At 53.7% G+C, this 47,329-nt stretch carries 41 protein-coding genes and 1 pseudogene (2 of these 42 running past the window's edge); 8 read left to right on the top strand and 34 right to left on the bottom strand.

Translation table 11 applies throughout. From position 1 onward, the window contains the following. Positions 1-930, bottom strand: partial view of an ISLre2-like element ISTco1 family transposase gene (locus tag ACL02P_RS18450; RefSeq protein WP_412837013.1) — the 5' portion only. 417 nt of this gene lie to the left of the window's left edge; the window shows 930 of its 1,347 coding nt (coding positions 1-930); it begins with the start codon at positions 928-930; its stop codon lies off the left edge, out of view. 535 nt (positions 931-1,465) lie between these two features. Here ACL02P_RS18450 and ACL02P_RS18445 point away from each other — a divergent pair. Further along, positions 1,466-1,750: a hypothetical protein gene (locus ACL02P_RS18445; protein WP_412837834.1), complete on the top strand. Its 285-nt coding sequence runs from the start codon at positions 1,466-1,468 to the stop codon at positions 1,748-1,750. Continuing rightward, entirely contained in the window at positions 1,725-2,843 is a 1,119-nt protein-coding gene (locus ACL02P_RS18440) for an IS110 family transposase (protein WP_412837833.1), read from the top strand. The genes ACL02P_RS18445 and ACL02P_RS18440 overlap by 26 nt, the downstream gene beginning before the upstream one ends. Before the next feature lie 398 nt (positions 2,844-3,241). Here the strand turns inward: ACL02P_RS18440 and ltrA are convergent, their stop codons facing one another. The 17 genes from ltrA to nadA form a co-directional block, all read right to left on the bottom strand. Continuing rightward, a complete protein-coding gene (gene ltrA, locus ACL02P_RS18435) occupies positions 3,242-4,660 on the bottom strand; it encodes a group II intron reverse transcriptase/maturase (RefSeq protein ID WP_068693838.1) in 1,419 nt (472 codons plus the stop codon). Positions 4,661-5,111: 451 nt separating this feature from the next. Then, on the bottom strand, positions 5,112-6,620 hold the full coding sequence (gene lysS, locus ACL02P_RS18430; RefSeq protein ID WP_009226296.1) for a lysine--tRNA ligase: 1,509 nt from the start codon (positions 6,618-6,620) through the stop codon (positions 5,112-5,114). 101 nt (positions 6,621-6,721) lie between these two features. Beyond that, on the bottom strand, positions 6,722-7,198 hold the full coding sequence (gene greA, locus ACL02P_RS18425) for a transcription elongation factor GreA (protein ID WP_009226297.1): 477 nt from the start codon (positions 7,196-7,198) through the stop codon (positions 6,722-6,724). 367 nt (positions 7,199-7,565) lie between these two features. Continuing rightward, complete coding sequence (gene dusB / locus ACL02P_RS18420) at positions 7,566-8,567, bottom strand: tRNA dihydrouridine synthase DusB (RefSeq protein WP_260071854.1); 1,002 nt, start codon at positions 8,565-8,567, stop codon at positions 7,566-7,568. Positions 8,568-8,608: 41 nt separating this feature from the next. Next, complete coding sequence (locus ACL02P_RS18415; RefSeq protein WP_009226299.1) at positions 8,609-8,818, bottom strand: helix-turn-helix domain-containing protein; 210 nt, start codon at positions 8,816-8,818, stop codon at positions 8,609-8,611. Next, on the bottom strand, positions 8,770-9,318 hold the full coding sequence (gene folK / locus ACL02P_RS18410) for a 2-amino-4-hydroxy-6-hydroxymethyldihydropteridine diphosphokinase (protein ID WP_009226300.1): 549 nt from the start codon (positions 9,316-9,318) through the stop codon (positions 8,770-8,772). Before folK ends, ACL02P_RS18415 begins: the two co-directional genes overlap by 49 nt. 10 nt (positions 9,319-9,328) lie before the next feature. Next, a complete protein-coding gene (gene folB, locus ACL02P_RS18405; protein ID WP_009226301.1) occupies positions 9,329-9,691 on the bottom strand; it encodes a dihydroneopterin aldolase in 363 nt (120 codons plus the stop codon). Positions 9,692-9,721: 30 nt separating this feature from the next. Continuing rightward, complete coding sequence (gene folP / locus ACL02P_RS18400; protein ID WP_036646185.1) at positions 9,722-10,558, bottom strand: dihydropteroate synthase; 837 nt, start codon at positions 10,556-10,558, stop codon at positions 9,722-9,724. Continuing rightward, positions 10,539-11,510: an aminotransferase class IV gene (locus tag ACL02P_RS18395; protein ID WP_009226303.1), complete on the bottom strand. Its 972-nt coding sequence runs from the start codon at positions 11,508-11,510 to the stop codon at positions 10,539-10,541. The genes folP and ACL02P_RS18395 overlap by 20 nt, the downstream gene beginning before the upstream one ends. Then, on the bottom strand, positions 11,507-12,088 hold the full coding sequence (pabA, locus tag ACL02P_RS18390) for an aminodeoxychorismate/anthranilate synthase component II (RefSeq protein ID WP_260071852.1): 582 nt from the start codon (positions 12,086-12,088) through the stop codon (positions 11,507-11,509). Before pabA ends, ACL02P_RS18395 begins: the two co-directional genes overlap by 4 nt. 51 nt (positions 12,089-12,139) lie before the next feature. After that, positions 12,140-13,654 (bottom strand): anthranilate synthase component I family protein, encoded by a 1,515-nt coding sequence (locus ACL02P_RS18385; RefSeq protein ID WP_260071855.1) that lies wholly within the window; start codon positions 13,652-13,654, stop codon positions 12,140-12,142. A gap of 168 nt (positions 13,655-13,822) precedes the next feature. Further along, positions 13,823-14,761, bottom strand: coding sequence for a cysteine synthase A (gene cysK, locus ACL02P_RS18380; protein ID WP_260071851.1), 939 nt, complete (start codon positions 14,759-14,761; stop codon positions 13,823-13,825). A gap of 286 nt (positions 14,762-15,047) precedes the next feature. Then, a complete protein-coding gene (hslO, locus tag ACL02P_RS18375) occupies positions 15,048-15,938 on the bottom strand; it encodes an Hsp33 family molecular chaperone HslO (RefSeq protein ID WP_339300881.1) in 891 nt (296 codons plus the stop codon). A gap of 72 nt (positions 15,939-16,010) precedes the next feature. Beyond that, on the bottom strand, positions 16,011-16,775 hold the full coding sequence (locus tag ACL02P_RS18370) for a type III pantothenate kinase (protein ID WP_009226308.1): 765 nt from the start codon (positions 16,773-16,775) through the stop codon (positions 16,011-16,013). Between the two features lie 7 nt (positions 16,776-16,782). Next, on the bottom strand, positions 16,783-17,649 hold the full coding sequence (gene nadC, locus ACL02P_RS18365; protein WP_009226309.1) for a carboxylating nicotinate-nucleotide diphosphorylase: 867 nt from the start codon (positions 17,647-17,649) through the stop codon (positions 16,783-16,785). Continuing rightward, complete coding sequence (gene nadB, locus ACL02P_RS18360) at positions 17,639-19,255, bottom strand: L-aspartate oxidase (protein WP_260071847.1); 1,617 nt, start codon at positions 19,253-19,255, stop codon at positions 17,639-17,641. The genes nadC and nadB overlap by 11 nt, the downstream gene beginning before the upstream one ends. Before the next feature lie 36 nt (positions 19,256-19,291). After that, positions 19,292-20,230 carry a quinolinate synthase NadA gene (gene nadA, locus ACL02P_RS18355; protein ID WP_009226311.1) on the bottom strand — a complete coding sequence of 313 codons (939 nt, stop codon included), beginning with the start codon at positions 20,228-20,230 and terminating at the stop codon, positions 19,292-19,294. A 722-nt stretch (positions 20,231-20,952) separates the two neighbouring features. On the opposite strand from nadA, the gene ACL02P_RS18350 reads away from it, so the two are divergent. Beyond that, positions 20,953-22,329, top strand: coding sequence for an IS110 family transposase (locus tag ACL02P_RS18350; RefSeq protein WP_009227146.1), 1,377 nt, complete (start codon positions 20,953-20,955; stop codon positions 22,327-22,329). Between the two features lie 93 nt (positions 22,330-22,422). On the opposite strand, the gene ACL02P_RS18345 is transcribed toward ACL02P_RS18350, so the two are convergent. The 5 genes from ACL02P_RS18345 to ACL02P_RS18325 form a co-directional block, all read right to left on the bottom strand. Continuing rightward, positions 22,423-23,787: an ISNCY family transposase gene (locus ACL02P_RS18345; protein ID WP_019007868.1), complete on the bottom strand. Its 1,365-nt coding sequence runs from the start codon at positions 23,785-23,787 to the stop codon at positions 22,423-22,425. Positions 23,788-24,367: 580 nt separating this feature from the next. Next, complete coding sequence (locus ACL02P_RS18340; RefSeq protein WP_009223395.1) at positions 24,368-24,535, bottom strand: CxxH/CxxC protein; 168 nt, start codon at positions 24,533-24,535, stop codon at positions 24,368-24,370. A 201-nt stretch (positions 24,536-24,736) separates the two neighbouring features. After that, positions 24,737-26,158: a CAP-associated domain-containing protein gene (locus ACL02P_RS18335; protein ID WP_339300769.1), complete on the bottom strand. Its 1,422-nt coding sequence runs from the start codon at positions 26,156-26,158 to the stop codon at positions 24,737-24,739. Between the two features lie 98 nt (positions 26,159-26,256). Beyond that, complete coding sequence (locus ACL02P_RS18330; RefSeq protein WP_412837832.1) at positions 26,257-27,954, bottom strand: glycerol-3-phosphate dehydrogenase/oxidase; 1,698 nt, start codon at positions 27,952-27,954, stop codon at positions 26,257-26,259. Between the two features lie 103 nt (positions 27,955-28,057). Further along, positions 28,058-29,326, bottom strand: a complete 1,269-nt coding sequence (locus ACL02P_RS18325; protein ID WP_028539280.1) for a S1C family serine protease — start codon at positions 29,324-29,326, stop codon at positions 28,058-28,060. Between the two features lie 404 nt (positions 29,327-29,730). Between ACL02P_RS18325 and ACL02P_RS18320 the strand changes: the two genes are divergently transcribed. Together ACL02P_RS18320 and ACL02P_RS18315 are read left to right on the top strand one after the other, a co-directional pair. Next, on the top strand, positions 29,731-29,940 hold the full coding sequence (locus tag ACL02P_RS18320; RefSeq protein WP_016314543.1) for a hypothetical protein: 210 nt from the start codon (positions 29,731-29,733) through the stop codon (positions 29,938-29,940). Between the two features lie 173 nt (positions 29,941-30,113). Further along, positions 30,114-30,635: pseudogene (locus ACL02P_RS18315) on the top strand (6-phospho-beta-glucosidase); the annotation flags it as partial. Positions 30,636-30,677: 42 nt separating this feature from the next. Here ACL02P_RS18315 and ACL02P_RS18310 read toward each other — a convergent pair. From ACL02P_RS18310 to ACL02P_RS18300, 3 genes are read right to left on the bottom strand one after another with little or no spacing between them, the layout of a single operon-like run. Beyond that, on the bottom strand, positions 30,678-31,538 hold the full coding sequence (locus tag ACL02P_RS18310; protein WP_009223389.1) for a carbohydrate ABC transporter permease: 861 nt from the start codon (positions 31,536-31,538) through the stop codon (positions 30,678-30,680). After that, entirely contained in the window at positions 31,525-32,415 is an 891-nt protein-coding gene (locus tag ACL02P_RS18305; protein WP_009223388.1) for a carbohydrate ABC transporter permease, read from the bottom strand. The genes ACL02P_RS18310 and ACL02P_RS18305 overlap by 14 nt, the downstream gene beginning before the upstream one ends. A gap of 35 nt (positions 32,416-32,450) precedes the next feature. Next, complete coding sequence (locus ACL02P_RS18300) at positions 32,451-33,818, bottom strand: extracellular solute-binding protein (protein WP_028539283.1); 1,368 nt, start codon at positions 33,816-33,818, stop codon at positions 32,451-32,453. Between the two features lie 261 nt (positions 33,819-34,079). On the opposite strand from ACL02P_RS18300, the gene ACL02P_RS18295 reads away from it, so the two are divergent. Both ACL02P_RS18295 and ACL02P_RS18290 read left to right on the top strand, forming a co-directional pair. After that, positions 34,080-34,841, top strand: a complete 762-nt coding sequence (locus tag ACL02P_RS18295; RefSeq protein ID WP_412837831.1) for a response regulator transcription factor — start codon at positions 34,080-34,082, stop codon at positions 34,839-34,841. Next, on the top strand, positions 34,838-36,610 hold the full coding sequence (locus tag ACL02P_RS18290) for a sensor histidine kinase (protein WP_412837830.1): 1,773 nt from the start codon (positions 34,838-34,840) through the stop codon (positions 36,608-36,610). Before ACL02P_RS18295 ends, ACL02P_RS18290 begins: the two co-directional genes overlap by 4 nt. A 54-nt stretch (positions 36,611-36,664) precedes the next feature. Here the strand turns inward: ACL02P_RS18290 and ACL02P_RS18285 are convergent, their stop codons facing one another. Continuing rightward, positions 36,665-37,546 carry an AraC family transcriptional regulator gene (locus tag ACL02P_RS18285; protein ID WP_260071656.1) on the bottom strand — a complete coding sequence of 294 codons (882 nt, stop codon included), beginning with the start codon at positions 37,544-37,546 and terminating at the stop codon, positions 36,665-36,667. A gap of 136 nt (positions 37,547-37,682) precedes the next feature. Here ACL02P_RS18285 and ACL02P_RS18280 point away from each other — a divergent pair, with 136 nt between their 5' ends. Continuing rightward, on the top strand, positions 37,683-39,080 hold the full coding sequence (locus ACL02P_RS18280; RefSeq protein WP_412837829.1) for an alpha-glucosidase/alpha-galactosidase: 1,398 nt from the start codon (positions 37,683-37,685) through the stop codon (positions 39,078-39,080). Between the two features lie 244 nt (positions 39,081-39,324). On the opposite strand, the gene ACL02P_RS18275 is transcribed toward ACL02P_RS18280, so the two are convergent. The 7 genes from ACL02P_RS18275 to ACL02P_RS18245 all read right to left on the bottom strand — a co-directional run. Beyond that, complete coding sequence (locus tag ACL02P_RS18275; protein WP_009223382.1) at positions 39,325-40,131, bottom strand: MBL fold metallo-hydrolase; 807 nt, start codon at positions 40,129-40,131, stop codon at positions 39,325-39,327. Between the two features lie 9 nt (positions 40,132-40,140). Continuing rightward, on the bottom strand, positions 40,141-40,890 hold the full coding sequence (yycI, locus tag ACL02P_RS18270) for a two-component system regulatory protein YycI (protein WP_260071655.1): 750 nt from the start codon (positions 40,888-40,890) through the stop codon (positions 40,141-40,143). Positions 40,891-40,999: 109 nt separating this feature from the next. Then, positions 41,000-42,361: a YycH family regulatory protein gene (locus tag ACL02P_RS18265; RefSeq protein ID WP_412837828.1), complete on the bottom strand. Its 1,362-nt coding sequence runs from the start codon at positions 42,359-42,361 to the stop codon at positions 41,000-41,002. Then, entirely contained in the window at positions 42,358-44,181 is a 1,824-nt protein-coding gene (gene walK / locus ACL02P_RS18260) for a cell wall metabolism sensor histidine kinase WalK (RefSeq protein WP_036644081.1), read from the bottom strand. Before walK ends, ACL02P_RS18265 begins: the two co-directional genes overlap by 4 nt. A gap of 1 nt (position 44,182) precedes the next feature. Then, the gene (yycF, locus tag ACL02P_RS18255; protein WP_009223378.1) at positions 44,183-44,902 is read right to left on the bottom strand and encodes a response regulator YycF; all 720 of its coding nucleotides are present in this window, start codon (positions 44,900-44,902) and stop codon (positions 44,183-44,185) included. Between the two features lie 304 nt (positions 44,903-45,206). Continuing rightward, positions 45,207-46,754, bottom strand: coding sequence for a peptidoglycan DD-metalloendopeptidase family protein (locus tag ACL02P_RS18250; protein WP_009223377.1), 1,548 nt, complete (start codon positions 46,752-46,754; stop codon positions 45,207-45,209). Between the two features lie 243 nt (positions 46,755-46,997). After that, positions 46,998-47,329, bottom strand: the end of a protein-coding gene (locus ACL02P_RS18245; protein ID WP_009223376.1) for a hypothetical protein. The gene runs 361 nt beyond the window's last position; the window shows 332 of its 693 coding nt (coding positions 362-693); its start codon lies off the right edge, out of view; its stop codon occupies positions 46,998-47,000.

Raw genomic sequence — 47,329 nt, 5'->3', positions numbered from 1 at the left:
CTTCCGGTTCTCTTCCGCTATCTCTTGCTCCGACACGCCTTCCAGGACCGCCATAAGCGCGGCTGCATCCTGTTTGGCCAAAGACCGTCTCACGGTCTCCCACACCTGCGGCAAATGACCGACAAAGCGTTTCAAATCACGCGCCACATGAAAGCGGTCCAGCATGTACAGACATTGGTGAAAGTAGGATGTACATTCCCCGATCCACGCCGCGCCGTCTCCGTTCACCACAAGCCACGTGTTCTCGTCGATTTCGTAACGCTCCACCAGAAAGTCCCCGAACCCTTCCCAGAAGTCGCCGCCGCTCGTATGCAGGTAATGCTGTTTGTTCTTCAGCTGTACCCGCTTGCCGTTCTTCTCCCAGCCTTCGTGTACGACTGCAATTGCGTTCTCCATCCCGCGCTTTTTGCTCCGCTGCAGCTTCGTGTACAGCCCATCCACTTCCACGAACAGCACGCGGGCAGCGCGCCGTTTCACCGCTGGCATCGGCTGTTGCGCACGCTCCATCAGTTTTTCCCTGATCGCTTGGTGGCTCAGCACATTGTAGCCCAAAAGCTGCTCCAGCCGCTTTGCGCTGTCCCGGTACGACGGTCCTTGGCTTGCGAATGCGATTGCTGTCTCTTCCAAATGCGGACTGACTTTCCCGCGCCCTTCGAATTGCAACAGCTGATCCAGCAGATACACGTGTTTGCCGCTTCTACGGTCACAGTACAATCTCCGCTTAAAGCGCACATTCCCGAACACTGTGTTGACGCTTGTTTCACGCTCGTCCTTTACTCGATAACGCTCTCGGTCCCGTTCCTCCAGGATCTGCTGATCCAGCGCCTCCAGTACCTGCTTCATCGCACGAGCGAATTCCTCCTGCATTTTCCGGAAAATCCATTGCTCAATCTCTTTCATCGTCGGCATTATTGTGGTAAAGTGGCTCACAGGAGCTTCCTCCTTCTTGGTGTGTTGTGCGTCAAACATCACTTTACCAAGGGAGAAGCTCTTTTTCTATATCCGCTTTTTCCAATTCCTACACCCACAGAGATTTTACACTATCTGCTCGATTTTATGCATCCAATTTAATCCAACCTTATCCGCTTAAAAATCTTCCACAACAAAACTCAACATCAGTAGAAACTCGAACATAAGCTGATCAAAGTAAATATGTATCAACGCAAGCTTACGAAGAAGTAGCCGACCGCGATCAGCGGCGATCTTAACGATATAAAGATCCTCTAAGGCTCAGCCTTCCCCAAATCATAAGAAAAACGTCTATCGACCTACATTCAACGTAGACAGACCGCGTTTAGTGGAAGTTTTTCTTGCGATATCAGGATGCCAATGCCCCGAAGTTTATACTTTCTGGCGTGTAATATAATCAAAATATAAAGAGGAAATCCCCAGCGACTATCGAAGAAAGAAGCACCTGACAGGGAAGCTTCAATCTTACCTACCAACCACAGGAGGTTAAAGTCGCATGGGGAAATCCTCGCACATTCAAGGCCGTAAGGGAACTAAGTTCAGTCAACAGCTAAGGGGCGTTAACCTGGAGCAAGTCCTCATCGTTGCAATCGATGCGGCCAAGCTCCACCAAAAAGCCTTAATATGCAATTATTTCGGCGACATCATTGAAAAACCCTTCTTTTTCTCAGCGAATAATTCTGGTATGGAGCTGCTTTGCAAGAAGATTAATCAAGCGGTTACAGCCACAGAGGCTGTTCGCTTGTTCCTGGGTATTGAGGCAACAGGCCATTACTTATGAAGACATCGTCCGCGAGATGGCGAAACGAGGGTACCACGTTCAGATCTTGAATCCGTATACCACCTTCGAGGAACGCGCCGGCGCACTGAATTGGTGCAAAACAGATGATCTTGATCTTGTGGCCATCGCCCATGCCATCAAAAGCAACAAAGCCACTGAAAACCAGCTTTTGAATGGCGTACAGCGTCAGCTCCATGTCTTGACTCGAGCACGGCGCTCAGAGACACGGAAGCGTGCTTCCTTGCGTACAGAGATTCGAGCACTTATGGACCTCATCTGGCGCGAGTACCAAGGATATGCAGATTATTCAGCCGGTAGAGCTCGAAAAATCAAAGTATTCAGTGACTTCTGGGGGAAAGCCTCGCTCTTCTTCATGGAGCATTATCCACACCCCGCTGCTGTCCTGAAACTAGGGGAGACCGGGCTACGGAAGCTCTCGATTCAGCATAATCTCAAATTGCGAAACACCACCATCCAGAAGCTCTTGCACGTCGCTGAACAAGCGTTATCGAGAAACTTACAGGAACTTCGGCCTGAGCTTATGTTACTGAAAATGAAGCTACGTGACTTACGAACATTTGATGCCAAAATTAATGTTTTGGAACAAGAGATCGAGAACCTTCTCCTTCAGACAGACGGACGACTGCTTCTTACCGTCCCGGGCTTAGGAGTGACTACCGCGGCTGAGCTTTATGCTGAAATCGGCGATGTATCTCAGTACTCGAACGCAAACCAGTTAATTAAGAAAGCTGGCACAAACCCCATTGTTAAGCAAACAGGTGGCGGCAAAGGCTCCTACCGCAAGATTTCCAAACAGGGAAACGATCACCTTCGTTATGCGGTATATCTAGCAGGTAAGAGTCTCTGCATGCATAATAAGGACCTTAAGCCTTTCTATGATCGTCTGAAGGAAAAAGGAAAACATGAACGAGCCATCTTTGTTGCAATGGGTAATAAGATGCTCAAAGTCGCTTTCGCCATGCTGCGAGACCGTTTACCGTTTCAATCGCAGTGCTCTGATTATCACATCCTTGATGAGGTCAATAAGAAGTTGAACTTCAATTGCGTTATGCCGACACTAGCGGTGGCCTAACTAAGCAAGATCTTGGAACCGGTCTTTCTGGGACTGAGGGAAGATCGGATCACTTTCTTGGAGACCTTGGATCTCGTATGTCAGCTTTATCCACCTCGCCCTGTGAATGCGAATTGTACGTTAGCGTATACTCTGCACTCAGCCAGATTGCATCGCAGGATTGAAAAAACGAGGCTATTTCCTTTCAAGTCCGAGAAAGGCCGGTTTCAAGCATCGCTTCTCTGTCAGTTGCTAACTTTTTTGAAAATCTGGGTGGTTAGGTGTGTTTGGGTTACCCAGAAACCTAAAAATTCTACTTGACATAGTACGCTGATATTAATCGGGTAGGAGGCTACCCATTAATTGGGCAGCCGACCTCCCACACCACCGTACGTACCGTTCGGTATACGGCGGTTCCATTAGGAATGCGCAGTAACTTGTCGATAATAATCAGAAAAGAAAAGGAATCCGAGGTTCTTCAGCCTATTGTTACCGAGGGACTTCGAGAGGATTGGGCTATTGGAGATTCTCCAATAGCCCTTTCTTGTGTTTGCGTATTCCCACGCCTTCTGTTCATGAATTCCGAGCGATATAAGCCTTTCGAGTTTCGTCCTCACTCGTTTCCATTGCTTCCAGAAGACCATTCGGATACGCCTTCTCATCCATTTATCAGTGGTTTGGAGTAGTTGTTTCATGTCAGCAAGCTTGAAATAATTTACCCATCCCATGATGTAACGCCTAAGCTTCAGCGCCCGGTCGGTGTTGCCCATTCCGTTGCTTCTCGACGTTAGCTCTTTCACTTTAGCTTTCATCTTGGATACGGATTTGGGATGGATTCTGACCCGCGTTTCCCCTTTGCTCTGGTAGAATGAGAAGCCAAGAAATTTAACTTTTGTCGCATCGTCCACGATCGTTTTCTCCCGGTTTACCTTGAGAAACAACTTCTTCTCGATGTAAGGGAGAATTTTCGTCAGGGTACGCTCCGCACTCCTCCTGCTCCGGCAGAATATGAGCATATCGTCTGCGTATCGCACGAATCGATGTCCTCTTGCTTCCAGTTCCTTGTCCAATTCATTCAGCATGATATTGCTGAGAATCGGACTTAGGTTCCCTCCCTGCGGTACGCCGATTTCCGTGTCCTCAAACTTATGCTTCACGACGACTCCCGCCCGGAGATACTTATGGATGAGCGAGATCACTCGTCCGTCTTTGATCGTTCTTGAAAGCACCTCGATGAGCTTGCTTTGGTTGACGGTGTCAAAGTATTTCTCCAAGTCCATATCCACCACGTAACGATATCCCTCTTGCACGTATTGTTGGCTTCGTTTCATCGCGTGGTGTGCGCTCCGTTTGGGTCGGAATCCGTAGCTGTTGTCTGAAAACTGCCTCTCATAAATTGGCGTAAGCACTTGGGCGATTGCCTGCTGGATGACTCGGTCAACCACTGTTGGAATGCCAAGGTTTCTCTTCTTTCCGTTCTCTTTGGGAATCTCTACCCTTCGAACGGGATTCGGGCGGTACTTGCCGCCCAAGATCAGTTGCTTGATGGTCTCGCCGTTGTCTCTGAGATATTGTAGAAGTTCATCTACTCCCATCCCGTCGATTCCGTGCGATCCCTTGTTCGCTTTGACTCTCTTGAATGCTTCGTTCAAGTTGTCCCTGCTAACGATTTTCTCAAGCAACCGGTCCTTCGACTCGGTTGCGTTGGTGTCGTCGGTTTCGGTTATCCTCGCAGGACTGTGCACTCCCGCATATCCTTCGTGTTCCGCACTATTCTTTTGCAGAGAGTCTTCCGTTAGAAGTTGGCTGCCCTTGGCTCCTGTTTCGGTAACTTTCATTGACTTCACCTCCTAAGGTTCAGCCCTTCCCTCGAACCGTCGACTGTTCGCGGTACTATGGCGTCTGCTGACTTCTCATGATAAATCTTGTTTCAACCGTGATTCGAAGTGCATCTCCTCACGTCCATGAGACCTCCCACGGTAAGACGATTCACTTTCCTTCCATATACCCACATCATTTACATTGGTACGTCCGTGTAGTTAATTGGACTTCGTCTTGTTTAGCAGACTCATCCCGTATCCTATGCCTGATGATGTTCGTGTTCCTTGGGCCGGAAGTTTGCCTCCAGCTTCCTTTGGATTCCACCTCGCGGTGGACACCCTTGCTCTTGGCTAGTGGTTGGTAACTACAAACCCCCACAGTGGACTTTCACCACCTAGTTAATCGCCATGCGTGGCACACTAAAAAACAAGCCCAGCCTAATAGCCGGGCTTGTTCTATTCCAAACTCTTATTCCGCAGAACGCATATGCGGGAACAGCAGTACGTCACGGATAGAAGCCGAGTCGGTCAGCAGCATCACCAGGCGGTCCACCCCGATGCCCAAACCACCGGTCGGCGGCATCCCGTACTCGAGAGCACGGATGAAGTCCTCGTCCATTTCATGCGCTTCATCATTGCCTTGCTCACGCTCAAGCAGCTGTGCTTCGAAACGCTGACGTTGGTCGATCGGGTCGTTCAGCTCCGTAAAAGCGTTAGCATGCTCACGAGCTACGATAAACAACTCAAAACGATCCGTAAACCGCGGATCCTGCTCGTTCTTCTTCGCCAGCGGCGAGATCTCCACCGGATGTCCGTAAACGAACGTCGGTTGGATTAACGTCTCCTCCACAAATTGCTCAAAGAACGCGTTCAAAATATGACCGTACGTCATATGCGGCTCCACCGGAACATTATGCTCCTTAGCCAAACGATGCGCTTCTTCATTGCTCATTTGCACGCTGAAATCGACGCCGGTTACTTCTTTAACCGCATCAACCATAGACACGCGACGCCATTGCGGCTTCAAGTTAACCTCATGCCCTTGGTAGTGCACCACTTGAGTCCCCAGCACTTCCTGCGCGATATGGGAGATCAGATTTTCCGTGAGCGCCATAATATCTTTATAGTCGGCATACGCTTCATACAGCTCGATCATCGTAAATTCCGGGTTATGACGCGTCGAGATCCCCTCGTTCCGATAGACCCGGCCGATTTCATAGACTTTCTCCAAGCCGCCAACGATCAGGCGCTTCAAGTGAAGCTCGATCGCGATCCGCATATACAACTGCATGTCCAACGCATTGTGATGCGTAATAAACGGACGGGCGGCTGCACCGCCGGCAATGTTATGCAGCGTCGGCGTTTCCACTTCCAAATAGCCGAGGGAATCCAGGTAACGGCGCATCGATCGGATGATCTGCGAACGTTTGATAAACGTCTGCTGCACTTCAGGATTCACGATCAAGTCGACATACCGCTGGCGATAACGCAGCTCGACATCTTTCAAGCCGTGATATTTATCCGGTAACGGATACAGCGACTTCGACAGCACCTCTAGGTCCTTCACCTTGATCGTCGTTTCGCCGGTTTTGGTCTTGAACACCTCACCGGTTACCCCTACGATGTCCCCAAGGTCCAGAATGCTGAACGCCTGATACTTCACTTCAGGCACGCTGTCTTGACGGACATAAATCTGAATTTTGCCCGACAAGTCTTGCAGATGCGCAAAGCTGGCTTTACCCATGACCCGTTTAGCCATGATTCTTCCAGCGATGGTCACCTCGACGTGCTTCTCCTCCAATTCTTCCTTGGACAGCCCGTCATATTGCCGGAGAATGTCACCCGCCATATGGGTGCGTTCATATTTTTTGCCAAAAGGGTCGATCCCAAGCCCGCGCAGCTCGTCCAATTTATCACGGCGAATTTGCAGCAGCTCGCTGACCTCCATCGCTTCCTGGTTATTAATCTCTTCGCTCATTACCCTACTCCACTCCTTAATCCAGCTGAATTTGCTCGCCGACAAAAGAAACAGTGAAAGAAGCCTCCGCTGGGGAAGCTTCTTCTCTCGCTCATTCCGCCTTACTTCTTAATGTCCACGATTTTATATTGAATCACGCCTGCCGGAACGTTGACGTCCACGATGGCGCCTTTTTTCTTCCCAAGAATGGCTTTGCCGACAGGACTTTCATTCGAAATTTTGTTCTGCATCGGATCGGATTCCGCGGTCCCGACGATCGCATATTCCATCGTATCGCCGAATTCCAGATCTTCCACCGTCACGATCGAACCAATGCTTACCGTATCCGTGTCGATTTCATCGTTGTTGATGATCCGCGCGTTGCGCAGCATTTTCTCCAGAGTGATGATCCGTCCTTCAATAAATGCTTGCTCGTTCTTGGCGTCCTCATATTCCGAGTTCTCGCTGATATCCCCGTATCCGATGGCAACCTTGATCCGTTCCGCGACTTCACGGCGTTTCACGGATTTCAAGTTCTCCAATTCTTCTTCCAGTCTTTTCAGACCGTCTTGGGTAAGGATAACTTCTTTATCGCTCATCTCAACCGATTCTCCTGTCATGGAAAAAATTTTCGCACGGTACGTGCGGCACCTGAAAACTCCCCTGGAAAACGAACGATTCCCAAAAGGAATGGTTCCTTTGCCATACCACCGCCGCCCAGGTGCATGGAAGCGCTCGCTTCCGGCCACAGTGATCACTTCGATTCTTGCTTGTTGTGTTAATTATATGCAATATGTGATAAGGGTCAGACCCTCATATGGGAGAGACTGGCACTTGAGGCGAATTTATATTGTGAAATTATAGGTGAACGATTCCGAAATGTCAATGACGCCCGATTTTACAAATGTAAACGTTTCATGTATAAGAGGTCCCCCCATGAGAGGACACCCCTCTCCACTTCAAACCTTAGGCGGACACCTCATCGCGCACCGTTCCCGCCGCCAAGTCGGCGACAAAATTCTCAAGAATCCGCACCATCTCATCCCGGCGGTTTTCTTCCATTATGAGGTCTTTGATGCGCGCCGCACCTTTCAACCCTTTCAAATACCAAGCCAAATGCTTGCGCATCTCGCGAACAGCAACAAGCTCGCCTTTCAGCGCCGCTAAACGGTCCATGTGCAGGATGGCAATGCGAATCTTCTCCTCCGCATCCGGCTCAGGAAGCAATACGCCTGTTTTCAAGTACTCGACGGTCCGGTACAGCATCCAAGGGTTGCCAAGCGCCCCGCGACCGATCATCACACCGTCGCAGCCGGTCTCATCCAACATCCGTTTCGCATCCTCGGGTGTCGCCACATCGCCGTTACCGATGACGGGAATCGACACCGCTTCCTTCACCTGGCGGATGTAACTCCAGTCCGCTTTACCGGTGTACAATTGCTCCCGAGTCCGGCCGTGAACGCTCACGGCTTTGCCGCCGGCTCGCTCAACCGCTTTGGCGTTGTCCACGACGTAGATGTGCTCCGCATCCCAACCAATGCGCATTTTCACCGTGACTGGCTTGCTTACCGCATCCACAACCGCCGCAACCATTTCGTATATTTTATTCGGGTCAAGCAGCCAGCGTGCGCCAGCGTCGCATTTCGTCACCTTCGGCACGGGGCAGCCCATATTAATATCGATGATATCGGCATTGGTTTCCTGATCGACGACTTTCGCCGCTTCTACGAGCGACGCGCGATCCCCGCCGAAAATTTGCAGGCTAAGCGGCTTTTCCCGCTCGTCCACAAAGAGCATTTCTCGAGTCCGCTTATTGCCGTGAAGGATTGCTTTATCGCTAACCATCTCAGCGCAGACAAGCCCTGTCCCAAATTCCTTGGCAATCAGACGGAAGGCCGGATTACATACGCCTGCCATCGGGGCAAGTACGACTTGGTTCTTCAATTCCACATCGCCAATCTTCAGCAAGATGGTTCCCTCCCATGCAATAAAATAGTTAAATCAGCGGTTCACTTCAGATCAGACTTTAGCTCCGCTAAGGATATTCCTAAACATTGTGCAATTTTAGTTAACATTTGATCATCTGCCCGGCGGTTCCCCCGTTCTACCGCGCCCAATAAGGCCAGGGATACGCCGGACTTCTCAGCCAGCTCTTGCTGGGTGAAGCCTTTTAGCTTTCGGAAAGCGCGGATGCGCTGTGCCAGTTGCATGTTTTCCAAAACCGGACGCCTTCCTTTCCATCTAAGTTGTCTAGGGCATTGTGAATCCGTTCAAACAGCCCGGAAGGCTCTCCTTCCGGCACGATGTCGGCCAAGGGAATGAGCACAAAAGCTCGCTCCATCATCCGCGGGTGCGGTAAGGTCAGAAGCGGTGTGTCCAACACCCTGCCGCCGGCCCATAACAAATCCAGGTCCACCGTCCGCGGCCCGAAGCGGATCGTACGCTCCCGTCCCAGCCGCAGCTCGATATCCAGCATGAAGGTCAGCAGCGCCTCAGGATCCAGCGACGTCCGGACAGCAACGGCCATATTCACAAAACAAGGCTGATCCAAATAACCTACCGGATCCGTCTCATATAGATTGGAGCAGCGCAATACCTCGATCTCAGGATGCTTCTGCAATTCCGAGATCGCCTGCATCAGGGTGGCCTCGCGGTCGCCCAGATTAGCCCCTAAAGCAATATAAGCCTCTGAAAGCTCAGAGGGAGATGTCGTAGTCATAAATATTAGCTCACTTTCTGGAACGATACAACTCGACCGTCACACCGTCAAAATGCACATCAAACGGCGGATGCGGCTTCGTAACTCGAACCGTTAACGCATCTACCCTAGTATAAGTGTCCAATACCGCAGATGCAATATGCTCCGCCAGGGCTTCGATGAGTTTGAAGCTTTTCTTCTCAACGATACCCTTGACCAGTTCATGCACTTCGGCATAATTTACCGTTTGAGTTAAGTCGTCGTTAACCCCGGCCTGCTGCAGATCCAGCGCGAGCTCCAAATCCACGTAAAAGCGCTGGCCGAGCTTACGCTCTTCCTCAAAAACACCATGGTACCCGTAATATTCCATGCGCCGCAGCACCATTTTATCCATTCATTTCAGCTCCCTTTACCGGCAAATGGGTCAAGCGTACACGATCGCATCACACATCTGCACGGTTTGCTTGATCTCCTTCACGTCATGAACGCGGACAATCTGACAGCCCTGCGCAATCCCCAGCGCCACGGTGGCCGCCGTTCCGAACACCACCTCATCGACCGGAAGGTCTAAGGCGGTACGAATAAATCGTTTACGGGACGTGCCAAGTAGCAGCGGGAACCCCAATGCCGCTAATTCGTCCAGCGCCTTCATCACGCGCAGATTCTCGAGATCGTCCTTGGCAAAACCGATGCCGGGGTCCAAAATGATATTTTCATCCTTAACGCCAGCCTTTCGAGCGATCTCCACACTCTCCCGCAAATCCGCAGCCACATCGGCAAGCAAATCGCGGTAATTGCGATCATGGCGGTTATGCATCAAAATCACCGGACAACCAAACTCCGCCGCCACTTCCGCCATCCGTGCCTCCGCCTTAAAGCCCCAGATATCATTAATGATATGCGCCCCGGCCTTCAACGCTTCGTACGCCACCTGCGCCTTGTACGTATCCACCGACAACGGAACGTGAGGAAGCTCGCGATGGAGTGCCTCGACGACAGGGATGACCCGTTCCAGCTCTTCCTGTTCACTTACGGGCACATGGCCCGGCCGCGTCGACTCCCCGCCGATATCAATGATATCCGCGCCCTCCGCAACCATCTCACGGGCATGCTGAACGGCAAGCTCCACATTATTGTAACGACCCCCATCGGAAAAAGAGTCCGGCGTCACATTCAAAATCCCCATCACCAGCGTGCGATCCCCTAATGTCAAAGAGGCCTCGCCCAGTTGGTAGCTTCGCTTATAAATGATCGGCTGCATCGCCACTCCTCGCTTTCTCCCTATATTTCCCCAACAACAGGCGCGTCATTGGTCCGATTTGCCCAGTCCCCACCGTGCGCCGCAACGTCCCTTGGCCGCCGGGCTGGCCGGGCTCTACCAGTTTCGTCACCGGCACGAGCTCCTGAATCGAATTCGTCAGAAAGACCTCGTCGGCCGCCAGCAGCTCGTCCCAAGTGTAGCGGCCTTCCTCCGCCGCAATCCCCTGCTCGGCCGCCAGCTCCAGCACCCTAGCGCGAGTAACGCCGGGGAGAATGCCGGTTTTCACATCCGGCGTATATAATCTACCATTTCGCACAAAAAATACATTGCTGACGATTCCCTCCGCCAGCCAGCCATCCGCCGTCAGCAACAGTCCCTCAGCGGGTGCAGCGGCAGGTCTACTCCCATGCGCATGCGCCGCAGGAGCATCCGCCGTGTGCTGTGCCTCGCGTTCCAACCGGGCGAGTTCGCGCTTCGCCAGCACGTTGTTCATATAATGCAGCGACTTGAAACGAACCTCGCCCTCCGGCGTATTCCGAGGCGTTGCCAGCCGCCACAACGGCTTCCCGTCCGTGTACAACGCCGCACTCGGCTCCGGCAGCGGCTTCACGTAGATCACGACCCTCGGCTTCTCGTAGTCGCCGGCAGGCAAGCCCAACGGCCCCTCGCCAGCCGTTACCGTATACCGAATGTAGCCTTCTTCCAATCCGTTCCGCTCGAGCAGCTCGGCAATTTCCGCTTCAACCCGGCCAAGATCAGCCTGGTACGCCATCCCGAGCGCCCTGCAGCCCGCCTCCAGCCGCTGTAGATGCCGATCCAGCAGGAACGGCCGCCCTCCGTACGTGCGGAATGTCTCGAATAACCCGATCCCGTACATAAAGCCGTGATCCATCACGGAGATCACGGCTTGATCGACCGGGGTCGGAACGCCATCCACCCCGATGTAATTCATGCTTTGGCTTCCGCCTTTCGGTTCAGGAAGTTACGGAGAATTTGGTGCCCATGCTGGGTAATGATCGATTCCGGGTGGAACTGCACGCCCTCGACGGCATACTCTTTGTGGCGCAGCCCCATGATCTCCCCTTCCGCCGTCTCTGCGGTAATCTCCAGGCAATCCGGCAGACTCTCGCGCTCCACAATCAGTGAATGGTACCGCGTAGCCGTGAAGGGCGACGGCAGGCCGGCAAACACCGATTCTCCCTGATGGTAAATGGGCGACGTCTTCCCATGCATCAGCCGCTCGGCACGGATCACCTTGCCGCCAAAGGCTTGACCGATCGCCTGATGCCCCAGACAAACGCCAAAGATCGGGATAACCCCTTTAAAATGCTCAATCAAATCCAGCGTAATCCCGGCCTCATTGGGCGTACACGGGCCGGGGGATATTAAAATATGATCCGGCTGCAAAGCCTCAATACCCGCAAGATCGATCTCATCGTTGCGGCGGACAGTTACTTCCTCGCCTAACTCACCTAAATACTGCACCAGATTGTACGTGAAAGAATCATAGTTGTCGATCACTAAAATCATCTCATCTCATCTCCTGTCCTAGACTTTGTCCAGCTGGCTCTTCTTAAGTTCTTAAGTCTGTTGAACGGCCAGAGCAACGGCTCTGGCTTTGTTGAAGCATTCCCTGTACTCACGGTACGGGTCCGAATCGATGACGATGCCGGCACCCGTCTGCAAGTAGCCGACGCCGTCCTTCGCGACCAGCGTACGTATAATAATATTTAATTCGATATTCCCGGCATAGTCAATCCATCCCATCGCGCCGGTGTAGGGGCCTCTCGTAACAGGCTCCAGCTCCTCGATGATTTCCATCGTCCGCACTTTAGGCGCTCCGGTGATCGTTCCTCCGGGAAAAACAGCCGCAATCGCATCATAAACTGAATGATCCGAACTCAGCACCCCTTCAACCTCGGAGACCAAATGCATGACATGCGAGTACCGCTCCACGGCAAACAGCTCGCTGACCCGCACCGTCCCGTACTCCGCTACCCGGCCGATATCGTTGCGCAGGAGGTCGACCAGCATAATGTGCTCGGCCTGCTCTTTCTCGCTGGCAAGCAGCTCCGCCTCCATCTGCTGATCCTCCTCCGGCGTATGCCCCCGCCGTCTCGTCCCCGCAATCGGTCGGGTGCTGATCCGTCCTTGCTCCACCTTCACCAGCAGCTCCGGCGAAGCGGACACGAGCTGGAAGTCAGGGAACCGGAGCAGGCCCATATACGGCGAAGGATTCAACCTGCGCAGCTGCTCGTACACCCGCTCCGGCGAAGCGGCCAACGGAAAAGCCTGGCGCAGCGAAAGATTCACCTGGAATACGTCGCCGGCCGCGATATATTCCTGCACCCGACGCACCGCCGCTTCAAACGCCTCCCGCGTCATTGAGACGGACATGCGGCGGCGTTCCAGCTCCTCGTCGGTAAGCGAAGAAGGCTCTGCCGAACCTGCTGCGTCTACCGGGCCTGTCGCCGACGCATAAAAGCTCTTCCAACGGTCAGCCATTCGCATAGCCCGCGCTTCAGCGAGGTGATAGCTGTCACGCAGCTGATCCGGTGACGCCGACGCGATCGGGACATGGACGATGCAATACACGTCGCCTTCCGCTTGATCGATCACCCACAGCTCCTCCAACCGCATCCAGACGTAATCATCCAGGCCAAGATCGTCCTGCGCCAGGTTCGGCAGCCGCTCCAGCGATCGCGCTACGTCATAGGCGAGATAACCGACGGCCCCGCCGCTGAACTTGGGCAAACCCGGCCAACCTGGAGAACGGAACGGTTCCATCCAGTCCCGCAACAGGTCGAGCGGCTTGCCCGACACCACCGAAACTTCTCCTGAAGCGAGATCCTCCACCACGGCCTGATCGCCCTTGCCGCGAAGGACGGAGACCGGATTTAACCCCAAGAAGGTATAGCGTCCAACCTTGCCGCTTTCCAATACAAAGGCATACGGCCCGGCTTCCTCCCAAGCCCTGGACCAGTCCTCAGGCAAGCCGGCAGCCGCCAGCGGAATTTTGACCGCGAAGGGCAGCATCGTCCAGTTACCCGTGTCTGCCCATTCTTTCCATTGCTCCCAAGTCATTATCTTTTTCATCAAGCGCGCTGATCCCCCACATTTTCAGCCTGAAGAAGCTCTAGTCTTATTGGAAGCTAGTATACTAGAAGACGCCCTATAAGGAAAACACCTATCGCGAAAAATAAAAGACCCCAGACCGTTCGGTTGGAACGGCCGGGGGTTGTCATCGCTCTTACCGCGAAACGATTAAGCTTCGAAATTGTACAGCGGCGTGCTGAGATAGCGTTCGCCGTTACTTGGAATGACGGCAACGACACGTTTACCTTTACCCAGTTGCTTCGCGACTTTTAATGCAGCAAACACTGCAGCACCGGAGGAAATGCCGGACAGAATCCCTTCCTGTCTTGCTACAATACGCGCTTGCTCAAACGCTTCTTCGTTCTCGACATGAATGATTTCATCATAAATTTCACGGTTCAAAATTTCCGGAATGAAGTTCGCGCCAAGGCCTTGGATTTTGTGAGGACCTGGTTTACCGCCAGCCAAAATCGGCGATGCTGCCGGTTCAACTGCGTAAATTTTCAGATTCGGGAACCGTTTCTTTAATACTTCGCCTGCACCGGTAATCGTACCGCCTGTACCGATCCCTGCAACAAATGCATCCAGGCGTCCGTCCAGCGATTCGATGGCTTCAACGATTTCCGGACCCGTCGTCTCGCGGTGGATCTTCACGTTCGCCTGAGTTCTAAATTGGTCTGCTAGGAAGTAATCCGGATTAGCGGCCAGCAGTTCTTCTGCTTTCTTCACCGCACCGTTCATACCTTCAGCCCCCGGCGTGAGGACAAGCTCTGCCCCATAAGCGCGCAGCAAGTTGCGGCGTTCCAAGCTCATCGTTTCCGGCATGACGATTACGGCTTTATAGCCTTTGGCTGCCGCCACCATCGCGAGGCCAATCCCTGTGTTACCGCTGGTTGCTTCGATAATCGTGCCGCCTGGTTTCAGCTTGCCGGCTTTTTCTGCTTCTTCTACAATGCTGATCGCAATCCGGTCCTTCACGCTGGAGCCTGGGTTTTGGTATTCCAGCTTCACGTAGATTTCGGCGCTGTCCTCCGGTACAACCCGGTTCAAACGGACCAGCGGCGTATCTCCGATCAATTCCGTAACATTGTTCACGACTTTTGCCATATCAAATATCCTCCCTTTGGATAAAAATAACCAAGTCGATCTGGCTGCCCACAAATGAAAGCTGAGATAATTTAGGATGCACGATTCATCGACTTTCATTTATTTCCGAGTAAATAAGTTGGTTTTCTAATTATAATCTTAACAACGCCGATCGGAGTTGTCAAGAAAAGTCACAAAAAATACTTTGCTTTCAAGGGACTTTTGCCCCCCGATCGCAAAGTATCTTGGACCTACCCAGCGGGTTAAGGGATACAGGCTCCCAGTATATATTTTTCTCTTGGCAATCTTATTTCTCGGTTTTGGCGATCAACTGGTCGATTTCCTCCGGCGTAAACAAGTACGGCTCATTGCAGAAATCGCACACAACCTCCGTCTCTTTTCCTTCATCCCGCAGCTCCTCCAGCTCCTGCTTGCCCAAGCTGATCAACGTGCGTTCAACCCGTTCCCGGGAACAGTTGCAGGAGAATACGATGTCCATCTCCTCCAGAACCTGCACATCCTTCACAATCCAACGAAGCATTTCGTCCAGCTCCAGCCCTTGGTCAAGCAAAGCCGTAACCGGCGGAAGCTGTCCAATAGCCTTTTCGATCGAATCAATCTCCGAATCGCTTAAGCCTGGCAGCAGTTGAATGATAAAGCCGCCGGCCACGATCACCGAGTTATCCACGTCCACCAAGACACCGAGTCCAACAGCGGATGGAGTTTGCTCCGATACGGCAAAATAATAGGTGAAATCCTCGCCCAGTTCACCGGAAATCAGCGGTACGCTCCCGCGATAAGGCTCCTTGAGCCCCAAATCCTTCGTGACATGGATAAACCCTTCGGTGCCGACTGCCCCGCGCACGTCCAGTTTCCCTTGGCTGTTGCTTGGCAAATGGACATGCGGGTTCTTGACGTAGCCGCGCACTTCGCCCTTGGCGTTCGCATCGGCAATGATTTGTCCGATCGGTCCGTCGCCCTTCACCTGAACGGTCAGCTTATCCTCGCCCTTGAGCATCGCACCCATCATGGCAGCAGCGGTCACCGTCCGCCCCAAAGCTGCGGTTGCCGTCGGATAGGTATCATGCCGGCGGCGCAGTTCCTCCACCAGCTGGGTCGTCCGCACCGCGAAGGCGCGCACTTTCCCGCCCATGGCGATCCCGCGGATTAACCGGTCTTGCTTATTGTTTTGGTCCATGTTGCGAAGGACCTCCTTTCATCCCTTAAAGGTCAATCAAACCCTTATTCTTCCCATGATCTATTATCCGCATTATTGATTGCGCTCGTAAATAATTCGAAGACCCTCCAAAGTCAATTGCGAGTTAACCTCCTCGATGGTGCGCGTTTCGCTGGCGATCAGCTCGGCTAACCCTCCGGTGGCAATAACCTTTGGTTTCGCGCCCATCTCCCGGGCAATCCGCTCAACAATGCCATCAACCTGGCCGGCATAGCCAAAAATAATCCCCGCCTGCATCGCATGCACCGTGTTGCGGCCGATCACCTTCTTCGGCTTCTCCAGTTCGATACGCGGCAGTTTGGAAGCGCGCTGATACAGCGCTTCGGTCGAGATGCCGATCCCCGGCACAATCGCGCCGCCAAGGTAATTGCCCGCAGCATCGATACAGTCAAACGTAGTGGCTGTGCCGAAGTCAACAACCACCAGCGGCCCGCCGTATTTCTCGATGGCAGCCACCGCGTTGACGATCCGGTCGGCACCAACCTCGCGTGGATTTTCGTAGCGCAGGTTTAGCCCGGTTTTGATGCCCGGACCCACGACCAGCGGCTTGTGATGCAAATATTTATCGCACAGCTCTTCCAGCACGTGCATTAACGGCGGAACAACCGAAGAGATGATCACGCCTTCCATCTCACTTGCCCGGATGCCCACCATATCAAACAGATTATGGATCAATACGCCGTACTCATCCACCGTGGCTTGACGGTTCGTGCTAATGCGGAAATGATGGAGCAATTCCTTGCCCCGGTAAATCCCCAGCACGATATTCGTATTGCCTACATCGACTACAAGGAACATGCGCCTGTTAAGCCTCCTTTTTGCCGTTCAGGTCCAAACTGATATCCAGGCTTTCAAAAGAATACGTCAACCGTCCCACGGAAATGACGTCTACGCCGCTCTCAGCAATGCCTCGGATCGTTTCCAGCGACACGTTGCCCGACGCTTCCACCGTCACATGCGGCGCTTTCGCCTTGATTCGGCGCACCGCTTCCTTCATCAGATCGGGCGCCATGTTGTCAAGCATAATGATATCCGCTCCAGCTTGCAGCGCTTCCTCGACCTGCTCCAGGTTTTCCGTCTCCACCTCAATGGTCATCGTGTGCGGAATCTGAGCGCGGGCGCGGCTGACCGCTTGGGTGATCCCCCCGGCCCCTTTGATATGATTATCCTTGATCATCACCGCGTCATACAACCCGAAGCGGTGATTCGAACCTCCGCCGGTGCGGACAGCATACTTCTCCAGCATCCGATGTCCCGGCGTCGTCTTGCGCGTGTCCACCAAGCGGGTTGGCAGGCCGCCAAGCGCCTCGACGAACATGTTCGTCCGCGTAGCGATACCGGACAGACGCTGCAGCAAATTCAGCGCTAACCGCTCCCCGATTAATATGCTATGCGTGCTTCCTTCGACTTCAGCCAGAATCGTACCTTTCTCGATGCGTTCGCCATCCTTCACGTGCGGCGTAAACGTCAGGCTCGGGTCCACGATCTCAAAGACGAGCTGAGCCACCGGCATTCCGGCAACGATGCCGCCCTGCTTGGCGTGAATGATCCCTTTGGATTCATGGCCGGCAGGGATCGTGACGGCGGTCGTCACGTCCCCGGAGCCTACGTCCTCCTTCAGCCAGCCGCGGATGGACTCCACGAGCCCTTCATGATATCCATTAAACATCATCGCTAATTTCCTCCAACATTCCTTGATCCCGCTGCCACAACAAATGCTTGCGCCACTTCGCGTCATTGCGTTCCGGGAAGTCCTCGCGGTAATGTCCGCCCCGGCTCTCCTCGCGGGCCAGCGCCGCTTTGGCCAGCAGTAGCGCGCAGGTCAACATATTGGCATACTCCCATTGGTCACGGGTATGCAGCGCCTGACTAAAAATCGCCTTGTGATTCTCCAGCTCCTCGATGCCCTTGGCAAGCCCCTCTGCCGTGCGGCGCAGGCCAACGCGGCGCACCATCGTCTTCTGCAGGTCGAGACGGCGTTCCACCAGCGAGAACGGGGCCGGCGCCATGCGGCCGCCATGGTAAACAACAGTCTCGCCCGTTCGAGTGCGCGGCGGCAGCTCCTGAATCCGCTGGATAATCCGGCGGCCGAACACAATCGCTTCCGACAACGAGTTGCTGGCGAGCCGATTGGCGCCGTGTACGCCGGTCGACGAAACCTCACCGCAGGCGAACAACCGTTGCACGCTCGTCTCGCCATAATGGTTGACGCGAACGCCTCCCATCATATAATGCGCTGCCGGAGCGACCGGAATCCAGTCACTTGTTAAATCGAGCCCATAACGCAGGCAGGTTTCGTAAATCGTTGGAAAACGGGCCTTGATCTTCTCCGGATCTTCATGCGTGATATCGAGATAAACGATACTTGCCCCCGCCGCTTCCATCTCGCTCACGATCGCCCGCGCTACGATATCCCGCGGCGCCAGCTCCAGCAGCTCATGGTATTTGCTCATGAACCGCTCGCCTTTAATATTCCGCAGCACGGCCCCTTCGCCGCGAACTGCCTCGGAAATGAGAAACCGCGGGGCGCCCGGGTAACATAACGAAGTCGGGTGAAATTGAATAAACTCCATATCACGCAGCACCGCTCCCGCCCGGTAAGCGATAGCAACACCGTCCCCCGTGGCTACCTCGGGATTGGTCGTATAGCGGTACAGCTGCCCGGCTCCGCCGGAGCATAAAATCGTAGCATTTCCGCGTAAGAACACACGCTGCCCGTCAGGCCGCTGCACGAGCGCCCCCAGGCATTCGTTCTCCTCCGTAATCAAATCGATCACATAATGATTGTCCCAAACCTCGATGTTAGGATGGGCGTCCGCCTGCTCGGACAGGGCTCGCACGATCTCATACCCCGTCGCGTCCCCATGCGCATGCAAGATGCGGCGATGGCTATGCGCTCCCTCTTTCGTCAGAGCCAGCTCCCCGTTTTCCAGATCGAAGGCCGTGCCCAGCTTCATCAGTTCTCTAACGCCTTCCGGCCCTTCATTTACGAGAATGTCAACCGCTTTGGAGGAGCATAATCCCGCGCCGGCCAGCAGCGTATCCTGACGGTGATAGGCCGGGGAATCGTCCTCAGAGATCACGGCGGCAATCCCGCCCTGCGCATACCGGGTATTGCTTTCCAGCATGGATTTCTTCGTGACTAGGATTACGCGATTCTTTTCACTTGCTTTGATAGCCGTAAAAAGACCAGCAATCCCCGAACCGATCACAATCACATCCGTATCCACGACCGTCAATCGGCTTGCCTCAAAATCAACCAAATATTGTGGAATCACGTTCGTCACCTATCTTGAACAAGAGAGTAGCGCATGCTACTTAACTTGTAACATGCGCTCTAAGGATAATCTGGCTTTGTCGGCAACGACGGGTGGTACGTAAATTTGCGGTTGCATCGTTTCCAGGCATTTCACCAGTTTCTTCAGGTTATTGACTTTCATGTTCGGGCATACCAGATATTTCGTGGCAAAATGGAACGTTTTGTCCGGGCTGTCTTTACGCAGCTGATACCCCGTTCCATCCTCCGTGCCCACGATAAACTCCTTCGCGGAGGAATTTTTGCAGTAATCGATGATCGCCGTGGTGCTGCCCACGAAATCGCCCATCGCCACCACTTCCGGACGGCATTCCGGATGCACGACAAACTCGGCGTTGGGATATTTCGCTTTCATCTCAACGACGTCTTTCACGGTCAGCATATCATGCGTGTTGCAGTAGCCTTCCCAAATAATCAGCTTCTTGTCAGTATGTTGCTGCACGTAATGGCCAAGGTTCTTATCCGGCACCCAGATAATTTCGTCCGCATCCACGGAGTTAATTACCTTCACCGCATTGGAGGAGGTGCAGCAGATGTCCGTTTCCGCTTTAATTTCTGCGGAAGAGTTAATATAGGTCACCACTTTGGCGTTCGGGTGTTGAGCCTTTAGCTTGCGCAAGCCTTCGACGTTCACCATATCGGCCATTGGGCAGCCCGCACGTTCGTCAGGAATAAGCACCGTCTTGTTCGGCGCCAAAATCTTAGCGCTTTCGCCCATGAAATGCACGCCGCAGAACACGATCGTATCCGCATCCGTCGAAGCGGCCTTCTGAGCGAGCAAAAAAGAATCGCCCCGGAAATCCGCTACCTCTTGAATTTCATCCCGCTGATAATAATGCGCCAGTATGATGGCATTGCGTTCTTTCTTGAGCTGAACCAGTCTTTCCCGCAATTCGCGGTTCATTTCGGCTTTACGCTCAAGCGCTAGAGCCTCCACTTGAATTCCTCCCCCATAAGCTCATGTATCGTCTGTTGCTGTATTAACCCCATCCTGGCTCTCTATCTCTTCGCGTCGTCCGGGATTCTTGCTGCGTTGTATGACAATCCTGCGTGAAACGGCAAGAACGTATTAAATTTCACACGGTGTTTACCAACTAATTTACACAAGGTGAAAGGCACTGTCAATGCGCCGTCCGGGTGCGTATAGCCCCAATAGCCTTTGATAATGCAGGAAAAATAAGGATTACCGAGGGGATACGCGCGTTCAGGAATAACTAAAATTTTAAGAAAAAGACCTTTGATTTCTCGTCCCCATCAATGTATTCGATTTTTCGCATACAAAATACGGCTTACGCCAATATTCCCGGATTCTATTCGGTTTTTCATACAGAATTTAGGTATACCTCAGCTTATGGTGCAAATATATACGAAATTTCATATAGATTCCGTTAAAATCACCAGATCCGCCAAACTGTATTCGATTTTTCGCATACATCTGAACGTAAGAAAAACGTCTATCGACGTACATTCAATGTAGCCAGACCGCGTTTAGCGGAAGTTTTTCTTGCGATATCAGGATGCCGATCCCCCGAAGTTTATACTTTCTGGCGTGTAATATAATCAAAATATAAAGAGGAAATCCCCAGCGACTATCGAAGAAAGAAGCACCTGACAGGGAAGCTTCAATCTTACCTACCAACCACAGGAGGTTAAAGTCGCATGGGGAAATCCTCGCACATTCAAGGCCGTAAGGGAACTAAGTTCAGTCAACAGCTAAGGGGCGTTAACCTGGAGCAAGTCCTCATCGTTGCAATCGATGCGGCCAAGCTCCACCAAAAAGCCTTAATATGCAATTATTTCGGCGACATCATTGAAAAACCCTTCTTTTTCTCAGCGAATAATTCTGGTATGGAGCTGCTTTGCAAGAAGATTAATCAAGCGGTTACAGCCACAGAGGCTGTTCGCTTGTTCCTGGGTATTGAGGCAACAGGCCATTACTATGAAGACATCGTCCGCGAGATGGCGAAACGAGGGTACCACGTTCAGATCTTGAATCCGTATACCACCTTCGAGGAACGCGCCGGCGCACTGAATTGGTGCAAAACAGATGATCTTGATCTTGTGGCCATCGCCCATGCCATCAAAAGCAACAAAGCCACTGAAAACCAGCTTTTGAATGGCGTGCAGCGTCAGCTCCATGTCTTGACTCGAGCACGGCGCTCTGAGACACGGAAGCGTGCTTCCTTGCGTACAGAGATTCGAGCACTTATGGACCTCATCTGGCGCGAGTACCAAGGATATGCAGATTATTCAGCCGGTAGAGCTCGAAAAATCAAAGTATTCAGTGACTTCTGGGGGAAAGCCTCGCTCTTCTTCATGGAGCATTATCCACACCCCGCTGCTGTCCTGAAACTAGGGGAGACCGGGCTACGGAAGCTCTCGATTCAGCATAATCTCAAATTGCGAAACACCACCATCCAGAAGCTCTTGCACGTCGCTGAACAAGCGTTATCGAGAAACTTACAGGAACTTCGGCCTGAGCTTATGTTACTGAAAATGAAGCTACGTGACTTACGAACATTTGATGCCAAAATTAATGTTTTGGAACAAGAGATCGAGAACCTTCTCCTTCAGACAGACGGACGACTGCTTCTTACCGTCCCGGGCTTAGGAGTGACTACCGCGGCTGAGCTTTATGCTGAAATCGGCGATGTATCTCAGTACTCGAACGCAAACCAGTTAATTAAGAAAGCTGGCACAAACCCCATTGTTAAGCAAACAGGTGGCGGCAAAGGCTCCTACCGCAAGATTTCCAAACAGGGAAACGATCACCTTCGTTATGCGGTATATCTAGCAGGTAAGAGTCTCTGCATGCATAATAAGGACCTTAAGCCTTTCTATGATCGTCTGAAGGAAAAAGGAAAACATGAACGAGCCATCTTTGTTGCAATGGGTAATAAGATGCTCAAAGTCGCTTTCGCCATGCTGCGAGACCGTTTACCGTTTCAATCGCAGTGCTCTGATTATCACATCCTTGATGAGGTCAATAAGAAGTTGAACTTCAATTGCGTTATGCCGACACTAGCGACGGCCTAACTAGTTGCTCCTGAAAAAGTCGATTTTCAAAAATAGTTTCGGGTTGCTGGCTGGGTTGTGAGGGGGAACTTTCCCTAATGATCGGTTTCCATGTTAGTTTTGGAGCATTTTTGCCGCTCTTTGCAGGTTGTGGGTCAGAATCCCGAAGCCGACCCAGCATTTTGAGCCGACAAAGCCCCGATACCTGCTGCGGTTCAAACCGTACTTCCGCTTGAGAAGACTAATCTTCGCTTCTCCAGCTGCACGGTAACGCTGCAAGTCTTTGAACCATAATTCGTTTTCGTACTCGGATCGGGCAATGCCTTTTTTGCCCTTTCGCGGCAAGCTAGCTCGCTTCACACCAAGTTCGGTAATGGCCGTTTCGTTCTTCTTGCTTGAGAAACCGCGGTCGGTCGCTACAGCTTGCGGCGCTTTGCCGAATTGCTTGATATGCGCCTGTACAGCGGGAACGAGCAGTTCATCATCCGAGGGGTTCCCCTCGTAGACAGCGTAGCCGGTCACAAAGCCGCTTTCCGTCTCGTCGATTCGCACCTTGTAGCCGAACTCAGTTCCTTTGGCCAGCTTACCTTTCTTAATCGGTCTTGCTTCCGGGTCAAAGAAACTGACGATCCGATCTGCGATGATTCGATTGCCGGAAACGACCTGTTTGGCTTGTTCCAACAACTTGCCGGTTAGCGTGACCGCCTCGGTCAGTTTGGTTTTACTTTGTCGAAGAGCAGCTTTGCCCTTGTCTTGCAGTTTCTCGATAACGGCTTGCGCCTTGTTCACAACGTTCTCGGCTACTTCGATTACGCTCCCAGTGATCCGGTCAACTTCTTCCCAAGATTCACGGGTGCGGCGACGTAGAACTTTCGCGATGGACAGAATCTTTTCCTTGATTTCTGCCGTACGATCTTCAAAGCCTTGAACAGTGTGGGAGGCGACTTTCCGGATTTTCTGAATCGTTCGAGTGATGACTTTTACGCCATCTTGCAACAGCGTAGCGTCTGTCGGGTGATGGATGTCGGATTCCACAACCGTCGTATCCGTGCGCAATTTGCGGGTTTTCAGAACGGCTTTTTCCTCACACTGCTTTACGAGTGCGGCATTGATGTCTTCGACGATCTTGTCGCCGTAGCGTTTGCGGGCATAGATGAGCGTAGACGGGTCGGGCATCGGTTCGTCGATGGCAAACCGGCAGAACATTCGCCATGTGATGCTGTCACCGACTTCCTTCACGAGTGACTCGTAGCCCAAATTGTATTTATGCTTCAGGACCATAAGACGGATGTACTTTTCAATTGCAAGCGTAGGACGGCCGCTTTTCTTGCCTTTCGGGTGCAACTCAGTAAACGGTTGAAGAAAACGGTCGTCGTCCAGTAATTGATCTATGATTGCAAGCTCGACCGGCAACTTTCTAACAGATTCCGGGAGAATGGCATCCCAGATGGTCAATTGCTCGTCTCGAAGTTTCAACATTTTCTTCACCTCTTGGAAGGATTCCCGAGGGCTTCTGTTGAACTCCTATAGCAAAGGAATTCTTCCCTCGGGGTGTGGAACTTTGTTATCTCGTCAATAACAATTTCCATTTTGAGGTGCTGAATTCCTTTTAATTATGCTCAAAACACCCTGACTTTTTCAGGGGAAACTAACTAAGCAAGATCTTGGAACCGGTCTTTCTGGGACTGAGGGAAGATCGGATCACTTTCTTGGAGACCTTGGATCTCGTATGTCAGCTTTATCCACCTCGCCCTGTGAATGCGAATTGTACGTTAGCGTATACTCTGCACTCAGCCAGATTGCATCGCAGGATTGAAAAAACGAGGCTATTTCCTTTCAAGTCCGAGAAAGGCCGGTTTCAAGCATCGCTTCTCTGTCAGTTGCTAACTTTTTTGAAAATCTGGGGGGTTAGGTGTGTTTGGGTTACCCAGAAACCTAAAAATTCTACTTGACATAGTACGCTGATATCTAAAAAAACAGCGGGGCCAGCCATCCCATGCCGTCGCCCCGTTCTTCGTCTCTCATTCAGTTGTGTACCGCACCTGCATCTGCACCCGCACTACACCACCAAAAACCGCGCCTCCTGATCACATTCCTGACATTTTACCGGCGGCTCCCAATCAATAAACTTGGTATGCTCCAAATCGACCACATCCGGGGCATCCTCAAACTCATCCACGAACATATCGATGGCCAGTTCCACATGATCTTTGCAAACGACGTACATAGTCAAAGCATCCTTTCTCTGTACCGCACTCCTGCGGCCGACTTACGTATTAACAGGTTATCCTTTATCTTTTCTACCATACTCCGTACAAAAAAGGAACCGCCCCGGTCACTTCCGGCAAGCGGTTCCTCCCCCTACTGGCCAAAAAAACCAACGATCTTACTCTGACAACCGAGCAGACCCGGCCAGGCTTAGCCAAGCTTACAGCGGCGTATAGAAGTTTTGCGTGTAGTACGTTCTGTAATCGCTGCTGCTAAGTCCGTCTACCGCACCAACACCCAGCATCGTAAACACGGGCTCCAGCATATTCTCCCGGTGGCCCCAGGAATTCAGCCAGCCATAGTGCCCGTCGATCGCATCCAGATAACCGGCGGCGATATTTTCGCCCCAAGCCCGGAACTGCGGAATCCCGCGAGCCATCATGCGGTCGCCGGCCGACTTCCCTTCAGGATTATCATGCTCAAAATAATTCCGTTCCGCCATATCCCGACTATGCGCGCGAGCCACCTCAGCCACCGATTCATTCCAGCTCAGCACGCCTAAGCCTCGTTGCGCACGAAACGCATTGGTCAGGTCAAAAATCTCCCGCTCCGTCGCCTTCAGCGACTCCGGAGTATTCGGGGCGTACACATGGCTCTCCGTAAACTTCTTGTCCATCAGCAGCACCCCGTCCACGCGGTACTTCTCGTGCTTGTCCAGGTACAGATTGATGTACAACCCTCTCGGCGTATACGTCTCCACATACTCTCGCGGCGGGTGCTCGCTCTTGTCCCAGATTGCCGCGAGGCTGCTCCGCAACTTCTCCAGCCCTTTCTCGGCCTCGGGAGCAAACTGCCACTCGTCATGATTGCCAAACAAGCCAACGACCTTGCCGCCCGCTACGCCAACCTGCGTATAATGCTTGTAATCCTTATTATAGATGTGCCATTCCAGTCCGTAGTTGGTCGCGTCCTTACGAGCCGGCTCGCCGAGCAGCTCGATCACGCGGTCCGTCGAATCGCCGATCCTCACGCCTTGCAGCTGGATCTCCGGCTTGATCAGATCCGGGCTTGTCGCCTTGGGCAGCGTCAGCTTGAGCCGATACAGGAACGTCTGCGCTTCCGCCCGCGACACCGCGTCCTTGGGCGCGAAGCCTTCTACGCCGACACCGTTCTTCCCTTGGGCCAAGCCTTGAGCAAGGATCCACTGTACCGCCTCATCTTCACTCAAGCTCTGCCCGTAAAAAGCCGCCATCAACCGAGCCACCGATCCACGCGTAATCGGCTCATTTGGCTTGTCGCTCACCGGCCACGCCAATTCGAAGGCCAAGTTGTAATAAGGTGTATACCAGGCCTCCTGCTCATTCACCTTATCCAGCTTGATCTCTGGATAGGCCCGCACCAGCATGCTCAGAAACTCCGCTTCCGTCACCGACTGTGCCGGGCGGAACGTGCCGTCCGGATACCCGTCGGTCACACCGTTGTTCTTCGCCCACATGACCTTGTCATAAGCCCAATGGGATGCCGGTACATCCTTAAAGTCCACCGCAGCCGCTTGAACCGCTGAGCCCGCAGCCAACCAGGCTGCTCCTAACCCCGCGAGAATCACCAATCCGCGAATCCCGCGCTTCCATCCATTCTTCATGAACCCCTGCCCTCTTTCCATCTTCGATCTCTTTGCTTGCTCTCTTGGATGTATTTCGACAGATCGAGGGCAAAATCCTTGCACCTGTAATAAACGATTTACTCTTCACTTACGGGAAAAACCGCCTCCGTCAACGCCTGCTCCAGCTCCTCCGCCCGCCGGCGCTTCACGTCCTCCGGCCAGTCGAAATACCGGGCCATCGCATCGACGACCGGCTCCTTCCACCGCCGCACCCATGCGATATCAAATAACAAAGCCCCGGTTCTCCGCACAAAAAAATCCACCGGCGTCATCGCCATCTCCGCTTCCAGGGCATACCTCAGCGGAACAGCCACCTCCAGCGGGAGCCGGGCTGCACCGGCCGAGTCGGCTGGCTCGCCCGTAGCCGCAGCATCGTCGGCCAAAGCCAACAGCCGGTCCACGTTGGATCCATATCTAGCCGCCCATTTAGCGGCAAGATCCTTCGGGATGCCACGCTCCGCCGCTTCCAGCGCCTTGCGTGCCACGAAGCCGAGCAGTCCCTGCGAGCCGCCCACCTGCCCGCCGGAGATCGGCAGCAGCCGGGTTGCGCAGGGCGTGAAGCTCCGGCCGTATTCCCGCATCAGCTTGGCGGCCACGCGGTCCACGACCAGCTCCGCCATCTTGCGGTAGCCGGTCAGCTTGCCGCCAGCAATCGTGATTAGGCCGGACGCGGACTCCCAAATTTCATCCTTGCGGGAAATTTCCGAAGGCGATTTGCCCTCCTCGTAGATGAGCGGCCGCACGCCGGCCCAGCTGGATTCCACGTCCGCCGCCGTGATCGCCAGCCCGGGAAACATGCCGTCAATCGCACCCAAGATATAATCGCGATCCGCCTCCGTCATCCGCGGATGATGAATCTCGCCGTGGTACACTGTGTCCGTTGTGCCCACGTAGGTCTTGCCATCGCGCGGAATCGCAAACACCATGCGGCCATCCGGCGTATCAAAATAAACCGCCTGCCGCAACGGAAACTGCCCCTGGTCGAACACCAGGTGCACGCCTTTGGTCAGCTGCAGCATTTTGCCCTGCTTTGACCCGTCCATCTCGCGCAGCGCATCCACCCACGGGCCCGCCGCATTGACGATCTTCCGGGCGCGCAACTCATATGTCCGCCCCTCGGCCAGATCCGTCACCTCAGCGCCCACCAGCTGCGCGCCTTCGTACCGAAACCCGGTCACCTTGGTATAGTTGACCGGCATCGCCCCACGGGCCGCTGCTTCCTTGAGCACTTCAAGGGTCAGACGGGCGTCGTCCGTACGGTACTCCACATAGTACCCGCCGCCCAGCAGACCGTCTTGCTTCAGCAGCGGCTCTTTCGCCAGCGTCTCCGCCGCCGACAGCATGCTGCGCCGCTCCCCGCGCTTCACCCCCGCGAGTAAGTCGTACACGCGCAACCCCAGCGACGTGCTGAACCGGCCAAACGTCCCGCCCCGATAAATCGGCAGCAGCATCCATTCCGGCGTTGTCACATGCGGGCCGTTCTCGTAGACGATCGCCCGCTCGCGCCCTACCTCCGCCACAACGCCGATCTCCAGTTGCTTCAGGTAACGCAAGCCGCCATGGACTAGCTTCGTCGAACGGCTTGATGTTCCCGCGGCAAAGTCCTGCATCTCCACAAGACCCACCCGCATCCCCCGCGCCGCCGCATCGAGGGCGATTCCAGCCCCGGTAATCCCGCCGCCCACGACCAACAGGTCCAGCGGCTCAGCCGGATTGGCCATTTGCTCTAACAGGTGACGCCGATCCTTACCCGAAAACGAATAGGTTCCGTTCATCTCCATCCTCCTTCAGCTCCCCGCAAAAAAAGAGATTCCTCCCCCACTCCAGTCGCTTCTATCTACGTCTGTCATGACTTCGGAATCTCTCCATGAAATATGTTTATTCGTTATCGTCTAATCCTTGTTCGATTTCCGCCTCCGACGGCTTATCGGTCAGCTCCAAGGTCACTTTCTCCAGCTTGCCGTCACGGTAGTACGTAACCTCCAACTCATCCCCGATCTTCTTATGCTCATACAAGTACCGGCGCAATTCCAACGTCGATTTGATCGGTTGCTTGTCGAGCTGGGTAATGACATCGTTTAATTTCAGTCCCGCTTTCAGCGCTGGGCCATGGGCCTCCAAGACGATCACCCCTGCGGTGACATGGTTCGGCAGGTTGAGATCCTCGCGCTGCTCGTCAGTGATCGGAGAATAGCGGTTGTTGAGGTCCAACGTGTACACGCCCATATATGGACGAACCACCTTGCCGTGCAGGAGCAAATCGTCGACCGTCTTCATCACTTCATTCACCGGGATGGCAAAACCCAATCCCTCAACGCCCGTATCGGAAATCTTCATCGTATTGATGCCGATCAGCCGGCCGTTCAAATCTACCAGCGCTCCGCCGCTGTTCCCCTCATTAATCGCCGCGTCCGTCTGGATCACTTCCTGCTCCCAGTCGTACACGCCATCCTGGTTCAGCGACACCGGAATCATCCGGCTGGTATAGCTCACGATCCCGGAGGTCAGCGTCCCTCCAAGGCCCAGCGGATTGCCGACGGCAATGACCGTTTCTCCGGCCCGCAGCTTCTTCGAATCACCTAGCTCGATCACCGTATCGATGCCTTGTCCGTCGATGGCCAGCACCGCAATATCGTTGATCGAATCCTGTCCGACAACCTCTGCCTTACGCGAGGCTCCGTCGCTCGTCACAATTTCCAGATCGCTTGCACCGCTAATGACATGCGTATTCGTTATAATGAAGGCCTTTCCTTTCTCCTTCTTAAAAATCACACCCGAACCCAGCGCCGCCTGCTCCGGATCGCCATCCGACAGCTCCCCATGATTGAGGATGCTCACCACAGCGGGCGCCACTTTGGCCGCCGCCGCGCTGATCCGGTCATAAGGATCGCCGGCATCCGAGAGCAACACCGCACTGCTGGTTGCAACATGGCGGTTCGATGAAGAAGGAAGCCCCGTAATGAAACTGAATAACAGCACGGCCACTACCGCACTAAGAACGGAAGAGATTAAAGAGATCTGCAGCGTGGACAGCTCCAGGCGATGCCTACGCGGCCTACCGCGCCAACGCCGCAAGCTGCCGCCTTCGGACAAGCGCATACGCCCCGGAACCTTGGTGGAATAAAAGTCATCGTCAAACCATCCCATCTCTATTCTCCCCCTCCATCATGCCTTCCCAAAAGGCTTGGCATCGACATGCCATCTGCCCCAGGCAAAGATCCCCTTCAACTTTATGCCATTACAACAAAGCCATATTCATGCGTATCCTTAATTTTATTAACGTCATGAACCGAAGATAGGTTGCCTGGAATTTGAGAAGTTTACCGCTTTTTTTTCTGAAAACTGGAATGTTTGACCTTGCCCATGACTACACTATATTAATGCGATAGATTGATAGATTTATTTTACCATATTTTGATGGTTTAGAAGCAGATTTCTATCAGGGAAAAAACGGCAATTTTACCCACATCCCGTGGACTTTACCCATCGCAGACCAAAAGAAAAATCATTCAACCGTGTGCCTTGCACGGCTGCCTGAAGGAGGTAATCAGATGGATTCCTATTATTCCACGCCGATGAACGAAGTGAATGTGCTCGCCAAGCTGGCGGATATGAAGGAAGAGCATTATCACCAGCTCGTGACCTTAAGCGCCATCATGGAGTTACTTATAGAGAAGGGCATCTTAACCCGGGAGGAGATCGAGAAAAAAGCGCTCGAAATCGACGGATTTATGACCCCGCCCCCCTATCCCACCGTTTAAAATGGATAACCAGCCAGCCCTGATCCGCCAAGCACGGCGAGATACGGGCTGGTTTTTCATTTTTTAGATGTGATCTTACATTACATAGGACAGCCGTAAATCCCCAACTCCTTCCTCTGACAACCCTGATTTGCGGCACCGGCACGAACGCGGCCAGCTGCAACCCGTGTCCCGTGAAGAGCATCGGCCTTTGTAACGCTCCAATCGGCTTAATCAAGCGAGTATCCAGTAAGTACGGCGTGACCCCGGACCGGGTGTATGCGGAATTCGTTGGCCTGAATCACCTGCACTGGTTGAAGTATTTTTACATGACGGACGAAATGCTCGAGGAGCAGTTGGAATCTCTGAAGAAAGGGGAAAACCGCGCCGAGGTCGTCAAGCGCGTTGAAGAAGAGCGGTTCAAGCTCTACAGCGATGTCGAGCTGAAGGAGAAGCCGAAGCAGCTGGAGCAACGCGGCGGTGCTTACTACTCGGAGGCCGCGGTAAACCTGATGTGTTCGCTGTATAACGGTAAGAACGAAATTCAGACGATGAACGTGGCTAACAATGGCATCCTCGATTTTCTACCGGACGACGCCAGCATCGAGGTTAACTGCGTGGTCACCCCGCTGGTTCCATCCGTCGGCGTCGCCATCAAGTTGCTCGATGAAATGCTGGAAGCGAACAAAGAGTATTTGCCGAACTTCTTTAAATAAGTCATTATCCCCTCCGGTTTTGGACGGAGGGGATTTTATTTTTTACCCCTTCAACCCCGTTGTCGAAATCCCCTCAACGAAGTATTTCTGAGCTAGGAAGAACAGCAGAATGCACGGTACGATGCTGACGACCGACATCGCGATGACCTGGTTCCAGGAGACCGCGGACGAGGCGTCCAGCGACAAGCGCAGCCCCAGCGACACGGTGAACTTCCGCACGCTGCTGATGTAGATAATCGAGTTGAAGAAGTCGTTCCACGTCCACATGAACTGGAAAATCCCCACCGAGAAGATCGCCGGTTTGCACAGCGGCAGCAGCACCCGGGTCAACACCGTAAACGAGTTGCACCCGTCGATCGTCGCCGCTTCGTCCAGATCCCGAGGCAAGCCGCGGATGAACTGGATCATCAGGTAGACGAAGAACGCGCCGGTGGCGAAGGCCGCCGGGATGATAAACGGCAGGTACGAATCCAGCCACCCTAGCTTATTAAACAAAATGTACCGGGGAATCATGATCGAAGCGTTGGGCAGCATCAAGGTGGCGATCATGATGGAGAACAGCAATGTCTTCAATGGGAAATGAAACCGAGCGAACCCGTACGCCACCAACACGCTGGAGAGGATCGTAAACAACACAGTTGGCACGACCAAGATAAACGTGTTCACGAAGAAGTCCTGGAACCCGTATTGGCCCGTGCCCTGCCAGCCCAGTGAGTAGGCATCCCACACGTAGCTGCTTGGCAGCAGCTTCGTTGAGCCAAAGATGTCCGCATTGGTCTTGAACGAAGAAGCGAACAACCACAGCAGCGGATACACCATGATGAAACCGAGCACGATCAGAAAGAGGTAGTTCGCCCATGTTTTTTTCAAACTAACGCCTGCTCTCATGTCATCGCCCCCCATCCTCATAATGCACCCAGCTGCCCGAGCTCTTGAAAATAACCGCCGTCACGCCCATGATGATCACGAACAGCACCCAGGACAACGCCGACGCATAACCCATGTTGAAGAAAGTAAAAGCTTCTTCGTACAGCTTCAACGCGTACAGATAAGTCGATTTCAGCGGTCCCCCTCCGGTAATGACAAAGGCACCGGTGAACTCCTGGAACGCATTGACCATCTGCATCACCAGGTTAAACAAGACGATAGGCGTCAGGAGCGGAATGGTGATTTTGAAGAACATTCGCGTTTTGGAGGCGCCGTCAATCGATCCGGCCTCATACAGTTCGCTCGGAATTTGCTGAAGACCGGCCAAAAATAACACCATCGAAGAGCCGAACTGCCACACGGTCAGCAAGCCCAGCGTATACAGGGCCACATCCGGGCTGCCCAGCCAATCGACCGGACCGAGATGGAGCCGGGCCAACATGGCGTTCACGACCCCTTCCTTCATGAACAGGAAACGCCAGAGGACGGAGATCGCCACGCTCCCCCCCAGGATGGAGGGGAGATAATACACCGTGCGGAAGAAGTTGATGCCCTTCAGCTTCGCGCTTAGCAGCATGGCGATAAACAAGGCGAAGGCGAGCTTGACCGGAACGGCCAGCACCACGTATATGCCAGTGACCTTCAGGGACTGGTAAAACTCCGGGTCCCCCGTAAAAATTTTGACGTAATTGTCCCAACCCGTCCATGTCGGGGCGCTAACCATGTTGTAATTCGTAAACGAGTAATAAAACGAAGACAAGAACGGATACAACTGGAACAGCAATAACCCGATGATCCATGGCGAAATGTACAGCAGTCCGACATACTGATAGTTCCGCTTGCGTTTAATCATGACGGACCCTCTCCCTCCTACCGCTTACGACCTGTTTATTGAGTACGGTCTTTAATTTCGGCCAATTTGGACGTTAAGCTGGCGATCAGCTCGTCGGCGGCCTGCTCCGGCGTGGCTTTGTTATAGCTGACCTTCTGAATGACGTCCTCAAGGATTTTTGCAACCTCCGAGTTGTTAGAGATGCTGTTGTCCACGAGACCCGCGTTCTCGAGCCCCAGCTCCACCGCATTCGTAATCGCCGGATCGATTTTGCCGGCTTCCACGGCAGCTTGCTGCGACGACTTCACAGGCGGAATCGAACGGACACTGCCCAGGATCACCGCCGCTTCTGGATCGTTCATCAACCAGTTGAGGAACTTCACGGCTTCTTCTTGATGTTGGCTTTTTTGGCTGACCGCGAACAGCTGCGACGGACGGACGACGACGCCGGTGTTTTTGGCATCCTTGGCGATCGCCGGGAGCGCCGTTACAATTTCAGTTCCTTCCGGCAGTACCGTCTTCAACGTGGGCAGCGTGCTGCTCATCGACGTGGTCATCGGCATTTCTTGATTGATCCATTTCGGGTTCTGATCGAGCTTCCCGAAGAACAGGTCGGCTTCACCCAGCGGCTGGTACACCCCCGCTTCCATCGCCTTCTGCAGCCACTCGAAGCTGGCTACCGCATCTTCCTTCGTAAAGCCTACGGTATAGTCCTCTTTGATCCATTGCTCGCCCGTACGCTGCTTCAGCATCGTCCGGAAATCCTGGGTTAACGCCGCGTGGTCGGCCAGCAGCAGGTATTTACCGCTGTCGGCTTCATGCAGCTTTTTGCCTTGCTCGTAAAGCGTATCCCAATCCCATTGAATGTCCGTCGGGATGCCTAACTGATCGGCCAGCGTCTTGTTGATGATCAAGCAGTAGGCGTTAACGCCGGTTGGCACTGCCACCAGCTTGCCGTCATAAACGCCGAAGTTGTCCAGGAACGTCGGATCGAACCCCGTGGCATCGAAATCTCCCACCGTCTTCAGATCGACGAAGAAGTCGCCTTTCGTCACCAGTTCCTGGACCCACGGCAGGTCGAGCTGCATGATGTCAGCCGAAGTGCCGCTGGTCAGCTGGGTTTTGATCTTTTGCTCGTATCCGTCAAAGCCCTGATATTCCGCCTCGATGGTGACATTGGGCGCGATTTTCTTATACGCCTCGATCGCCTCCAGCGTAGCCGCATGACGATCCTCGCCGCCCCACCAGCTGAAACGCAAGGTCACCGGATTCCCCGTATCCCCGGCATTCTCGCTTGATCCGTTATTGACTGAAGTGGAGGTGTTGTTTGCCGCCTCGTTCCCTCCGGATGAGCAGCCGTTCAGAAGTGCGAGAAGGAGTGCCATGGCCAAGCCCAGCGCCCAAACTTTTTTTCTTCCCATCATTCATTTCCCCCTTAGGACTCACTAAATTTGTAAGCGCTTTTATTATAAAATCGGCTTCGGCCCTTCGATAAGGTAGCTGTCCTTAGAAAAAGGTATCACATTTCGCGGAAATTTTACTCCAAGGTATCTTCTTGTTATAAAAAGAATCGTTTTTTCACATGTTTGCGGTCCGTTGTTTAAACGCTTACAACCAATTTCGGGCGATCTGCTATAATCGATGTATGCCATTACATTTGACTTCATAGAAGCCGGGGTGAGCGAATGTATAACCTGTTAATCGTAGATGACGAAGCGGAGACGCGCGAAGCGTTGTCGAGTTATTTTCCGTGGAACGAAGTAGGCTTTCAGGTCGTCGGCCAGGCCAACAACGGCCAAGAAGCGCTCCGTTTGATCGCCGAAGGCGAGCGCGTTGACATCGTGCTGACCGATATTAAGATGCCCGTGATGTCCGGGATCGAGCTGGCCGAGCAGCTGTACAACCACCGGCGGCAGATTAAGGTCGTCTTTCTCAGCGGATACCGGGATTTTGAATATGCCCAGCAGGCCCTGCATTTTCGCGTCATCAACTACATTCTGAAGCCGGCCAAATATCATGTGCTATTGGATGTTTTCGGCAAGATCAAAGAGGAACTGGAAGCAGAGGCTGCTGCGGAAAACCAAGATCTGGGGCCGAACCCCTCCGCACCCGGACAAGGCGGCGAAAGCCTCATTATCCAGAAGATCAAGGAATACGTCAAATCCAACTATAAAAATGCCTCCCTTGAGGAGGTCGCGCGGCTTGTGCATATGAATGCCAACTATCTTAGCTTCTTTTTCAAGCAAAAAACCGGACAAAACTTCTCCGACTACGTGCTGCAGACAAAAATGGAAATGGCAGCCGCTCTGCTTCGGGACGTGAGCTACAAAACCTACGAAATCAGCGAAAAAGTCGGCTACAGCAACGCCAAAAACTTCACGCGGACGTTTAAAAGCTATTACGGTCAAACGCCCAGCGAATTCCGAAACGGTCCCTCGAGCCCATGAGAGATAAATATTTCGCCAAACAGCTGACCGCGTTTCTTGTTCCGCTGCTCGTGCCCATCGTCCTGCTTGGCTCGCTTTCCTTCCTGACGACACAACACGACATCAAGCGAGACATCAACCAGAACAGCAGCTTCCTGCTTCATCAATCGCAGACCCAACTGGAGATGATCCTAAACGAAATCGATACGCTGTATCTGGCGCTTTACGATAATACCGCGATCTTCAACGAACTCTCGGCCGTATTGAAAAATCCGCATTACACCTACGAAAGCTCCACTTCATACCGGATTATCTCCAGCTTCCTCAACGGATTTACGAGCGCGAAACCGTATATCCAATCCTTTTACCTGTACGTCGACAACCCGTATCAGCGTTTCCTGTCGTCGGTGGGGGGACTGGTGACGCTGGATCATTTTTATGATACCGCTTGGTATGATGCTTTTATGGACTATACCGGACCGCCGGCCAAATGGACGTCGCGGCGGAACATCAAGTTTTACGATTTCGAATCGGACGCGACGCCGATCGTCACCTTCTATAACGTGCTGGTGCCGCAAAAGATCGCAATCATTCTGAACATTAAGCCGAAGTATATCGAGAGCATTTTGGACGACATCACCAAGTACCCGGACCAGCAGCTGTTTGTGTTGGATGAGGAGAACCACGTTATTTTCTCTAATCATCACGGCGGTCGGCTGCAGGAGAGCGAACTCCGGTCCATTGCCGAAAATCCGGCGTCCTTCTTCGATATGGACACGCCCCAAGGCAAGGTGAACGTGACCAAAGTTGAATCCGAGCGGTACAAGTGGAAGTACGTCTCGGTGATCCCGCACAGCGAGTTATACAAAACGCCAACGCGTATTTTCAACTACACGCTGGTGTTCGCCGTGATCGCGGTCGCCTGCGGGTTTGCGTTGACGTTTTACCTGATCCGCCGCAACTATAAGCAGCTCAAGATGATTCGCACCTTGATCAAATCGGCCGACGACAGCTGCGTGCCGTTGAAGCCGCCTTTGAAGGTTCGGGACGAATACTCCTATATCATCCAGAACATGATCACCCATTTTATCGAACACCGGTACATCAAAACCCAGCTGCTGGAGAAAAAATACCGCCTCCAGGTCATGGAGCTGCTCGCGCTGCAATCGCAGATCAATCCGCATTTCTTGTACAACACGCTGCATTCGGTGTATTGGGAGTCCGTGGCCTTGACCGGCAAGCCGAACAAAGCCAGCGAGATGATCGAGGACTTGTCCGATATCCTCTCCTACTCGTTCAGCGACCCGACCAAAATCGTCACCTGGGGCGAAGAAATCGCTAACACCGTCAGCTACGTCAATATCCAGCGAAAAAGGTACAAAAACAAGTTCGACGTCCATTTCGACTACGAGGAGGAGATCACCCGCCTGTACACGATCAAGCTGGTGCTGCAGCCTTTGGTTGAGAACAGCATCTACCACGGCATTAAGGAAAAAGACGGACATGGCCTGATCAAGGTGAAATTCCGGCGGAAGGAGGATCGGCTGCTCATTACCGTAATCGATAATGGCTGCGGCATCCCGCCAGAGGAGCTGCGCCAGCTCGTGGAGCGGCTGCATTCCGACGAGGAGCGGACGGAGCATGTCGGACTGTATAATACGTGCAAGCGTTTGAGATTAACCTATGAGCACGAATTTACCTTCCGGATGCGCAGCAAGCCGGGATTGGGCACGATGGTGGAGTTAACCGTGCCCGCGGTAGAAGAGCGGCCGTTGACCGAGCGCGAGTGAAGAGCGGCGATGATGCGGGTTAAGGTCGTTACGTTAACCTGTACCACTCCCCTTTTACCGCACCCCCGCCCCGCCGCTGAGCATCCGCTGCTCGCGCCGGTAGCTTTGCGGCGACACCGCCTTGGCCTTCTTGAACACGCGTCCAAAGTGGGTGCCGCTTTGATAGCCAACGCGGTACGCGATCTCGGTCACAGGCAGCTCCGTTTCGCGCAGCAGCGCGCAGGCTTCCTCGATGCGGACGCGGTTAATGTAAGCGACCAGCGTCAGCCCGGTAACTCTGGGGAAGAGATGGCTGAGGTAATACGGGCTGAGATGAAATCGATTGGCGAGATCGCTTAAGCTGAGATTCTCATCGTAATGCGCATTGATGTAGCGGGCGACTTCAGCGACTTCCCGGTAGGGGCGTTTCCCGCCCCCTTCTTCCCCATCATGGTTTGGCCGAGCGTTCGCCATGCGAAGCAGGTTAAGCAGCAACTCAGCCAGCAGCAGTTGGCAATATTCCTCATATCCGCCTGCCTGCTGCTTCTGCTCTGCCAGCATACGAGCTAACAGCTGTTGCACAAGCTGCTGCTCCTCGGCGCTTAAACGCAGAACCGGATACTTGGCAAAAAGTTGCTCCAGCTCTTCCTCCCTCCCGGGCAGCAGCGCGCTCACCACCTCCGTACGGAAATTCACCAGGATCCGCTCATGGGGCTGCGACAGCTTCCCCGATGGCGATGTCTTGTGCAGCACATTCACCGGGATCAACACCAGATCGCCTGCACCGATGCGATAGATTTGATCCTTGATGAAATAACACCGTTCCCCGGACACCAGATAATAAATCTCCCACGCATCGTGAAAATGCTCCCCATCCATCGAGAACCGCCCGGGCTGCTTCGCTGCCTCGATGAACAGCATCCGGCGAATCGGCGCTAACTGCCCTTCCAACGTCATTCTGCTCCCCTCCCAACACGCTCGTCTCTCGACAGCAAAAAATGTAGAATGCCAGCTCAAATTAACAAAATCCGTGCAGTAACTTTTCTATTTTTGCTCTATGTTTATTGTAACATCAATCAAGGGAGTGAACGATATGCAAGAAGCCACAATGGTCAAACATTTGAAGATCGCTTATATCGGCGGCGGTTCCCGCGGCTGGGCCTGGGGATTAATGAGCGACTTGGCTCTGGAACCGGCGCTTTCGGGACACGTGGCCTTATACGATATCGACTTTGAGGCAGCCCAAGCAAATGAGATCATTGGTAACCGTATACAAGATCATCCTGATGCGGTGGGACGCTGGCGTTACGAAGCGGTGCAGACATTGCCAGAAGCGCTCAAGGGTTCCGACTTTGTCATCATCTCCATCCTTCCCGGAACGTTCGAGGAAATGCGCTCCGACGTGCACGCACCGGAGGCTTACGGCATCTACCAGTCTGTGGGCGATACCGTCGGCCCGGGCGGAGCGATTCGCGCGCTGCGCAGTATCCCGATGTACGTAGAAATCGCCGAAGCAATTCGCGACCATGCCCCCAACGCCTGGGTCATCAATTACACGAACCCGATGAGCGTCCTGACCCGCACGCTGTACGAGGTGTTCCCGGGCATCAAAGCCTTCGGCTGCTGCCATGAGGTCTTCGGCACGCAGGAGCTGCTTGCCGAGATGCTGGAGGACATGACGGGGGTAACCGGTGTCCGGCGCCAAGAGATCGAGGTAAATGTGCTGGGGATTAACCATTTCACTTGGCTGGACCGTGCTTCCTATCGCGGTACGGACCTATTCCCGCTATATCAGGCTTTTGCCGAGAAATATGCCGAAGAAGGCTTTAGTACCCATGGGCAAAAAGACCACTGGATGAACAACAGCTTTGCATCCGCGAACCGCATTCATTTCGACCTGTTCCGCCGCTTCGGCCTGATCGCCGCTGCCGGTGACCGACATTTGGCCGAATTTATGCCAAACACCTGGTATCTGCGAAGCCCCGAGCACGTAAAGCAGTGGAAATTCGGCCTGACGACCGTCGACTGGCGGATCAACAATCTGCAGAAGCTGCGGGAGCGCAGCCGCCGTCTTGTTGCCGGCGAGGAGACGTTCTCGCTCAAATCCAGCGGCGAGGAAGGGATCGCCATGCTGCTTAGCTTGACCGGTGCCAGCGCCCCGATGATCACCAACGTCAACCTGCCGAACCGCGGTCAAGTGGCTTCACTGCCGCTGAACGCCGTCGTGGAGACGAACGCCGTATTCGGTGCGAACAGCGTCCAGCCGGTGATGGCGGGCAGCTTGCCGGAGGACATCAACAATCTGGTTACCCGGCACGTCTACAACCAGGAGACGATTCTGAAAGCAGCCTTAACCAAGGATCGCGACTTAGCCTTCCGCGCCTTCCTGAACGACCCGCTGCTCTCCACCTTGACTCCTTCGCAAGCGGAGGAGCTGTTCACAACGATGCTGAACAACACCAAGGCGTATTTGCCGGGGTGGGAGCTATAATAAAAACGACCGCCTGGGGATCCCATCCCAACCAGGCGGTCTTCTTGTCTACGCGGTAAATGTATGCGAAAAATCGAATACATTTCGCCAGTTTCGGCGATTTCAACCCAATCTATTCGATTTTTCATACACATTCTTGCCTCGAAAGCTCAATCGGCCCGATTCTATATGAAAAATCGAATACAATTCACCGTTTTCCTCTATCCGCAACACATTATATTCGAAAAATCATATACAATATATGCTAACGCTCGCTCACCACATCCCACGGCGTCGGCCGGTCATAGTACGTATCGCATAGCTTGAATTCGCTGTCCTTGAAGAAGCAGCCGCGATCCTCCATGGCGCTGCGAACCGCCATCTTAGCCAGATCGAGCATATTGTGTTCGCGGCTGAGGTGGGCCAGATACGTCCGCTTCAGACGGCCGTTCAGAATCTCGCTCATCAGCTCCCCGGTCGCGTCGTTGGACAAGTGCCCCAAGTCGCCGAGGATACGCCGCTTGATGTTCCACGGGTAACGTCCCATCCGCAGCATCTCGATATCGTGATTCGCCTCAAGCACCAGCACATCGGCATCATATATCGCTTCCTTCACCTTGTCACTGGCATAGCCCAGGTCGGTGCATACGCTCAGCTTCTCCTTGCCGTCGTAAAAGTTGTAGCCCACCGGCTCAGCGGCGTCATGCGAGATGGCGAACGACTCCACGCGGAGCGAGCCGAAATCGCGGGTTTCTCCGGTCCCCAGAATACAGCGTTGGTCGTCTGCGAGGTTCCCAATCGCCTTTTCCATGGCTGCCCACGTCTTTTCGTTAGCGTATACCGGCAGATTGTATTTTCGCGCCACCGCGCCTAAGCCCTTGATATGGTCCGAATGCTCATGCGTAACCAGAATGCCTGTCAAATCCTGCCCGCTCACCCCGCGCTCCATCATCAGTTCTTCGATGCGTTTGGCGCTAAAGCCGGCATCGATCATCAGTGTGACTTCCCCATTGGCCACCAGTGTTGCATTTCCCGTCGAACCACTCGACAGCACCGAAAATCGGATCCCCATAATCTCCCATTACTCCTTCGTTTTCTCTGTATTCGGACTAATGACATCACCGCTGATGCCCTGCACGTAATACTCCTTGCCGCTCTCCAGCATAAATCGCCATGCCGGAGCAGCCGGCAGATGCGCGTCCGAATCGAACACCTCGCCGTAATATCCTAACTCGACCTCGGTCACAACCGAGCCTTCCGGCAGGAAGTTCTCGATCAAGTTGCCAAGCGCCTTGGAGGCCGAAAGCACACGCTGCGGCTTCTCTTCCTCCGGATAGCTGATCTCAATCGCACGGCGCTGGTACGAAATGATCTTCTGATTGCTACCCAACAGCTTGAGCTCGATTTTGAAGAGCGGCCATTTCCCGTCCACCAGCGGGTGCAGAACGAACACGTCTGCGCTGCTCGCCACTTCGTCATAGCGGTAATCCCCGATGTCCGGAATGCTGTCCTTCAACGCAGCCGTTAACTCCCGCGGTGCAAAAATCAGCCTGCTGTCCACCGGCACCGGCAGCTCGATCAGCTTGCCGCTTTGCGCATCGTCCAAGAACCGGTAAGCGATCTTGGGCAGCTCCGGCGTCTCCGTCGGAATTTTGGCGAGCACGCGAATGTTCTTCTCATCCATCGCCTGCTGCGTGTTATTTTCCAGGGCGGTGATATCCAGGTTGGAGTCGGCCTGCTCCCGCAGATCGTTCCACAGTTGATAGCCCAGCACCAGATTCAGCAGCAAAAAGGCGTAGATCAACACGTTTTTCGCCCGTCCCCAATCCATGGTTCACCCCCCTTTCGTTCAGATTAAGTCTCTGATTAAGAAGCACATTCAACGCCACTGCCTCGGCTCTAAGCCCATCCGCGCCAACCTTACGCGAGTACCACGCACACTACTTCGTAGCCGTTCCTGAACCTGCACCCGTGTCCACATCCGCTCCAGCCTTCTCCACCGCTCCCAAGCTCAGCACCCGGGTCGCGCCGTTGCTTAGCTCGACTACCCAAGTCGGCTTCAGCAGCAGCCCCTGCTCGGTGAGAGAAGGCAAGTACGCCGGATATAAGTTGGCAATCCGCGCCTCCGCCTTAAGCGCCGCAATGCTCTCCCGCAACGCCTTGCCGCCGGGCAGAGAGACGACTTTCTTCTCCCAGCTGCCGCCGGAGCCGTAAATCAACGACCGTTCATAGCCGGTGATTGTGCCTTGACGCATTTCCAGCGTGATCGCTCCGTAATGGAACGTCGACAGGTCGATGATCGGGAAGGAGCCAAATTGCCCGGTTCCGTAATACTGCCGGAACACCACCCGATGCTGGTCTTCCTCAACGCCTTCGGTCGTTTGCTCCAACCGGTAATTGCCGTTCCAGCCGCCGTGCTGGTTCACGAAGTCAATCGCCGACAGCACGTTCTTGCTTGGGCTGTTCTCGCCCGCTGAAGGAGCCGCCGGATCGGTGTAGTTGATCCAGTTCCGGTTCTGCTTAACCTGAAGGCTGCGTTTACTGTCCGTGTAGATTTCGGAGCCGTCTTTTTCCCGGATGTACCGGGTGATGCTCGGATCAAAGAACAAGCTTCGCTGCATCTGCTCCGTCGTATACAACCCGATGTTCAAGCCGGTTTCGACCAAATCAATTGACTTCTCGGGGACATAATAGCCATCCGTTAACGTATACGGCACCCAATCCTTGCCAAAATCAACCTGTTGCTGCACGTCCTGCACCGTCAAATCGGCCTTGGTTGCCTCGTACACCACGTCGCCTCGCGAGCTAAAGAAGAACACGCGCACCTGATCGTCGCTTCCCGAGTTAAAGATCATCAGCCGGTTAACGCTCTCCGCGTCAAACAGCGGGTCCGGCGCGATCTGCATCACCTTCTGCAGCAGCTCCACAGGTACGCCTCCGCCAAAGTCCAGTTCCACACCGATATCCTTGCTGCGAATGTCCGTCCAATTCATATTATCGATGTCGTATCGCTGGAACCCGTCGAACTGGCGGCCCTTCAGCCGGTTGTAGATCAACTTGTAAAACGTCGAATCCGGATAAAACACGGTGTGCCGCTCCTCGCCCAAATGCACGGCGATTTGCGCCGGAAAGAGCATCACATCCGCTTCCAGGGTTGTCCCCATGTTCTCCGTACGGATATAGTCGCTCTCCGACTTGACCACCGGATTGCTGCCCGGCAACTGATAGATAAGAAAATAACTCTGTACCAAACTGCACGCGACCAGCAAGGCCAGCGTCAGCGATTTGACCTTCTCCTTCACCGCGCTTCGCCTCCTTGCTTCTCCGCCGGCAGCGTAAAGGTCACCTTCGTGCCTTTGCCCAATTCGGACTGCAGAGATATGGTCCCGCCGTGCGCCCGTACAATTTCCCGGGCAATGGATAGGCCTAGGCCCGTCCCGCCCATATTCCGTGAACGCGCCTTATCGACGCGATAGAAACGTTCAAAAATCCGGTCCAGATCCTTCTTAGGAATCCCGATTCCGGTATCCTGCACCGAAATGGCTAGCTGACGGTCTTCGGTCAAGCGAGCTTCCAGCGCGATGGCGCCGCCCTCCGGTGTATATTTCATCGCATTGGAGATCAGATTGTCCAGCACCTGGTCAATCTGGTCGCGGTCAATCCAGGCCGTATCCACGTCATTGGCGATAAACAGCGTGGGCTTGATCTCTTTCTCCTGCATTTGAAAAGAAAACCGGTCCACCACATCCTCCAGCATCTCCATCACGTTCGTCGGCTGCTTCCGCAACTCGGCCTCATGCGAGTCGAACCGCGACAGATGCAGCAGGTCGGTGACCAGGCGGATCATCCGCTCGGTTTGGCTCTGGATCACGGACACGAACCGCGGCCCAAGCTCCGGATCCTCCATCGCGCCATCCTCCAGCGCTTCGGTGTAGCTCTTGATCGTCGTCAGCGGCGTCCGCAGCTCGTGCGACACGTTCGCCACAAACTCCCGTCGCGATGCCTCCAGCTTCTCCTGTTCGGTGACGTCCTGGAGGACGGCGATCGTTCCAATGATCCCGATCTCCCGCCGATGAATCGGCGTAAACGTCACCCGGATCAAGAAGACGTCGCCGTCCGGACCGGTATTCTCAAGGATCGTCGAGTGCATCGTTCCTTGCTCCAGCACGTCCCATTCCTCATCCGGCAGGTTCATCAGCGACATGATATCGGCCTGATCGAGATCTGTATCCGACGTCCCCAGCATCTCGCTCGCACGCCGGTTCATCAGGATGACTCGGCCTGTCTCGTCGGTGGCGATCACCCCGTCGCTCATGTTCGTGAGGATCGAAGCGAGCTTCTCCTTCTCTTCCTCGTTCTGCGCCAGCGCATCGCGCAGCCGGCTGGTCATATAGTTAAACGCCTTGCTAAGCTGGCCGATCTCGTCATTGCCAAGCACCGGCATTTTCTGATGGAACTGCCCTTCGGCCACCGCCGTCGCCCGCCGCGTCAGCTCCTTAATCGGCGAGGTGATCGTATGCGCCAAAATCACGCCCAACACCGCCGTTAATCCCAGCGCCAACAAGATCCCGGAGATAAAAATATTGTTGATCCGCTCCATCGTACTGTACAGCTCGCTCATCGACGCGGCAATGTAAATGGCGCCAACGATCTTTCCGCCGCTGACAACCGGCTTGGCGACGACCTTCTTCCGGACGTTGTCCTCGTCGATGATGTACTCCTCATTATCGCGGATGCCTTGCAGGGCCCGGCTCACCACCGTCTGCGTGTTCTTCGTGCCCACGTAATCGGCATGGGACGGCTTGGACGTCGTCAGCACCTTGCCGCTCGCATCCAGCACCTGAATCTCGGCCCCGCCGATATTAAACAAGTTGTTAACCAATACACGCAAATTCTCTAACGATTCCTCCGCCGACTCTCCAGTCACGCCCAGGTTTTGTGCCGCCAACACGGAGAGCAGCTCCGCCCGCTCCTGCAGCTCCTTGGTGAAGTTGCTGGTCAGCGAGGTCTTCATCGCGCTCACGAAATACACCCCGATCAGCTGCATGGCAATCAGGATGAGCAGCACGTAAATAATAATCAGTTTAGCCTGGATCGTGCGAAAAAAAGAGGGCAGATTCATTCTAGAGTCCACCCGCCTTGGAGCTCCGCATCATATACCCCAATCCCCGCCGCGTCAAAATGTATTCCGGCTTGCTCGGATCCTTCTCGATCTTCTCACGCAGCCGGCGAATCGTCACGTCCACCGTGCGAACATCGCCAAAATACTCAAAGCCCCACACCGCTTGCAGCAGGTGTTCGCGGGTCATCACTTTGCCAGAGTTCTTCACCAGGTAATGCATCAACTCGAACTCCCGGTGCGTCAGGTCCAGCGGCTCGCCGTTCTTATAGACCGTATACATATCCGTGTCGATAAACAGCTCGAACAGACTGATGCCCTGCTTCGTTTCCTCCGCACCTTCAGCCGCCGCAGCTGCCTTCTGTTGACGCCGCATTTGCGCCTTCACCCGGGCTAACAGCTCGCGGGTACTAAAAGGCTTGGTCACATAATCGTCAGCACCCAGCTCTAAGCCCAGCACCTTATCGATCTCTCCGTCCTTCGCCGTCAGCATGATGATCGGCGTCTCGAGCTTCGCCCGCACCTCCCGGCACACGTCCATTCCATCCTTGCCGGGCAGCATCAAATCGAGCAGAATCAAGTCCGGTTGTTCGGAGAAGGCCAGCTGAGTCGCTTCAATCCCGTCGAAGGCAAGCACGACCTCGTAGCCTTCTTTCTCCAAGTTAAATTTTAAAATATCCGCAATGGGTTTCTCGTCATCCACGACCAGAATTTTTCCTTGCATGAATCAAGTTCACCCCAACTTTCAGCCATGGGCTTTTGCTCCCTCTATCTTACCATATCTGGCACCGCATCAGCTATCTTCAGAGACGGTAACGATTGGCAGCGCGCGTTCATCTCCTACCCTTATGCCCCTTTCTCACATCGCTTTGCATGATTATCCCTTTTGTTCAGAGACGAGGTTGATCGAGAAGGGGCTGTTCCACTTTTTCCACCTCCTGATGCAACGGGATAATCCTCAAAAAGGGAGCCGGCGACCAATGTCCCAAAAAAAAGCCCGCCTCCCTTACGGGTGGCGGACTCGCATCTTATAAATATTTTAACGGATTCTGAATGCTGCCGTTCTTATGGATCTCAAAATGCAAATGCGTGCCGGTCGAGCGCCCGGTGCTGCCCATGACGCCGATCTTTTCGCCCTTCTCGACGATTTGACCTTTCTTCACGCTGATCTTGCTTAAGTGGCCGTACAACGTTTCATAGCCATTCTTGTGGTCGATGATGATGCAGTTGCCGTATCCCGATTTCGTCCCAACGAAGGAGACGACCCCGTCATCGGCAGCCAGAATGCTGCGGTTGGAGGAGACCAAATCGACGCCTTTGTGGGTCCGTCCCCAACGTTCGCCGTAGCTGCTTGTCATTTTCGCGCTGGATACCGGCCAAGCAAACTGCCCAGTGCCCTCGCCCAGCACGACCTTCGTACCGCGTACGACGATCTTTGGCGAAGATTTCTTCGTGACTTCCTGTCCCAGCCACTCTTCATTCACAACGATGCCGTTTTCCTTCGTGATTCGGTACTCCATCGTCTTGAGGCCGCTGGAGCCGGGAGAAATCACTTTAGTCTCTCCTGCCCGCATACTTGCGTTCGTCTTAACGATGACCTGCGGTTCAGTAACAATTTCCTCCGTCACATGCTCCACCGTGCGAACCGTTAGGGCCGGCTGCACCGCCTTCACGTTGAGCAACGTTCCAATTTGCAGCGTCAGCTCTTCAACCCCGGGATTGTTCGCAAACAACTCCTTCTGAGACACACCAAAACGGGCCGCGATCGACGAGATCGTATCCCCTTCCTGTACCTCATATTGAATTGCTTCTTCGTCCCCTTGAAGGATCTTTCGTACCGCTTCCTCCGGGCTCAGCACCTTGTTCGGATCGGCCTTGACCTCTCCTTGATTCACCTCTTCGGCGATTTCCACCGTTTCCAACGTCGCGTTGGAAGCCTTCGTCTTCACTTGAGCTGACTTGCTGCCGCCGGTTCGTTTCACTTTGGCGGCCAGCGTGCTGGCAGCCACATCCGGTGCATATGTCGATTTCACCCGGTCCAGAACCTCTCGGGCGGCCGCCTGGTCCTTCACCACGGCGATCACTTTGCCGTCCACCTTCAGCTCCACACCTTTGGCGTAGCCGGTTAGCATCCCGTACAGCTCGTCGAGCGTGGACTCAGCATCCACTTCGGCTTTGTAGGCCTGCTCCGGCTTAATGGTGATGCCCTCGGTATTCACCGCCATCTCCACATCCGGATATTTTTGCTTATATTCCTGCTCCTTGCGTTCAATCAGAGCTTGTAATTGCGCTTCGCTTGCGATCGTGCCAATTTCCTTCCCGCTGACGTAAACCCGGTAATAGGATACCGTATTCGCCTTGACGTATTGCTGCCCTCCCCAATAGACCACTCCGGCAATGACTACCACGGCGGCTCCGGCTAAGACAAGCTTGCGGGGCATAAGAAGATCACGCCATTTTCGCCCGCTCTCTGGTTCGGATATCTCTGAATCGTTTTCCGGGCGGCTGTGTTGCTCTTGCGTCCGAGAAGCGTTCACGCGCCACAGCTGCCAGCGTTTTCCCGTAAAACCTTTCATACCGATCTCCTTTTATCCATCGACTCGATTCGACTTGAAATGGTTTCAAAATTTTAACCTTTTGTCGCTATTGTTAACTTTAACACAGCGGGGCGAAGATTTTCAACTTTGGGTCAAAAAGCAAACAACCCGCTTAACAAGCGGGTTCTCACGGTTTTGGCAGCTGAAAGGCCGGTTCATTGAATTTACAATCCTGTGAATGTTAACGCTGACATTCCCTTTGGATCAGGCAATTGAAGCAAATTATTTTTTTAACAATTCCATGACCTTGGCGTATTCGGTTTTATCCAAATGTTTCGACAGAACCTGTTCAATGTTAATCATTTCCGTTTCCGTCAAACCACCTTCCAGGGCGACGGTCAACATTTGCATTTCCTCCTGTGGCAGCTTCTTCATAAGGATCGCAAAAATTTCCTCCTTCTGCTGATCCGGCAGTTCCTTCTTCTTGGCCACGAGATCATCCGGCGTCACGACCACCTGCTGATCCTCGCCCAATGCTTCTCCGCCACTCATTCCGCCCATCACCGGCAAAGCATCCTCCGGTGCATCTTCATCCGTTGCGTTGGTGTCCTTCC

Source organism: Paenibacillus sp. MB22_1, from assembly GCF_047200555.1.
Lineage (GTDB): Bacteria > Bacillota > Bacilli > Paenibacillales > Paenibacillaceae > Fontibacillus > Fontibacillus phoenicis.
This window is presented reverse-complemented; position numbering and strand designations above follow the sequence as displayed.

Coding starts and splice junctions, on each gene's coding strand:
- ACL02P_RS18330 (WP_412837832.1), bottom strand. CDS start 27,954: ATGAACGGAACCTATTCGTTTTCGGGTAAGGATCGGCGTCACCTGTTA.
- walK (WP_036644081.1), bottom strand. CDS start 44,181: ATGAATCTGCCCTCTTTTTTTCGCACGATCCAGGCTAAACTGATTATT.
- ACL02P_RS18320 (WP_016314543.1), top strand. CDS start 29,731: ATGGATTCCTATTATTCCACGCCGATGAACGAAGTGAATGTGCTCGCC.
- ACL02P_RS18385 (WP_260071855.1), bottom strand. CDS start 13,654: ATGAAAAAGATAATGACTTGGGAGCAATGGAAAGAATGGGCAGACACG.
- ACL02P_RS18370 (WP_009226308.1), bottom strand. CDS start 16,775: ATGTTCCTTGTAGTCGATGTAGGCAATACGAATATCGTGCTGGGGATT.
- nadC (WP_009226309.1), bottom strand. CDS start 17,649: ATGATGTTTAATGGATATCATGAAGGGCTCGTGGAGTCCATCCGCGGC.
- ACL02P_RS18250 (WP_009223377.1), bottom strand. CDS start 46,754: ATGAAAGGTTTTACGGGAAAACGCTGGCAGCTGTGGCGCGTGAACGCT.
- ACL02P_RS18395 (WP_009226303.1), bottom strand. CDS start 11,510: ATGAATTACATCGGGGTGGATGGCGTTCCGACCCCGGTCGATCAAGCC.
- hslO (WP_339300881.1), bottom strand. CDS start 15,938: ATGGACCAAAACAATAAGCAAGACCGGTTAATCCGCGGGATCGCCATG.
- yycI (WP_260071655.1), bottom strand. CDS start 40,890: ATGGATTGGGGACGGGCGAAAAACGTGTTGATCTACGCCTTTTTGCTG.
- yycF (WP_009223378.1), bottom strand. CDS start 44,902: ATGCAAGGAAAAATTCTGGTCGTGGATGACGAGAAACCCATTGCGGAT.
- ACL02P_RS18350 (WP_009227146.1), top strand. CDS start 20,953: ATGGGGAAATCCTCGCACATTCAAGGCCGTAAGGGAACTAAGTTCAGT.
- ACL02P_RS18305 (WP_009223388.1), bottom strand. CDS start 32,415: ATGATTAAACGCAAGCGGAACTATCAGTATGTCGGACTGCTGTACATT.
- folB (WP_009226301.1), bottom strand. CDS start 9,691: ATGGATAAAATGGTGCTGCGGCGCATGGAATATTACGGGTACCATGGT.
- lysS (WP_009226296.1), bottom strand. CDS start 6,620: ATGAGCGAAGAGATTAATAACCAGGAAGCGATGGAGGTCAGCGAGCTG.
- ACL02P_RS18345 (WP_019007868.1), bottom strand. CDS start 23,787: ATGTTGAAACTTCGAGACGAGCAATTGACCATCTGGGATGCCATTCTC.
- ACL02P_RS18275 (WP_009223382.1), bottom strand. CDS start 40,131: ATGGGGATCCGATTTTCGGTGCTGTCGAGTGGTTCGACGGGAAATGCA.
- ACL02P_RS18290 (WP_412837830.1), top strand. CDS start 34,838: ATGAGAGATAAATATTTCGCCAAACAGCTGACCGCGTTTCTTGTTCCG.
- ACL02P_RS18300 (WP_028539283.1), bottom strand. CDS start 33,818: ATGATGGGAAGAAAAAAAGTTTGGGCGCTGGGCTTGGCCATGGCACTC.
- ACL02P_RS18445 (WP_412837834.1), top strand. CDS start 1,466: ATGGGGAAATCCTCGCACATTCAAGGCCGTAAGGGAACTAAGTTCAGT.
- ACL02P_RS18280 (WP_412837829.1), top strand. CDS start 37,683: ATGCAAGAAGCCACAATGGTCAAACATTTGAAGATCGCTTATATCGGC.
- ACL02P_RS18335 (WP_339300769.1), bottom strand. CDS start 26,158: ATGAAGAATGGATGGAAGCGCGGGATTCGCGGATTGGTGATTCTCGCG.
- ACL02P_RS18310 (WP_009223389.1), bottom strand. CDS start 31,538: ATGGGGGGCGATGACATGAGAGCAGGCGTTAGTTTGAAAAAAACATGG.
- folP (WP_036646185.1), bottom strand. CDS start 10,558: ATGCAGCCGATCATTTATAAGCGAAGCTACCAACTGGGCGAGGCCTCT.
- ACL02P_RS18285 (WP_260071656.1), bottom strand. CDS start 37,546: ATGACGTTGGAAGGGCAGTTAGCGCCGATTCGCCGGATGCTGTTCATC.
- greA (WP_009226297.1), bottom strand. CDS start 7,198: ATGAGCGATAAAGAAGTTATCCTTACCCAAGACGGTCTGAAAAGACTG.
- folK (WP_009226300.1), bottom strand. CDS start 9,318: ATGACTACGACATCTCCCTCTGAGCTTTCAGAGGCTTATATTGCTTTA.
- ACL02P_RS18325 (WP_028539280.1), bottom strand. CDS start 29,326: ATGGGATGGTTTGACGATGACTTTTATTCCACCAAGGTTCCGGGGCGT.
- cysK (WP_260071851.1), bottom strand. CDS start 14,761: ATGGCAAAAGTCGTGAACAATGTTACGGAATTGATCGGAGATACGCCG.
- ltrA (WP_068693838.1), bottom strand. CDS start 4,660: ATGAAAGTTACCGAAACAGGAGCCAAGGGCAGCCAACTTCTAACGGAA.
- ACL02P_RS18295 (WP_412837831.1), top strand. CDS start 34,080: ATGTATAACCTGTTAATCGTAGATGACGAAGCGGAGACGCGCGAAGCG.
- pabA (WP_260071852.1), bottom strand. CDS start 12,088: ATGATTTTAGTGATCGACAACTATGATTCTTTCACGTACAATCTGGTG.
- ACL02P_RS18340 (WP_009223395.1), bottom strand. CDS start 24,535: ATGTACGTCGTTTGCAAAGATCATGTGGAACTGGCCATCGATATGTTC.